Here is a 57,671-nt window from a genome sequence, read left to right as displayed (position 1 = left end):
GGGATTGTCTCTCCTGCCCAGTCGACAAAACTCCCAGATTGGGCAGCAGTCATACCTGACAGCACCTCTAGTAGACATTCTGCACTATAGGCTGGCGAGAATAACTGTCCATCTGCGACATTACCCTGAAATGGTGCCGACAACTGAGTGTTGACCGTTCCTGGCTGCATGACCACTATGCACACATCTTTTAATGAGCGTTCCCATTCAATGCTTAGGTTTTTCATGCCCATATTCAGCGCAGCCTTACTCATTCTATAGCTATACCAGCCGCCCAATTGATTGTCACCAATGCTGCCCACACGTGCCGATATAGTCGCAAATATTGCCGGATTATCAGTACAGCGTTTGGCTTTGGCAAGTAGCGGTCTGACATGTTTGGCTATAAGTAGCCCTGCTAATGCATTGATTTGCATGTTTTGTAAGAAAAACTCCGTTTCAACTTGGCGGAGTGCTTTTTCTGGTTGTGACTTTTCAGTATGTAATAGCCCTACACAGTTGATGACCCAATCAAGATGGGTGCTCTGTTGCTTTATGTGCTCAATGGCTTGTTTGATACTACTCTCATCACTGACATCCATTTGTAACCAGTACAAATTAGCCGCTTCAATGTCGGGTACACTTCTATGATAAGTGGCAAAGACTCTAACCTGCGTGCTGTTGTTGCTTTGCTCATCGGAAGTCGCTTGTACCAGCTGTCTAACCATCGCCTGACCAATGCCCCCTGTTCCACCGATGATTAGGTAGGTTTTGTCTTTCTTACTTATATTACTCATACCGACTCCTTGTCATCTGTTTACCTGAATGGGTTATTTAGGCGGATGTTTTAATATTACATTTTTTAATATTACTATGGCACAAGATGACAGATAAAAAAACCGCCTTTATCACTAGGCGGCTTAATATTTTAGGTCATATAAAAAAGAGATTAATGATGAGCAACCTGCCTTTGATCAGGTTCCACAGGTACCTCTTGTCCGTCACAATCGAATAATTTACCCTCAACAAAATAATCACCTTCATTCAAATCTACAATAATATCAGGGCGTACTGTCCTAATCTCCGTACCAGCTACAAACACTGATTGTTGATCTGAGTTGCCTATTTTTAAGTGATTAAATAATAAATTGAGTAAAATGGCCATGATAGCGGTAGAGCTAATGCCAGAATGAAAAATCGTGGCAAACCAATCTGGGAACTGATCATAAAAAGATGGAGCAGCAATCGGTAACATACCAAAGCCGATAGAGGTCGCAACGATAATAAGGTTCATATTATTCTCGTAGCTTACCTGAGCAAGCGTACGAATACCGCTTGCGGCGACGGTGCCAAACAATACGATGCCAGCACCGCCTAATACAGCGGTAGGAACGGTTGCAATGACACGGCCCATGATTGGTAATAGACCTAGCGTCACCAAAATAACACCAGCGGCGGCAACGACAAAGCGGCTTTTTACGTTAGTCACAGCAACTAAGCCCACGTTTTGCGCAAATGCACTTTGGGTGAATGACCCAAAAAACGGTGCCACGATACTTGAAATCATATCTGCACGTAGGCCATCACCTAAACGACGTGAATCGATTTCAGTGTCAATAATATCACCAACGGCTAAAATATCTGCTGAAGTCTCTACCAAAATGACCAACACCACAATAAACATAGAGATAATAGCTGCAATCTCAAAGGTTGGCATACCAAAATAGATGGGAGTAGGAAAGGCAAAGATAGGTCCTGTCATCAGACCAGAAAAATCAACCATACCAACCGCCCAAGCGGCAAAAGTACCGATGACCATAGCGAGTAGTATCGACAAGCGACTGATAGCGGCACTGCCAAGTTTACTTAACAATAGCACCAGTGCTAGCGTAAAGGCGGCTAGACCGATATTGGCCATGCTACCAAAATCAGGATTATTACTATTACCGCCCATCGACCAGCGCGCTGCTACAGGCATCAAGGTCAAACCAATGGTTGTGATAACAGCGCCCGTGACCAGTGGCGGGAAGAATTTAATAATCATTGAAAAAACAGGGGTGATTAAAAGCCCGAGAATAGATGCAGCAATGACGGCACCAAATACCGATGGTAAACCGCCTCCTGCAGTGACAATCGCCACAATAGTTGCGACACTTGCAAAAGACACCCCTTGCACCAGTGGCAGCTGACAACCAAAAAACGGCAGTCCAAGCGTTTGTAATAATGTTGCTAAACCGCCAACGAATAAAGATGCGGCAATCAGTAAGCCAATCTCAGCAGGTACTAAACCTGCTGCTTGCCCAACAATCAGTGGCACAGCAATAATACCACCATACATAGTTAGTACGTGTTGGAAGCCATAAGTAATATTGGCGACAGTGCCTAGGTTTTCATCTTCTGGCCGTTCTAATAGAGGTTGAGAAGTAGATTTGATATCCATAGATAGATGTGCTCCCTGCATAATCTATTATTAATATATTCTAGATATGTATATTTTGTCTAAAGCCTAAAATAAAGCTTAAATACAATCACAATCGTATTGTCTAGCTTTGTTATGTACGCTCACTAGATTCCATATTTGTGGTCTTAGATACTCTTTGAAAAAAGAAGATATAGTGGATTACGATATGATTGAATATATAATAAAATTTATAACTTAATTTTAGGATAGATTTTATTTTCCATAACTACTGGTTGTATTTTGACCATTTGGTCAGCTTTTTATTCTACCCTTATTTCTTGTTTATTCAAGCAAGAATGAAAATAATCTTGAATAGGTTACAATGTTCATAATAGTTGTTTACTTTACTGAATTAATGTTTGTTCTATTTATATGGATATCTCCCTATCATGCTATCACCCCAAGACCAATTAACTGAGCTAGTACGTACGCTTGAGACCGAGCAGCATGTCTTTACGACCGATCCTTTATTGGTAACTGAAAAATTACAGGCAGAAGACGGCAAGCCCGTGCAAAAGCTGCATCGGCGAGCATCACGTATTGACAGTAATGGCAATCTTGCACGGGTGCTAGGGAAAATCGATGGCCGCATTAAAGGCATTATGATCCTTATGAGCATCGTCTGGTGCGTGTCAGGATTTTTGGGTTTGTTTACCTTATTGCAGACCAACGTGGTCAATTTTTTCTATGTGTTGGTTTGCCTGCTGGGCTTTCATACATTGATGCTAGGTGGCTGGCTCGTGATGACACTGATTAATCAAGGTCGCCAGACGCCAAGTTGGTTTGCAAACTTTGTGAGTCCCAGCTATCTGATACGTGGTAAGGACGATGTCACTAAGGCGGCAGTGGAATTGTACGAGCGTCAATTGCAGCATAGTGGCATGCGCTGGTATCTAGGTCGGTTTAGTCATCAATTGTGGCTGGCAACACTGACAGGCATGATGTTTGCGATTATTTTTTTGTTGATTGTGCGTCAATATAGCTTTAGTTGGGAGTCGACGTTATTATCAGATCAGGCGCTGATTGGCTTGACCCAAGTACTTGGCTGGCTGCCCAGTATGGTCGGTTTTGATGTGCCGGATAACGCGGCTATTGTGCAGAGCCGACTGGTCACAGATGCCATGCCATTATCTGTCGCGCGGCAATGGGCCAGTCTATTAATTGGTAGCCTGATTATGTATGGTATCGTTCCACGGGCGCTCGCTTGGGCATTTTGTGCGCTAATGTTTCGCCGCAAAAAAATGCGCTTGGATATTAAGCTCCCCTATTATCAAAAAATTATTAACTTTTGGCAGCGTCAGGTGGTCGATGCCGATGATTTCAATGAAGCACCAGCACCGGTAGCACCAAAGGCGAGCGTTAGTGCGGGCAAGAAGCTGGTTGCGTTACTTGAGTACCCATCAGAACAGGATCATTGGTGGCAAGTAGGTCTTGACGGTACTAATAATGATGGCGCGGTTGAAAATTTCGGTATCGTTGATGATCGTGATGATATGGATCGCCTAACGACCTATTTAGATAAAAATCCAGTACAAGTATTGCTAGGTATTCATAGTCAGGCATTACCCGATCGCGGCACCCTGCGTAAGCTTGATCGCCTTGCTACTCATGCAAAACACGGCCTTATCGTTCAATTATTACATAATGACAGAACGGATAGCGCCGATGTCCATGATATCTCAACATCTGCGGTGGCTACTGATCCAAAATCGCCTCAGGCTGTCCGTTATCAACAATGGCAAACGGCATTAGCCGCACGTAATATTGGCTTGGTAGAGAGTCGCTCATTATAAGGTTCTACTGGTATAAATTTTTCTTGCTTGTTGTGCCTGCGCAGACAGAGGCTGCAAAAAATCCATATGAGTAACCCTTTACCATTTTGTATAAGTCTGATTGTAGATGACGCATGCGTTCACAAGCAATGCTACTTTTATAAGGCGTCAAGCTTATATTAAAGAGTCAAGGATGACCACAATGGTAGATGTGCGGTAGGATGTTATAGCAATGACAGATAATAGTAGCAACGCTCTAATAAGTTTAGGCCAGTACGGACAAACTTTAGATGCTTATAAAGAGACGCTGAATCAGAGTATTTCAGCCATCGTACCTGAGTCTTGGCAGCCGATGTTGGCGAGCATTTTACCTGCACACTGGCAAGAATGGCTATTGCCGCTGGCAGGTGGACCGTTTTTCCTATTGTTTTTGACAGAATGGTTTTATCAATCTAAGCGTGGGCGTGGTTCTGCCTTTGGTTGGCGTCGCGCCATGACCAATTTTAGCTTAGGCGGCTCTTATTTAGGTTTTGAGCTGATTATTCAAGCACTTGTCGTGCTGCCTATTTGCTTGTGGTTGTATCAATATCGCTTGTTTACGATTGAAGTCACATGGCTCACGGCCATTCCTATTTTTATTGCGGTCGAGTTCTGCTATTACTGGTTTCATCGTAGCTCCCATCGAGTCAACTGGTTTTGGTCGGCGCATGTGGTGCATCACTCCGACGATCAAATGAACTTATCAACGGCTATGCGCCAAAGCTTACTTTACTCAGTTACAGGCTGGTGGTTATTCTTTGTCCCGCTGATGCTGCTTGGCGTCCATCCGGTGTGGGTTTTCTTCTTCTACGCGCTTGATCTGATGTATCAGTTCTTTATTCACACTGAAACGGTCGGTAAATTCCCTAAATGGATTGAATATATTTTTGACACTCCCTCCAATCACCGTGCGCATCATGGTACCAATGGTAAGTATATCGATCAAAATTATGGCGGCGTTATCATTCTTTTTGATCGTTGGTTTGGCACCTATGTAGAAGAAGATACGATTAATAACCCAGTGAAATACGGTGCGGTAGGTGTGACCAGTCACGATAATATTATCGGCTTAATATTTGGCGTTTTTTATCGTATGTGGCAACGCTTCTTCCGTACCAAAGGGCTAAAGAACAAGTTTAAAGTATTGTTTCGTCCACCTAGTGCCGTTTAAAACTGACTGATTAGCAATAACATCGCGTATATAGACCCTATAAGGGCGTTTGGTTACAATGACCTATAGAGAAGGCTTTATCTGCATAAAACAGAGTGATTTTTATACAGTATTTGCCAAATCGACAGTCACGAGGAGGCTGAACATGAAAAATACTAAAAAAGTAACGCTAGAAGATTATCGAGGAATGATAAAAGATGGTGATATATCGGTACACCTCACTCGAGATCAAAAAGCAATGATCTTAAAAACGTATGATTACGGATTAAACGAGCTAACTGAGATTGATGAGATGTTACTAAGTGCCGTTATCCGACAATTAAAAGCCGCAATCGACCAATAATATTTAATATAAGACCCTATCATGAATAATAACAATAATAATTCTGACAGTCGGCCGAAGAGCCTTTTTGCGGATAAGGCTTATGATGCGTCTAAGTCGTCTACCAAACCTACTGAGGGTACGCTACCTATTGATATCAGTAAAGAACAGAGTGCGGGTAATACTGATCAATCTACTACCGATAGTCGTCTAACCGATTCATCGGTTTTATTAACGTCACTAATGGACGCGACTAAAACCACAATTGCCAGTGACGAGCCATTAAAATTGGCAGTTGTTGGTCATACCAATACAGGTAAGACCTCAATACTGCGCACCTTGCTACGTGACGTCTATTTTGGTGAAGTCAAAAACGAGGCGGCGACTACTCGTCATGTGGAACGTGCGCAATTAACGGATAACCAAACGGGTGAAGTGCTGGTCACCTTATACGATACGCCGGGATTGGAGGATGCGTCTGGTCTGATGGATTGGCTCGAGGACAATACTGCCAGTCGCCGTGATGGTATTGAGCGTTTGCAGCAATTTTTGGCAACAGATATTGCACAAGGTGGTGATGCTTTAGGTAGCAGTGAGGATTATAGCCAAGAAGCGAAAGTTATTCGCCAGCTGCTGGCAAGTGATATGGCCATTTATGTGGTCGATGCGCGTGAGCCTGTGCTCGGTAAGTATAAAGATGAATTAACCATTTTGTCGTGGGCAGCCATTCCGGTTATGCCAGTATTCAACTTTACTGATAGCCAAGACGCCAATATTGATGAATGGCAAACCATGCTGGCGCGGCGTAATTTGCATATCTCCACCCGTTTTGACTCTGTCGCTTTTGAATTTGCCGACGAGATGCGACTTTGGCAGAATTTAGCCACCATGCTTACTCATGCTGAAATGCTTGAGCAATTAATGGAGCGCCGGACTGAAAACTGGGCACGTCTGTACGACGAGGCCAATATTATCATTGCAGATTTTTTGTTAAATGTCGCCGCATTCGTTCAAGAAATCAATGAAGATGATGACCCGATGCCTGTATTGCAGCAGATGCAAGAAGCCGTGCGCCAAAGCGAGCGTAGCATGCAGCATAAGTTGTTAAATCTTTATAAGTTTTATGATAATGCTGTGGCAGCGACTCCGCTTGAGTTGCAAGCTTATCAGCAAGATCCATTTGATCCTGAATTGCTCAAAAGTTATGGTATTCGTACGACTTCTGGCGCGGCGGCTGGCGCGTTATTGGGATTGGGTATTGATGCAGCTGCATTGGGTACGACTTTAGGATTGGGTGCCGCGATAGGTGGTATCGCAGGTGGGCTGTTATCCAATACAGGTAGTATCGCGGACAAGTTATCCGGTGTGAAGCGTTTATATATTGACCCCGCTACCCTAACCCTCCTTGCTACCCGCGCTATGGACTTGTTGGTCGCCGTACGTCATCGCGGTCACGCCGCCACTGACGCGACGCAGCTGTTGTATGCAAAAGAGCAGATAACGACTGATGACGATAATGAACTTGCCGACGATGAAAGCAATCCGATTACCCCTTGGCCGACCCACAAACTGCCAAGTGAGCTAAAAAAAGCCCGTGGCAAACCGCAATGGTCGTCGCTCAGTAGTGGTAAGTCTGAGCAGGCACAAAGTTTGCGTATTGATGCAGCATGGTCACTTTCAAGTAAATTGCAGGCGCGCAGTGCTGATAACTTGCAAATGGACTAGGTCAATAGCGCACTTAATGCTTCACTACCACGCACATCTGTCTGCTGCAAATAAATGGGATAAATTGGATAGTCTGTAAAATTACTTTCTATCTCTCTCATCAATCCTTGCTGTCTATCCGCACGTGTGCGCCAAAACTCATCGGTTTGCGTAGGCGTTATCAGCTGATTAACTACGATTGCCGCTGGCGTGAGTTTGGTTTCTTCTAACTGCTGGGTGGCACGCTTCGTTTCAGCTAATGGCAATACATCAGCAGTCATTACCAATACAATGGCTGTTTGCTTACGATCATGTAGTAGCAACCCCGCTTTACGAAACAGCTGCTTGCGTTTTTCTAGTACAGATACTGCCTGCTCCCATCGATCTGGTTTTTGCTTAGCAAAGGGATTGGCGACGTTGTTTTTACCATCGTCTTTATAACTGTTGTTATCTAAATCCAAACTCGTCGCGGCCGTACGCAACTTAGCTTGCCGCCGCTGCTGGGCTAATAATCCATCCGTCCACGCGCCCATCATCTCTGGCAATACTAATAAGCGCAAGGTATGCCCCGTTGGAGCGGTATCAAAGATTATATGCTCGTACCTTTTATCAGAGTCGGCATCTGCTGCCGCTACCAAATGCTGACACATCGACTCGAGCATGGCCGCCTCTTGTGCGCCCGGTGCAGATTTTGACAGACGTAGATGCTCACGAATCTTGGGCATCATGTCAGGATTGGCATAACCTTTGATAGTACGCTCAACCTGTGCAAAGTGATTATCAACGATAATATCCGGATTGAGCTCGAGTGCATCAAGGTAAGGGGTAATTGCTGTTGTCTCATTGCTAAGCGTTACATTTAATACATCGCCCAAGCTATGCGCTGGATCAGTTGAGATAATGAGGGTCTTTTTTTGCTGAGTCGCATAATGGCTGGCAAGTGCGGCGGCTGTCGTTGTTTTACCAACGCCGCCTTTACCACCGACAAATATAATCGGCTGAGTTGCTAACTGTGTGGCTAGCGTATCTAATGGTTGTAGAGCCATAATGTCTTCTCATTTTGATGGTTTTTTCTTATAGTTTTTATAACTTAATTAGGCATTCAACTAGCAACAGCCGACATGATCAAAGGGGCATTTTTCCATACCCATACGTGTGTGCCATTCATGAAAATTTTCCAAAAATAGTGGTTGTAGCTCAAGTGTATAAAAGCTGGCTGGGTTATCAATGCCGAGGCTCTCCGCAAACATCATTAGCATAAATAAATCTTCTTCATCGCGTGCGGCGCGTGCCATTGTTTGCCGATACGGTGCATGGTAGAACTCGTTAAGTCCTGCTAGGAATCTTTGCCATAAAGGCTGGTCGTTTTTTGTGTCGTCCATAGTTCTAACTTAATTTTAACAACTTATTTATTAAATAATATCATTAACTGGTGGGTTACACTGTGCTAACTATATCCTATAAAACAATATTCCAAAGCATAAAAACGCCAGCAATTGCTAGCGTTTTGTTCTGCTCAAATATTCCAGGTTTAATTAAGTCTCCTTTTTACCTTTATGCTGCGACCATTCACGGCGTAACACAGACAGACTCTCAAAAGTAACCAAAATCGTTGCAATCATAATGATGATATCCATAATAATGAGTAACCAATTACCATCTGTGTAAAAGGTTTTTAGCTGGATCATCAATGCAAACACGGTCATGATTAACAAAAATGACAAGGGCACTAAGGTATACCAAACCGTCTTGCCTTTACGTAATAAGATAACGGTTACGATCATCAGTGTTAATGCCGCCATTAGTTGGTTAGTAGTACCAAATAGTGGCCAAATAATCATACCGCCCGCCCCATCAATACCACCTGCACCAAATGCTAATAACAAACACGACCCGACTGCTAGCAAAGTAGCAACGACGCTTTTACTCAGAATTGGCAGGTTGTAAAACTCCCCAAACTCTTGGAAGATGTAGCGCTGAAGTCGGACACCTGTATCCATTGTCGTACCAGCAAACAAAGCGGCCATCACCGTAAGCATTGTTTGTGACAAGACCAAATCAATACCGACGCCTGCGTTGAGAATCGCAGCACCGCCATCAATAAATGCGCCAACCGAGCCATCACCGAACTTTTGATAAACTGCTTGCCAATCACCAAGGGTCGCAAAACCTGCGGTGGCAGCAAGAATGGCGCCTAATGCCAACATCCCTTCGCCAAGTGCACCAAAGTAACCAACAAAGCGTACATCTTCTTCTTTGTCGATTTGCTTAGAGGTCGTACCTGTTGCGACCAAGCCATGGAAACCTGAAATAGCGCCACAAGCAATCGTCACGAATAATAATGGCAACATAGATGGCGTGCCTATTGGTAAATCGGTGTTGATTGCTGGCGCGACAATATTAGGTGTTGAGATAAAGATGGCAGCGTATAATAGAATCAAACCGACGAATAGCTGCAACCCATTAATATAATCACGGGGCTGCAATAGCATCCATACTGGTAATAATGAGGCAATGGCGGCATAGGTGAACAGAATGATAATCCAAACGGCATTGTCTGGCAGTCCAAAGACAGTCTCAGGTAATACGACTGGGAACATAGGGCCAAGATAAATCAGTCCATATAAGGCCGTTACCCCAATAATAGAAACCCAACCCAAGCTCATCTGATAGCGATAAATACATTGGCCAATAATGAAAGCGACAACCAATGCTCCCCATACTGGCAAGACAGCTGATGGCGTTTTGATAAGCATATTAGCAATGGCCACACCAAAGACAGCGTTGACCATTAATAATAGTAAAAATATAACGACCATCATCAGACTGCGTACGCGTGTGCCCATGACCGTACCAGCGATAGAGCCGATAGACTGACCGCGATTACGCATACTCGCCCAAATAGCTGACATATCATGAACACCAGCCATAAATATCGTCCCAAATACCACCCAAAGCACCGCTGGTACCCAGCCCCAAATGACTGCGATAGCCGGACCGATAATTGGTGCAGCACCTGCTACAGAGGTGAAATGATGTCCCCATAATACATATTTATTGGTAGGCACATAATCTATCCCATCTTTCATTGTATGGGCTGGCGTGGGACGACTATTATCTAACGCCAAAATCTTGGTGGCAATAAATTTTGAATAAAAAAGATAGCCGCAAAGCATCGCAGCAATTCCGAATAATAATACAATAGCACTATTCATTTTATCTCTCCCTAGATAAGATAATGAGGATCAAATTGCATATCCCCCTACCTTTTTTGATCTTATGATTATTAGTCTTTGCTTAAGTCTGTCCGACCTAAAGTGTAACGATTAGTATATTTGTTACACAGTAGTATAAACGTAGTCTTAATACAGTTTAGGCAGTGATAGTTGTTAAAATGCAGGTTCGATATTTCCATACCTATACGCTACCTGCACAAATTATTGCGACAGTAAATGCATACAAGCGTTATAGCGTCATTTTATTGGCTTAAGATGTCCTCATACAGATATTTGACCATACTGACGCTGGATATGATAAAACACTCAAGAGGAATAAAATGACATACTATTTTGGATTTGTACCATCAGATAAATTAAATAACATGATTAATGAGGCTGAGCGTATCATCATATCAGGCGAAAAAATAGCTTATTATCCCTATCGCAATGATCTCACGCAGCAAATTGCTCGCGAACTAAACGACAACTTATTGGTTAGCTTGATAGATGTCATTCCAAACCCAGACCGCCAAGCAGCCATGCGTAAAATTGTGAATACCATTGAACGCGCAACAGAGACACTACTCAATGTTTTGCTTGGTAAAGATGAAAACGAAGACGTTTTACCAAGTTTCAACTTTTTAAAAGATCAAACGATGTTTATAGATAATGAAGGTATTCGCCGTGTGGGTTTTGAATTACCAAAAGCATCTGCCGATATTATCATAGAGGGATTTGATGCAATTACCCCCGCCAATGTCGATAAAGATAGGTTTAAAATTGCCCTTGAAACCATGAATGAAGAAGCGCTTACGCATTTTATTACTCGATTTACTGAGACACTCAAGCTTGGCATGATTAAACGTAAATCTATACCAGTCGCCAAAGCAGGTATCGATAAAGGTATGGGTATGGCTCTAAATAAGCTATTGCCGCAGCTGCCTGATGCTGGACTAAATCGCTTAGCCCGTTTTTACCGTCCTTTTTTGATAGAAATGAATGATCAACCAAATAATAAATAGGACAAATAAAAAATTGTATTTTAAATGGATAACTCGTTGGGCAAAATCACTAAAACTTGCTAAAATAAGCAGCACTTTTCATTGAAGGCGCCACTCATGACCCAAATTAGTAATCAAGAAATTGAAAAAACCCTACGCAACTCAGAGTGCCTTATTAGTAGTATCGAAGTAGCCGCTGCCTATGAGCGTCTTGCTGCACAGCTTAACCTTCATTATGCTGGCTTGAACCCGATCGTTATGGTCGTTATGAATGGCGGGCTGATTCCAGCTGGCCAGTTGCTGACTCATCTAACCTTCTATCATCGTATGCACTATATTCATGCATCACGTTATCGTAATAACGAAGGTACCAATGACCTTGATTGGAAATTCAAACCGGATGTGAGTCTTGAAGGCGAACACGTATTACTAATTGACGATATTTTTGACGAAGGTATTACTTTAAAAGCTATCGTAGAAGAGCTAGGGAAAGAAAAACCACTGTCTATTGAGTCTTGTGTATTACTTAACAAAGAACATGATCGCAAAGTTGCAGAGTTCGAGGTTGATTTTGTTGGTATTAATGTTGCCGACCGTTATGTTTATGGCTGTGGTATGGACTTTCATGGTTACTTGCGTCATCTGCCTGGCATTTACGCTATTAAAGAAGACAAATTATAATCTCAAACTTTACATATTCCATATAAAAAGCATCCAAATCGGATGCTTTTTTATTGATAACATTTTTTGAAATTAAATAGATAAATATTATTAGCTGCTATCACCTACTCTATCGACCCTTCAAACTGCAAGCTTAATCCTGTCTGGCGCACCGTTGGTGTGGCCAAAGCTTGTGTAAATGCGCTTTCTGTACTAAATATCGACACCTGCTTTTTTGCTCTCGTAACCGCTGTATAGATTAACTCCTGGCTAAGCAGCCGCGCATTATGATCGTCAAAGCTAATAGCAACATGCTCAAATTCAGAACCTTGCGATTTATGAATTGTCATCGCATAGCTTGTCGCAATCATATCATCACCAAGCATATTTACTGAGATACCTTGTGTTTTGTTCTCAAAAAAGACTTGTAATCTCCCGCCATCAGTTTGTAGACAAATACCAATATCGCCATTGAACAAACCGAGTTCATAATTATTTTGCAATACCATTATAGGTCGACCGTGATACCAAGGAGATTTGGACAAAGGTAGTTTTAATTGATTGCGATGCTGCTCGCTTAAATAGCGATTAATAGAATGATCCCCACAGCGTCCATGATGTCCAGCAGTAAGCACTCTAAATTGATTAAGTAATGAGATTAGTTCATCAAAAATCGCAATATACTCTGCCGTTGGCATGGATTTGGCTATTTTTATCCCTGTCAAAATCTTATCGGTTTGATTTATATATAATTTATAATTCTTAAGTATCTTTGAATAAAGATTATAATTGCTTAGGCTATTTTTTACTATATTATCTTTATCATTTATATCATTTTCCCTTTGCGTTAAGGGTGTATGAGTCAAATGATAAAAGTCTAAAGTCTCATCCTCACGCATTAGCTGCCAAACGGCTGTCATACTTAGCTCTATATCACTAGCATCTTGATTGATTAGCTTTGCAAGCTTACCGATACCAGACTCCTTTGTGAAGCGGCGACTAACCTCTAAACGCTGATGTACATCTTGTAATGCTGGTATGCGGCATAAGTCCGCCAGTACTGCCCCAGCATCCACCGCTGCTAGCTGGTTAGCATCTCCCAATAAAATTAACCGCGCTTTTGGTTTGACTGCACTGACCAAATAGTTGGCTAACTCTACGCCAAGCATAGAAGCTTCATCTACGATGATAATATCTTCGCTTAATTGATTGTCTTTATGATAGCGAGGCTGCCCGCCCTGTCCAATGCCTAACAACCTATGAATGGTCTTAGCCTCTGGCAGCTGCATGGCTACACTTGCATGTTGTAACGCGTCTTGCAAGGACTCCTGCATACGCTGTGCCGCTTTACCCGTTGGGGCAGCTAATGCAAGGTTTACGCTAGTAGATACCTCCCCTACTTTGTCTTCTATTTCGCCCTCTGACTGTGCTTGATGGAGCGCCATTACTAGCTGAGCGACGGTAAACGTCTTTCCGGTACCTGGCCCACCAGTAATGATACTAAACGCTGAGCGATTGGCCATATGAATGGCATCTTGTTGCTCGGTGTTCAAAAGTGGATTTGATGCAATCGGTAAAGTATCAACGGTCTGATTCTTAATACGAATAATGTGGCGTGCGAGTGTATACTCTGCCTGCCATGTACGATGTAGCCATAGAGTCAGTACTAGTTTTTGCTTATTAATTTGATTAACAGACTGTGTACTCTCTTCTACCTGGAAAATAATTGGACCATCGTTTTGACCAATATCTTTCCAGTTGTAGTTATTTTTGCTGTTTTGAATTAATGGATGTTCTTTTAAATTTTGTACGAATTTGCTTAGGCTATTTATTGATGATACTTTTGTTTCAGTCGCTGTCATTGTTTTTAAATACTGATAAAGTTCAGTCGCTGCCCTATAGCGTTGCTGTAGAATTTGCTGCTCGTATTGCGATAGTGCCGACTGTAATAGCGCAGCATTCCATAATGCGTGCTCATTATTCATAAGTGAATCAATATCAACTACCTGACCCAAGATGCTTTCAGCTTGACTCAATAGTGGCTGTAATAATGGTTGTATCAACTGTTGCTGCCATTGAAAGAGCTTGGCATAGCTCTCAGATTCTAACTCCGGACTTGTCTGACGATCTTCGTCTGTGAGCATGGCTACGGTATGACCCTCTTCTAAGCGCTGTATAAGCAGCTCAAAAATGGCCTCAAACAACCAACCTTGTGTGGCAGGGCTTATATCAGTTGAAACAGGCTGCAATTGAGCTTGATAGGCTGCCTGCGTCTGCTCTCTTCGTTGCAATAAATACTGGCTGACAGTGGTTGCCCAACTACTACTGATATCGATAGCGCCTTGATTTTGACCACTACTTGCTACTCGTTGCGTAATACTTGTAGATTTACCTACTGACTCAGTTGTTGATTTACTCATTATTCATCCATTTTTATCATCGTACTATAGTTTATGCTAAAAAAATTGACGCACTCTATCCCATGTGCTGCTGGTATTAAACTGTACCTATTTTAAAGGGTGTTAACTATATGCTTTAGGAGTACCAAACATCTCATCAAGCGCCTGTACTAGCGTAAAAGGTATTTGCCATTGAATGCGACCATAGTTGTTAACTTTATTATTATCAACAGCATCGCTCTGGCTATCTTTGGAGTCGATACCGCGTAAGAAGAGATACTCTACCGCGCCTAAATATTGTTCTTCATTGCCTTCATAGTCATGTAAGCGTAACCGTAAAAAACGATGTAACGCGACTTGGTAGATGGCTGCTTGTAGCCAATAACCCGCCTTGTTCATTGCCGCGCTTAAGTTTTCGTCATTATAATCACTTAGGCTATTTCCTAAATAATTACTTTTATAGTCCACCACATAAAACTTGCCTGCATGCTCATATACTAAATCAATCTCACCGCGCAAATAGCGATAGATATGATCAGAGTGCTGCGCTGTTAGCTGTATGTGCTTATCAGGATCGTCAGGTAGGTGCTGCTTAAAAACCTCGTTGATACGTTCGGGGGTAAAGTCATCAGCCAATCCCATATTGAAGCTCAGCTCAGCAATACGTTGTTTGGACGAGATGGCTTGTAATGGCTTCCCTGAAGCTAACAGCGGCGCCGCTAGTACGTCTGAAATCCATATCACTAGCTCATCATGAGCAACGGCTAATTGACTGTCGTCCCCTACAGATACCACACTGCCCTCTGCACCTTTTTTATCACTTACGCTTGAGGGTATGTCTTGTAGCAGACGCTGTTGATTCGCAGCACTGGTGTAACTAACTGGTAGCTGATATTGGCGAATACCTTGGTCAATAATCGCCGACCATTTACTGTGGTTATTAAAATCTATCTTTTCAAAAACTTCGTGCAAGAATGTACCTGCATTAGCACCTCTTACAAAACGGAAGCGAACATTATCTGCCGTCATTAAAGCAGAGTTATTCTCACTACTCTCGTCACCTTCTGCGTTAGTTGAATTTCTAGATGTAGAGGCGGCTGACAAATTCATACTATCTGATAAATCCACACCATCCGTTAAGTCTAAGTCATCCTCTATACCATCATCAAACACAGCTAAAGCTTTACCTTGCTCACTCAGTTGCCGAGATAAGGCAGTAAAGCTGGTTTTTGCCCAACCCTTAAAGTAGTTGACTCGAATCTGTGCGTAGGCATCTTGGTAATCAATACGCGACATCGTATTAGAGGCATCTTGCACTTTATTGTTATCAGTCTTTGCAGCTTTCTCATTAGCTTTAACTATAGTCTCAGCATTGTTTGCAACGGTACTATATTCTAGCCAGCCAATATGATCGTATAAACGCTCTGGCAGTGTGAACTTGTGATCTTCACAGCTTAGCCATTTAAGGCTTGGTTTACGTTCAGCACCCGTTTTATTGTAGCTATCTGCTAATACCATATACAGCTGCTCACTGGCGCGAGTAAAAGCCACATAGGCTAAGCGTCTAAGCTCTTCGTAATTCTCAGTCGTTTCAAACTGAGCATAGTAATCCGTTAGCGTCTCTCTTTTTGCCGACTTACTATTCGGCTTGCCTTTACAAGCAGATAGACGACGCTCGGTCTTATTATTATGGATGTTGTTGACGTCATTATTATTATCGTTATCACTACTGCTATCAGCACTCTTGTGATCGAATAAAAATAAATTATGTTTACTGCTATCACCGGCTTTTTTGCTAGTCCCATCCATACCAATGACATATACCACTGGAAACTCGAGCCCTTTAGACTTATGAATGGTCATCAACTGGACACCTGACTCAGTCGGCAAGGGCTGCTGTTTTGCCCATTCAGGTGTTCGTTTACTATTCATGTTTTTCTTATACCATGCCAGCATCTCATGCTCACCAATATGCATCCCGTACTGAGCTAAGATATCCATTAGATGGCGCAAATCCATCAGATAGCGTGCCCCATCTTCTAAGTCTGCAAGACCTACCCAAATGCTCTGGCGTTCTGTTGGACGCTCTGTATGGCTCTCTGTCTTGTAGGCCATTGGGTTATGACCAAACAAATAATGCAGTGCAGACAAGATGCCATTATGCTGCCACTGACTAGCCGCTATTTTTATATAATTTTGGAAGTCTTGATAACGCTGCTTAAGTGCAGCTTGTTCACCAACTGTATCTGATATTCCAATAGCTTGCTCTAAGCTATCGTCATCCACACTTTGCATCAGTGCTTGCACATCATTAAGACTTAATTGGTAGAAATGGCTGGTCAACACTCGATTGATAATGTCACGGCGATGCGGGCGTAGCATGGCTTCTAGTAACGCTGCTAGATCAGCGGCTATAGGCGTGTCAAAGACGTTGTTCTCCGCCGTCTCTAATGTCGGCACGCCAAGCTTAGCGAGCATATCTTCGACTTGCTTTAGATCTTTTTTGGTACGGCCCAATACACCGATATCACTTGGTTTTAATGGTCTTCCCTCTATGGTCTGCTGACTACCGAGAAGTGCGGCAATATGTAAGGCAGTCAGCTCACAAGCATTGTGCTTAGCTTCTTTATCATAAGGCAGATGGATGACACTAACTGGGCTATTTAATGCAATGGAAGCGGTTTCAGAAGATAGGCTTGTATGTTGTTCAGCGGTTGATTGCTGCCAAGACACGAGAGACTCGGTCTTAACCGCCGTGATATGCTGGTAGTAAATACCCTTACCTAATTGGGCTAACTCATCGACAACGCCTGAACCTATAGACTCATCCATATTGCTAGCAGGTTTTGAGCGTCCAAACCAGTGATTCAGTGCCGTGATTAAGCGCTCATTGGAACGTCGATTCACATTTAAGCTCATGATATGCTTATCATCGAACCGTGCTTTCATGGCGTTATAGTTGGCCACATCACCACCACGAAAACCATAAATCGCCTGCTTAGGATCGCCCACCAATAACAGAAATCCGCGACTTCTGTCTTGAACACGAGGGTCTTTATTATCAGTCGTTTTAGACAAATAAATGCGCTCAATCATACGCGCCTGCTCGCCATTGATGTCTTGCGACTCATCAATCAATGCAATGGGATAATGATGACGAATGTAACGTGCCAGCCGCTGCCCTTGTTTGCCAGCTAAGGCTTGATTTAGCCGTACCATCTGTAGAGCAAAAGTCGTCTCACGCCGTTCCTCTAAGATCGAAGGTAGCTTTTGCCTGACCTTTAACGCGATATCACGATTTAGGTTCTCAATGAGTCCATCAAGATACAACTCAATCTGGTGGGTGTAATCATGTAGCGTTTTTAGCGCCTGAATGCTGTCTAGATTGATAAAGGTTTGGCGCGCAAGCTCTTTGCCTTTATTAAAACCTTTACCGCCATCGTCCTTACTGAGAAACGCATAAGGCAGGGCATCATAAAACTTTTGGGTTTCCTCATCTAAATGCGTAAAGAACGCTGTGCCATTTTGTTGAATGGCAGTCTGTATATTACCTATATGATCTACTTTAGTAGCAAGACTTGCATTCCAAGTCATCCCTTGCGCTTTACGATAGTCTTTATCAAAGTACGGCTTTACATCTGTTAAATCACAATTTTTGAAATTCTCTAATGCATGCTGGTAGGCGATAAAATCTATTGGCTCGCTCAAATCAACAGGCTCAATAGGTGTGGAGATAAACTGCAGTGACTTTTGTGCTACGTTTAGATGATCGGCGGGCGTGGTCAGACGATTGGTATGCTGTAGTAATTGATATATCTCAGGCTGCTGATAGTACATATAACTATGATGCGCACGTACGGCATCATGAATAATACTCTCTATCACCGTCTGCTCATCATCGCTGATTTGCATACCCTGCTGATGTCCCGTCTCCGCGCTATACTCAGACAGCCATTTTTGCGACAGGCTGTCTAGTGTACCAACAAACAGTTTATCTAACGTCGTCAGTACCAATGCACAGCGCCTGATAGCATCAGCTAATGGATAATCTTCCGTATGATCCAAAAGGTATTCGATCAGATAGCTGTTGATAGGATCTGTCACGAGATCAGCGGTTCCTGCCAGCTTGGCTTGCTGCTCTAACCATTGTAAGCGTGCTTGCTTCTGCTCAAGACTTACTTTACTCGTATTTTTATCTTTTTTGGCGTTATCAGTGGATTTTGAGTCAGCTTTGTTGTTGCTTTCTTTATTACTGATGTCATTAAATTGCGGGTATAAAATTGGATGAGTATGGGTATCAGCTTGCAGCTTATTAAGCCATTGCAGTACTTGATAAAAATCAACCAAGCGCGCATGGATACGCTCACGCATCTCAGCCGCCGCTGCCCGAGTAAAGGTAGTAGCGATGATATGTTCAGGAGCACGTTTGGCTTCAATCAGTAAGCGTAGGACAATGCCCGTCAGCGTCCATGTCTTACCTGTACCTGCTGAAGCTTCTATCAAGTACTTCCCAGTTAACGGTACTCGAACTGCAGGCGGCTGCTCAGACTTTTCGGCCACCTTATCAACATCATTAACGCTATCGGCTGCCGTACTGACAAAAGTATCCGTTTCATGACTCATACTATTAAGATCGCTATTAAGAATGCTGCTATCGTTATCATACTGATCCATAAAAAATCACTTGTTCAATGCTTTAAAATAATGCTACAAAAACACAAATTAGTACTGTAAAAGGTCTATATTTGAGAAGATTGTTAAGAAGGTTATAAAACCAATAAAACAGGCTCTATAGCGGTTCCAACGCGTTATCCATCATCCCAAATAATGGCTGAGCTAAAAACGGTAAAGCATCGGTGAGCGCACTAAAGGCATCTTGGTTTTGTAATATATACTGCCAAAGCTCGTGCTGGGCACAGGTATCATAGATGATATCGCTGTTAAAGCCTGCCCATAACCAGCTGTCAAAGTCACTACGCTTCGGCTGGTAGCTTGTATCACTCTTTTCAGCATCTCTCACCTTATCCAAATAAGTCATCGCGTGTACAGGCAGCACGGTCATCGGTGTACTGCTGGCAATTTGTGCAAACCTAACCCATTTGAGCAGCTCTGCTAAAGCCGTGTCATAATCTATCGGCGCAAGCGCAAAGGTCGCTTTACCTTTAAAATTTTTATATTCATCACTACCTTTACTAAAGCGCCAGATACTTTTGCCATCACTGTCAGCGACTTGGGCCTCAGTAGTACGTCGCGATACTTGCCAATAAACATGGGACAGCCAAAAGCGTAATAAATGCTGGGTACGAGCGCTATTAGGTAAGATATTTAGCCAGAGCTTAGGTGAAATCGATTCATTTGGTGTATTAATCTCTAGCGGTACAACACCTTTGATTTGCAATTGACCTTGTGCATTCATAGCAGATGCTTGCACACTGACCATTTTTTCTGCGCATGGCGTCAACAAGGTTAGGCACTGCTCATTATTCACATCAGTATCATTATAAACATCAATACCCAACACTGTTAGCTGCTCGGCAAAGTCTTGGCACTGTTGGGTAATCTTTAGCTGTTGATACTGTAAGGTCGATTGACGGGCGACGCCAGCGGGCATGACTCGGTCATATAGCAAACCATTTAAACGATTCGTCGCCTGCTGAAGCTCTTCTGCATTATCACTATTAGTATAGGAGCTTGCGTACAAGTCGGTTAATAGCTGCGCATTCACTGCATAAGCACCTAGGCCTGATAACGCTAACGGCTCCTGATGTATGGTATCTTCTGTTGGCAACACAACATGCACTTGCTGCTCTTTTAAGAAGTGCTTTGCCGGATGACGTACATGATAGTACAAGTATTGCATATCGACCTGCTGAACATCAAAGAGGAACGTATTGTGCTCAGCGGTTAGCTCAATAGGTTGAGTGATAGCGGCGGCAATCGCAGCGTATTCAGCCTTATTAGGTAGCAAGACTTTAATGGCATGATGCGGTGTGTCCGTATCAATTTGCGCTTGCAGACGCTCAAACACCGCTTGCCAGACTTTTGCAGGCGCATTGGTGCTTTTTTGATAAAGCTTTTCGCTTTGCATCGCGCGCATTAATGACTGAATAAGCTCGCGACTGTTATCCTGCTCGTTATCTTTTTCAATATCATTTTCATGGCTAGAATTGGTAGATAAAGAGTTGGGCTGTACGAATACTTCATCTGCAAAGGGTAGCGCTGGATGTCTCGTGACAAGCCATTTTTCGATAAGCTCAGGTAGATAGCGCTGCAGTTGAGTCGTTAAATCAGCCTGCGCCTCTTTTTGAGCATCTTTTAGAGGATCCCACTGCCATTGCACTTCACCGCGCAAAAACTGCAATAGCTCACTGACTGGGTTGGCAGGCAAATGCTCATGGGTATCGGTTAAACGTTGACCATTATAAAAAATCCAGCACGCATTGCGCGCGCATAGTACAGCGTCTAAGAATGCCCCATTGTCATCATCTTCGCTAAATCTATCACCGCGCTTGGCCAGTCCTGCTTTCATCAAATCATAGCGGTTATCACGGTCGCGATTTGGAAATTCAGACAAATCCATATTGAGCATCACCACCAGTCCGAACGGTACATTACGCAGCGCACCGAAACGCCCAAAAGTAATCACCCCTGTCGGCTCGGCACTGACTTGCTGGCTTTCTAGCTCGTCCTCAATACTGCTAAGCATGAAGCTAAGCTTTAATGGCAAGGTGCTCACTCTCGATAACTGTGCTTCCACTTGAGCGGCATTTAGCTTGTCAGTGCCAGTAGAAGCATTACCAGCAGTTGTCTCGATATCTAATTGATCATCTATTTGAGCATGATAACGCTGATAATGACGGTTGGCCCTTAAGCTACTTTTAAAACCGTTCATAGCATTGAAAATAGCACGCATAGGGCGGGTTTGATCGAGCGCACCAAAGTATGGATGGATGATATGGTTTTCTATACGGTCTAACCAGTCCTCGGCTTTATAGCTTGCTTGATAGTCATGTCGGCACATATTGAGCCCAGCATGGACACGGCACAAGGCTTCAACGATAGGCGCATCATTTAAACTAATAGCAGAAATAGGCACGGTTTTTTCCGCCAAGGTATTGTTTTGCCAATTGTCCGGATACAGACAATCACTGATACTCGCCTCTGGCATCACCAAGCCTAAGGCGATTTGATCCAAAGCGTAAGCAAAGCTAAAGCGGTAGTCATAGTCTGCGGCATCTAATGTCTGCTGCAAATGCGCTTCATCAAAACCGCGTACAAAGCCCGCCTGCTCTAATAAATCACAGCCACGGCTCATCTGCTCATGGGTTAAGCCAAGACTCTCATATAGTGGCGGCAGCATTAACCAATCCATGACTACCGCCGCTTCAAAACGTGCCGTGTCACTACCAAGCAAACTATAAAAGCCGCTAATCGCTTCCCACAGTTGGCGAATTGATTTATCAACCACCCCCGTGACCTTGGCTGGTAGCGTCAAGCCATCTTGCCCCCTACCTTGTACAAATACCGACGTAATCAAATCATGATGACGCTCCACATCTGGTAATAGCACGACAATATCAGATAAGTGACGTGTACTACCATCACCATTGGCTTCATTGAGCCAACGACCAATCATTCCGCGTAGGACTTCAAGTTGACGTTGGAGGTTATGGCAAGAATGGATACTTAGGCTATTATCATATTGTGAGATACTCCACTGACGCGGTTGTTCATGATATTTATTTTTTAGCGTATCATCGCTGTACCATTGCTTTTTTTGCTGATCTGAATTACTAGATTCTTTACTTAGGCTATTTTCACTACTATTAACGTTAGGGCTGTTAATCTCGGCATAATCTTCTGGCTCTTCTAAATTAAGTGCCATTTGTGTTCCAAGCGCAGCACTGAGCCGCCCTGCTGTAACTTGCTGAGTTGAGCTTTCATCAAGCATCAACACATCTTGCTGCAAGTGCGCAAGCAGACTCATCGGCCGCTCATCACTACGACTGACTGAAGAAGCCTGCTCCTCATCTTCTATATCAAACTTATCTTGCCAGTCCAATACAAAACCATCTTTATTCTCATTACCAGACAGCCCTGCCAACATCGCAAAGGTCTCACGGGATTGTTTGCCAAGACGTGATAACAAGGTATGCCCGTAATCTCGCAAAAACACACTTTCAGGATTAATTACCTGTTGGCGCTGTAGCCACTGCTTATCGACGATATCTGCCCAAAAAAGCTGCGATGGATTGTAATGCAGCAAAGTAATATCAAGATACTTTGACAAGCGCTGTAAAAAATCTAGCTCGTTTTGCGGCAGTTGCTGAATCGTAAAAATGTGCAACTGCGTTGGTAATATAGACTTAATATCGACGCCCGTCTCACTGCTATCTTTGGTCATAACCTCCCAAAATCGGCGCTCAATAGAAGAGCGATGCTCATATACAGAGGCAAATAATAACCGCCATAAATGCCGCTGCGCCGCCTCTAGCTCCACATAATGCGCAACCAACCATTCAGGTGTCATGCCTGCGTATTTATCAAACTCCAACGTCAGCTTATCCTTTTCAGCAACCAACGTCTCCACGTCTAGCGCTTTATCTTCAGACCATAAGGTCAACCACTCCTCACGGTGATTCAGATAGCGACCAAATACTCGCGAAAAATCAGTCGCCAATGACCATAACCGCACATCTTGCTGACTACGATCCGCTTCATCATCTATTAGCGCTGAGAGTAATGGATATAGCGGATGCTCATCTGCCATAATCTGTGCTTGATAATAGGTAAAGTAACCAAACAGACGCCACTGCATCACCGATCCAGTCAGTACTGCGACCTCTGGCACGGTAATAATTTCTTGCGTGCGTTGATTATCCTCTAACCAAGTATTGTGCTCAGACAACACCTTTTGCATCAATGTCCACTGATATTGCCCCCAAAACGTCGTCGTGACTAACGTACTGATACCCGCTTGGCTCGCAATAGATTTATCCAGCCAATCACCAAGTACCATCGATGGCACAATGACAACAAACTCTTCAAAAATCGGTTGGTTCTTGGATTTATAAGCATCCAATAACTTCTCAACCAAAAGCTCGGTACGGTGGGACTGAATAATCGTAAACATAGACAATAATCTAATTGAAATAGCATAAATAATACCTATTGTACGCTACGATAATAGCGATACAATGGGAAATGGCATAAGGAATTCTGGACGATCAAGATAATTTTATAGAACATCTGCATAGATCATTCAAGATAGGGTAAGGTCATTATATCTAAACAGATGTTTTCTTGATATTATGGCTTTTAAAATATAATGCAACAACGACAATACTTATTAGACCAAAATTGGCTGTCGTGCCAATTATATATTTCTGCTAAGATGACCACGTTTGATGATTTATAATTGTGACTGATTGCTAATTAAAGCCACTCACATCTAAAGTCATAAATAAAGATAAACACGCTGTATCATAGTGTGCCATTGATACTAGAAATTTACTAGCGTCGTACTCAGTCACGTACTAGCTTGCGACATTCAGTGTCGCTCAGTTTTTATACTTTATACATTTATCATGACTTTGACCGATGTTTAAACCCTTTTAACTTCAAATACGAGATGACTGCCTCTTATGCCACTGCGTCCCATTGATGCTATTTTTGTCCATCCTGAGAAACGCCTTTATGTCGTTTATTTTCGCGGTGAGCTGTGGCAACTACCACGTATGAAAGTCGATCATGCTGCTTGGCAACGCCGGCAGACTTATGATGGTAACACAAAGTCGCTTTATCTTAGTCGCAATCAAATCGTTACCGATCCCATACTGGCACAAACATTACGCACCTTGAACTTACCGACCGCTATACGTGGAAGCACTTTACCTCGCTTTGAAGCGTGGTGGGAGGTTCATGGTTTTGAATGGTTAAAGAAGCTACTTAATAATGGCGAATCGCCGCTAGCCGCTCATCAATCAAGCGTAAAACCCCCTGTTTCGAATATTCAGTCTTTAGATAATACAAAAACAGACGTAGTAAACCCAATCGAAAAAACGGAGACCTTTGAGTCTGCCAAATCAGCTACTGAAGAGAATGCTTTTGATAATATGCTGGCGGAACTAACCAATGAGGTATTGCATCATCGACCCTAAATAGAACTCTTAACCCCATTAGAAAAAATACTAAAATAATTTGAACCATATATTGAAATATAAGATGAGCAGTAACCTATGAGAGACTATAAGCTACTATTGGCAGGACTGGTTTTATTACTGCTGGCTATTTTTATTGGCGTTTTTGCGTGGCTATGGAACAGTAATCGCAGAAGTATAGACCCACTTCCTATAATGGCAAGTACTAAGAGTGACACCTCTGCTGATGAGGACGACTCAGTTACTACTAGAACTTTATATGTACAGGCGGAAGATAAGCTACAAGTTCCGTTAGATGATGTCATTGTTCGCTTTGAATCACGCTATCCTAAGTTGCAAGTGTTAGCACGCTACGTAGAGACTGATGAATTACTAGACTTGCCAGATCTTCAAGCTTCTAATAATCCTACTACTCCTGACAATAACGCAATTAACAAAAATTCAAGATATATTGTCAATACTGATATTATTATGGCCAATGATAAAATAACTAAAGACCGCTTAGCACCTTTGCAAGCATCTCTTAAAGCGTTACAAGCTGAGCATAATAAGACTGCTGATATTATAAACAACAGCATAGATAACGATGAGCATGAAAATGCCGATACACCAAATGATAATAAAGAAGCGCGCAACCTATCCTCTTTTAGCTATGCGCTAAAAAACACCGAAACGGTAGATGGCGTGATTTTAACCGAAAACCCTGCTGCTACAAGCTTTCGCAATTTCATACTATCAAGTGTCGGACAAGACATTTTAAAACAGTATGACTATGAAAATATCGAAGGTTACAGAAATAATTTAAATGACTTATTTAACCCGACATCGCGTGCCAAACCTACAGCAGATGAAAGCTCAGTACAAGTAGCTGACGCTCTTAGCAATGGTGCATAAAGTCAAATCACTTTTATTTGTCGTTGTTGATTGCTTTTATACGAGCTTTTTTTTACAATAGCACTCCATAATGCGCCTATAGCTCAACAGGATAGAGCAGTTGCCTCCTAAGCGATCGATCCGAGTTCGAGTCTTGGTGGGCGCACCAATCGTTTATTTAAAACAATGTATTTAGACATAACCTCGCATTACCTCAAGCTCTTTAAAAATTCATCCTACCTAGTTATCAGTTTACTTGCTAATCAACACCTCTTTTGAGCCGCCCAAAGCTGTCTTGTGTCTTTGACAGACTAAGTCTTTAGGAGCTACTGGGTGACTCACAACTGTATTATGTAGATAAAGAAATAATCATGTAGATAAAGAAGCAGCCCCTCTATATTTTGACCACATAGCGACCAACTGACTGTCCCTCTAGCATCAACTGATAAGTGGCTTTAATATCTTCGAGCGCAATCTCATTAGTAATACTTGCTAGTGTCTCGACCTTCCATTCATCAGCGAGTTTATCCCAAGCCGCTTGCTTCTTATCCAGCTTGCACTCGACAGAATCGATACCTATTAAGCGTACTCCTCGTAAAATAAATGGAAATACGTTGGTATTTAATTCATGCGAAGCGGTCAGACCACAGCACGTTGCGACACCATCGTATTTTATATATTTCAAAGCATTGGCTAGAATGTCTCCCCCGACTGTATCAACTACTCCAGCATACCTCTCAGCCATCATTGGCTTTTTGGCGTCCTCATTAAAGGCTTGTCTGAGGATAACTTCTGTGGCACCAATTTGTTTTAAGTACTCTATTTGCGTCTGTTTTCCTGACACTGCAACGACGTTAAAGCCAATTTTACTCAGTATTGAGACGGCTATAGAACCGACGCCGCCTGTTGCCCCAGTGACTAACACCTCGCCATCTTCAGGCTTGACACCATTATTTATCAGCTCATTAATACTTAAAGCTGCAGTCAGTCCTGCCGTACCAAAAGTCATAATGTCTTTGTCCGTTATTCCCATCGGTACTCTTGCAACCCATGAAGCAGGAACTTTGACAAACTCTGCATGACCGCCGTCGGTGTCCATGCCCAAATCATAACCCGTCACTAGCACTTTTTCGCCGACAGTAAAGGCGTCAGAAGTGGTTTCATGTACCACGCCTGCGACATCGATACCTGTGACATGTGGGAATTTTCTGGTCACACCAGGATTACCTATAGAGCTTAAGGCATCCTTATAGTTTAAGGATGAATAAGTGGCCTTTATAACCACATCATCTTCGCCGCATTGAGGTACAAGCACCTCTTGTATGCTGCTTGAGAATGTTTTATCTTCGCTCTTTTCTACGACAAATGCTTTCATAATGTGACACCAATTAGTTAAGTGGCTACCATCATAACGCTGGCTTATTGCATAATAAACAGGGTAATATTTGATACATTATCAAATAAGAATTGAAAATATGTTGTTATCCGACCTTGAAGTTATTCTAAAAATCTCTGAACACCGCAGTATCACTGCTGCGGCAGCACATCTGGATATGCGTGTGGCCACGGCTAGCGCGGCACTGAAACGGGTGGAAAAAGCACTCGGTGCTGAGATATTTATCCGAACGACGCGGCAGTTACGGCTATCGAGCGCCGGAGAGCGCTATATACCAGAATGCGAAAAAGCTCTGTTACTGCTTGAACAAGCGAAACAAAATATAAAAGAAGATCTTAACGTTATTGATGGGGAGTTACGAATCACCCTACCTTCTGATCTAGGACGTAACGTTGTCACGCCGTGGCTTGATGAGTTATTAGACAAGCATCCAAATTTAAGCTTGAGAGTGAACTTAAGTGATAGTCAGATCGACTTTTATCGCGACTCTGTAGATATAGCGTTACGCTACGGCTCACCCAAAGATGCCGGACTTTATGGCTTTAAGATATGTGATACGCAAGGCTTACTTTGTGCGTCACCTAGGTATCTAGAAACGCATGGCACACCTCAACACCCGCATGAGCTGCCAGCGCACAATGCCCTGTTTTATCAGCTGTACGATAAGACCCACGATGTTTGGGAATTCACCAAAGACAAGCAGACGTATAAAGTAAAAATGAATGGCAACCGAGCATCTAATGATGGCGATCTGGTTAAGCATTGGTGTATTGAAGACAAAGGGCTTGCGGTAAAGTCTTGTTTGGATCTATCTAACGATATATTAGCAGGCCGACTGATTCCTATCATGACTGACTATCAAGCAAAGCAAAATGAGCTTTGGCTAATCTGCCCAAGCAGGCAGTCGATAACACCTGCAGTAAGATTGCTTAGAGATACCTTAAGAGAAAAATGTGCTGAGTTGATAGACCGTTTAGCGTTGTAATTTTTACTACTTTATAAGATCGTTCATATCTTAGACTGCTTATTTTCAGCTCCGCATAATTCCAATCCTAAAAAGCATGTCGCTAGCTTTTGATTACTCTAGCGCATGACCTCTACTGTCATACCATGACCAACAAACGTGAATGTTTCAGTTGCCTTCCCTAACGATAACTATAAAACCGCACCTGTTTTAGCAAAATATAGCTAAATTTAATGCATTCCAAAATTTATCCACATATCAAAAACAACTATAGATATTTCAGTTATATTAATATATTATTTTATATATCGTTATTTCAAATAACGACGGTATTGATTTTGATTAAGCAGATCGTTTCATTAAGCTGAACTCATAGAGTTTAGGCGTAACGATTATTTAGCTACAGCAACCATTTAAGGGTAATAATCAGTCAACTTTGGGATAACTTGAGGATAATATTATGAAACGACTTTTTAGTAATTCACCTTATCTAGCAAGCCCCAAAGATGGCTCATCTACTGCCAAGCAACACTCCAACCAAGATCCGCGCACTTTGTTAGAGCAAAAGGGTCTAAAATCGTTTAATCGACGTCAGTTTATTAGGGCAGGCTTAGCCACAGGCGCTGTCATGAGTGGCATGACGATGACGGCATGCTCTACTTTGCCCACTTATCAAGACAAGCCCAATATCGTGATCGTGGGTGCAGGTGTGGCAGGATTGGCCGTTGCCAACAGGCTCAGCCGACAGTTACCTAATGCCACCTTAACCATTTTGGATAGCCGCAAAGTTCATTATTACCAGCCAGGCTACACTCTGCTCGCTACTGGAGTTTGGGGTAGTACGGACAAGGTCACCGATGACAATGCTGACTTGATGCCTATAGATATCAATTGGGTACAAGAAAATGCCCTTGAGTTTTTACCTGATAATAATCAAGTCGTGACCGATAGTGGGAAGACTCTAGACTATGATTATCTGGTGATTGCCACTGGACTCCGGCTGGGTTATGAGCAAATTGAAGGGCTCAATTTTGATGATTTGGGAGCGAATGGTATCGGCAGCGTCTATGCCAGTCCAGAGATTGCGCTACAGACGTGGCAGCAGATGGATAACTTTCGCCAGACAGGTGGACGCGCGGTGATGACTTTGGCACATACCGATATGAAGTGTGCGGGTGCGCCACTAAAAATGACCTTTATGCTGCACGATAGACTCATGCAAGCAGGCACTCGCCGCGATAGTGATATTGAGTTTTTCAGCCCTCATAAGACCGTCTTTAGCGTGCCTATTGTCAACGACAACATATTGTCACGCTGGGCGTCTTATGATCCGCCGATAAATGTCAACTTCGAGCAGCGCTTAACAGCGATCGATAAAAGCAGTAAAACGGCTATTTTTACGGACAGAAACGGCAATCAAAGCCAGCAAGATTACGACTTTATTCATGTGGTTCCCCCTATGTTTGCAGTCGATAGCGTACTCAATAGCCCACTTGCAAATGAGATAGGCTGGCTTAATGTCGATAAATATACGCTACAACACAAGCAGTATGACAGTGTCTTTGGCGCAGGCGATATCAATGGCACCCCAAAAGGTAAGACGGCCGCCACCGTCAAGCTCTCTGCACCGATAGTGACGACGAATCTTATCGACGTGATACAAGGACGCGCGCCAAGCCAAAAGTTCAATGGCTATACATCGTGCCCACTGCTCATAAAAGAAGGTGAAGCGATGCTGGTTGAGTTTGATTATGATAATAACTTAACCCCTAGCGTGCCTTTGGTAGACCCATTACAAGAGAGCTACTTTGCTTGGTTTTTAGAGGAAATGATGCTAAAGCCTGCGTATATGGCCGTCGCTAAAGGTCGAGTTTAGCTTTTTGTAACGTCAATTTTTAAAATATAGTCGATTTACTTTATCAATTAAAACTTGAGGAGCACACGCTATGTTACTGCTTAACCAAGCGGTTATGATGTTATGGGAGGCGATACTAGAGAATGCCACCTTGGTGACCACATTATTACTCGTGTTACTTGTGGCGTGGAGCTACTGGGTCATCAAAGGTCGGCACAAAAAACTGGCGTATCGGGTCGCTGGTGTACTATCGGCTATCGTCGCTGTTATTGGTTTTTTTGTATTGCCGATACTGTTTAAGGCCAGCTTAACAGATCTAAATTACTGGGTAGATTGGGCGTTTCATATTGCGATGGTAATGGCGTTATTGGCTTATGCTTATTTGGTGCTGCTGCCGCTTATGACAGGATTGTTAGGCGCTAAGCATCACGCCTAATCCTCATTCAATATAGCAACGCCTTTAACCTTGAGGGCTTTGAGTCATTTGACGACAGTAGCCTGCTAGGTTCTCAGGTAAGTCCTTTGGACAGACACCGCACTGCAGATTGCCGGGTACCGCGTGATCAATAAATTTTGGATACGGCAGGTTCAAGTTATTCATAATATCTCGAAACGCCTCAATAGATATATCTCCGCCAAGGCGTGGATTACGCTTCTTTTCTTGTGCGATTGAGGAGACAAAGCGCTCTTTGTAATCATGGGCAGGATAAACTAAAGTCTCATCAGGCAAAGCAAACAGCTTGTTGCGCACAGAGTCATACAAGGCATCAGCATCACCGTTTTGAAAGTCCGTGCGGCCGCAACCTTCAATCAATAAAGCATCTCCTGTGAATACCCGCCCATCAAATAGATAAGCAAAATGCCCAGCGGTATGCCCTGGCGTATGTAGAGGGTCTATAGTGATGCCAGCTACTGTTAAGGGGACGCCTTCCTCCAGACCGATATCAGCACACTCTAACCGATCATAAGCTGGCGCTGCAATCTGACTGCCAACGGCGCGCTTCATCTCTAATGCAGCGGTAATATGGTCAGCATGAATATGCGTGTCCACAGTGTATGCCAGCTTTAGCCCCAGCTTGTGCAATTCGGCCAAATCTCGATCCATAGTAGCGATCACCGGGTCAATTAAAATTGCCTCCCCTGTGTCCTCATCCCCAATTAAATAGGTATAAGTACTCGAGAGAGGCTCGTACAATTGCCGAAAAATCATAACGCTTCCTTATTTGTTATAGACTCGATATATATAGTATCTATATATTATATTACAGTATAGTATTTTTATATAACGCTACACAACAGATAACGTATGTTGATTCTAACTACACAGAGTCATATAGCGCTTATTTGACGTCTACATAAGGACATTAACGGTAGCTAAAGCTAACAATTCATTTAAGCGAGCAATGGAAACTGATAAATACCTGCATATATCAAAGTACCAATTAGCACACTAATGATACTAAACCCAACCAAATAGGCCTGCTTGTTTGACCAAGGTATTTGCCAGTTAATTTTATCTTTAGTAGTGAGCCATTCCGTCACGCTGATCGCCACTAGCAGCCATAAGCTGCCAACCAAATAGCCGCCTAATACATCGCTCAAATAATGCTCATTTAGTAGTATTCGACTCAGCCCTATCAGCACGGTTAATAAAATAGTTGCCATAACGATGCGCACTTGTGTCGCAAAGTGCTGGCTAAAGCGAATAGCGATATACGCTAAAAACCCATAGAGAGCAATGGTGACGGTAGCGTGTCCACTGGGAAAAGAGTACGTGCTCTCGTACAATAAGATATCTATAGGACGGGCGCGCTCGAAGATCATTTTACTTAAAAAGGTAAATACCGTGCTGCCGATGACGGCTATTAGTAAGCCTATGATGATATAATGTTGGCGCACAACCCAGCATATGATAGCCGTCAATAACACCACTAAAATGGTAATTGGCGTAGAGGCTAAGCTGGTAATTAAAATAAAAAAATGTATGACGCCAGCTTCATTTAATAAGCTCATCTGCTGCGAGACCAAGAGATCGAGCGCAACTATCGCGTCGGAGGTGACCACATCTTCAACCAATCCCACGAATACTGCTGCTATATAGACCATCAGCAAGAATAAAATAGTCAGCGACAAGCCATGAAAATGCTCAACGTGTAGTCGCTGCCAAAAAAACTGATAAAGCTTTGGCTGGCTATTTTTTAAGTGAGTCAGTCGCCTATCCACGCCAAAATACTGCTCAAACTTGCACCAATATCTCCTGGCTAGCATAAAGGCGCGTTTGCCATAGCGAATGACAACATATTGCAATGCCCATAAAACTACGATAACGACTAATAGTAGAATACTTAGTAAAAATAGCGGCGGCTGAGTTTGTAGAACAGTAATCACACCTAGCCCTTATAAGTTTGTGGTCATGGTGCTAGGAGATAAAATTGCTGCTAACGGCTCAGCGCTTAGTAGCCCTTCTCGTCTGACCAGCTCTGCCACGCCTAAGCCATTGTCCAAAGCTAGGGCTGCGATACGTCCAGCATTATCATAACCAATATGAGGTACAAGGGCGGTGACGATACCGATGCTCCTCTCAGCATACCGCGCGCAGTGATCCTCATTCGCCGTAATGCTATAAATACTATGTTCGTCCTCAATCAGCTCTATACATACGCGCGTAAATGGATCGTGGCTAGCCGGTTTTTTTATTGTTGTCATCGTTATGATCCTAGTTGTAATTTTTATCGGTGCTAAAAATGCTGTACTACTATTGGGTGAATTAAATGGAGGGTGCTTTTCAGCCCATTCTCATAAAACGTACTTACCATACTATGGGCTAGGATAAAGGTTTTCTAATCTTTATCCTAGCTCATGAAAAAATTCATAGCAAAAAACCCCCATAAGTATTCACTTACAGAGGTTATTTTATGCTTTACCATCAGGGTCATTTATTCGGTATGGCAAGCTATGCTAATTTTATAGGTTAAACGGCTCTTAATTAAGCGCCAAGTCAGCGTAGCTATATTAAGTCAGACACAGATGTCATCTACGACACTACGTTTGATGGCCATTGCTTAATTGTGTCTATTGCCTGACACTTTTAACCGCCTGCGACTGGCGTGATGAATACCACATTATCACCTTCATGTATCTCATCTGTCCACTTAGCAAAATAGTCATTTACTGCCACTCTTAGATCAGACTGCGAAAGATCAAAACGGTGCTTTTGACAAAGCGTCTCGTACAGCTCAGTTAATGATATTGATGGTGGCACTTGTATTTTTTCTTCATTACATCTGGCTTTATCAGCTAGACTGGCAAAATATAAAACATTAATATTTATTAAACTATCTGTGTCCATGTTTTTAGCGATAACGCCCATTGCTTTTATCCTCTTATTTAATAAACCAGGTTACTGTTGGGGTAGGTCATCACCGAAAACACGTACATTTTATAGACTAAAAACCTAGTCACTAAGAGCCTAGTCACTAAGAACCTAGTCTAGGCATGCTTATAAAAGGATGACAAAACAGGATCAGGTCATGGGTACGGTTGAGTCACACTGTATTTTTTGGTCATCTCAGTAGATTTAGCCATGACTAGGATTTACCCGCATAAAGTGCGGCACAAAGTTGCAAGGACGCGTACGGCTATCAAATTGCTCTTGTAATATCTCCTCCCAACCGGTGCGGCAGGCTCCTGTCGATCCTGGCAGACAAAAGATACCCGTACCATTGGCCATGCCAGCCACTGCTCGCGATTGTACTGTTGACATACCGATATCGTCTTTTGAGATTAGACGGAACATCTCACCAAAGCCGTCGATAGCTTTATCGAACAACACCCCTACCGCCTCCGGCATACTGTCTCTAATATAAAAACCCGTGCCACCAGTAGTAATTACTGCATGCACATCAGAATCTGCTATCCAGCGACTAATTACCGCCCTGATTTGATAGATATCATCTTTAATCACCTTACGATCCGCCAAATGATGACCTGCGGTGGTTAGCTGATCGACCAAATATTGTCCTGAGCTATCTTGAGCGACGGTGCGACTATCGGAGACTGTCAAAATAGCGATATTAAGAGGGATAAAGTCAGCGGCAGGCTTACTCATGGATATTCCTTAATAGTTATTTGGTTGTTATAAAATTAGTGATGAAGAATTTTAACCACCAATCATCGACAAGTTATGCATCATGCCACTATTGGCATCGTGCAAATGATGGTACTCAGGCTTAATTGGCATAAAGCTATGTAAGGTGTTGATGAGCCCTTCGACATCGTCACCCTTTAGATGCTCACGAATATCGTAATTGCCTTGATCAAAGAGACATAGATGTACCTTGCCCTGAGAGCTTACACGCAGACGATTGCAGCTATCACAAAAGTGTGCAGCATAGGGAGCAATCATACCAATGCGTCCTAGGTAGTTTGGGTGACTGTATTCGATAGCGGGGCCATCTGCATGACCGCGCGCGTGTGGCTGCCAACCGTGGCTAATCAGATAATTGGTAATCAGCTCGGACTGGGCGTGTTGAGCGAAGAATAACTCGCTGTTATCACTGGTCTGCATAAACTCAATAAAGCGATAAGTGACTGGGCGCTGTTTGATATAGTCGATGGCATTAATAAGATTTTCATAGGCGGTTTCGGCCATCAAAATACTGTTTATCTTTAGTTTAATATCAGTAGTGGCCAATAGCTCATCCATATCAGCCATCAATTGCGGTAGCATATTAAACCCTGTCATCTTATGAAAAACATCAGGCTCAAAACTATCCATACTGATATTAATCTGGTTCAGCCCAGCAGCTTGCCAACTCGCTAAATGCTTGCCAAGTTTATAGCCATTGCTCGTCATCGCGACCATCTCAATACCGGGAGTTTGTTTGATGGTCTTAATGATATCGACGACATCGCGGCGAATAGAGGGCTCGCCGCCGGTAATCCTCACTTTGGTCGTGCCTACTTGCGCAAAACCACGCACTAGCGTTGCAATTTCAGCAACTGTCAATTCATCTTCAGGAGGTCTACCTTGGTAACCATCGGGCAAGCAATACTCACAGCGAAAGTTGCAAAAGTCAGTAATAGACAAACGCAGATATGTCAGCTCCCGAGCAAAACTATCCGTCAGCGGTCGTTGGGGTTCGCTACGATTAAAAAGCGTTGTAGACGTTACAGCAGTAGCTGTTGATGGTATGGACAATGCTTTATGATCAGCAGCAAAGGCGGCGTCTTTACTGGGATAATAGCGTTGCACGTTCCCTAAAGTGGGGGCAAGATGGGTCATATCAGTATACCGTTAATAAGGATAAATGGTTGGCTCTAAGCATCGCCTCAGGTTATGAATGGAAAAATAACAGTGAATCGCTATTATGACAAAAAACAATTACCGAAAAAATAACCCTAAATGATCTCACCTCTACCCCTTAAGGAGTAGAAGCTAGATTACTTAGGGTTCATGAGACGCTATAAAGTTTTTATGGGAAGTATAGAAAAACGGTACAAAGGCCACTACCCTCGAAAGATGTTTTCTTGCTCCAGACTCATCTCAATACCTTCTATATTGGCCTCATTGGCCAAAGTAAAAAGATAATCACACAATGCTTGGTGAAAGGCTTGTTGGCTAAGCTTGTTGTGAATGGCCGGACTGACTTGCTCATAAGTCATTTGAATGCCCGGCTGCTTATCTAGCACCTCAACAATATGAAAACCATATCGGCTTTCAATAGGGCTGGGTGCCAATCCTTTATCTAGCTTAAACAAATGGCTTTCAAACTCTGGCACGGTTTGTCCTTTATCAATCACGCCAAGCTCGCCGCCCTGCTCTCTTGAGGGGCAAGCAGAATACTGACGAGCCAGCTCAATAAACTGTGCACTAGGATTGGCATCGTTATTAATTTGCTCAATCAGCTCATAAGCATTCTTTTTTAGTTTTAGACGTTCATCGCCGTCATCAGGGGCGCACGCTAACAGAATATGCCGCACCGACATAATAGGATCGGTCTTAAAGTCAGTGATATTTTGCTGATAATAACGCTCACAAGTGGCGGTATCGGCAATAGTGGCTTGGACATTTTTATCAATTAAATTAGAGATCGCTTGTTCTTCATCTTGCTGCCAAGCAGAGATGCCAAGGCTTGGCTCAGCTAGTACTGCTAGGCGCAACAGCTCGCGCACGACCAAAGCTTGCGTCGCCAAAAACACCGCGTCTTCTTTATTAGCGGCCGGATGATACTGTAGCTCTTGCGCAATATCAGTGCGATCAATCATCACCCCGTTGACGGTGACAGAGGGTAGCTCATCTCGGCTAGAAGCAATTAGGTTTTTGTGGTTGCTACGCTCCTCACTCATCGCTCGTTCGATAAACTCTTGATCTGAATGCGGTTTTTTCAGATCGTCTGTCGTTGGCATGATACGGATAATATCCTCGTTATTCTCCATAGCAGCATTCGGGGCTTTAGACTCGTGATTTACATGGTGGCTTGGGTGATAAGTATTGACAGTCATCATTATTGCTCCGCTCAGTATTCGTATGTAGAAATTTTAGATATCGTTGCATCATTTTATAATTACTAGCCCACTCGCGACTAACAATCAAAGCTTTTTTTAACATCACTTTAAGCCAATTATTAGCCTAAAATGACCACTATCTTATTGTGATTTTTTCTGTCTGACGATCTGATAACGACGGCCAAAGTACCACACGGGCGCACTGATAATATGAATCAAGCGCGTAAATGGGAAGATCATAATCAAGGTAATCCCAAGTGCCATGTGCAGCTGATAAATCAGATCGGCCTGCTCAATACGCGCCGCGGCTTGCAGTGGTCTTAGCACGGTAATGTCTTGCGCCCAGCCAGCGAAGTTGAGCATGGTTAAACCATCTAAATGCTGCGCTGAAGTAAAGATGGTGATCATCCCTAACGTCAATTGGATAAATAACAGAACCAGTACCAGCTTGTCGGAGAAGTTTGAGGTGTTAGAGATGCGATCATCGGTGAAGCGGCGCCACATCAGCATCACTAGCCCTACCCAGCAAAACGCGCCTGCGATACCGCCGACCACGACCGCTAAGATTTGCTTATTGCCAGCGCTGATAAAGCGATCATAAAGAATATGCGGCGTGAGTAGACCGAAAAAATGCCCAAGCAGCACGATGATAATACCGACATGGAATAAATTACTTGCCCAGCGCATGTTTTTAGATCTGAGCATCTGCGAGGAGCCCGTCTTCCATGAATACTGTGACAAATCAAAGCGTACCCAAGTGCCGACGATAGCAACCGCTAGCGCAATATAGGGATACACTCCAAAAAGGAATATTTGCAGCCAATTTAAGCTGGCTAAAGCTTGTATACTAGGCGCTCCAAGATTCATGTCCTCTCTCCTTATGATTGGCTAGCCGATTGATTTTGTTTTGGACTTTGGTTAAAGTCCACCCAATGCACAGGAGCATCCACCATAGGCGCTGTTGAGTTGGCCTTAACGCCCGCTTTAGCCGCAAGGTTTTGCGTGCTGGTTTGCGAAGGACAGCGCTCTTCTTGCTGCGCATCTAAGAAGGTCACCACTTCTTCTTCCCATTCTTTATCTAGTGCATCAAAGGTATCATCACGCTGCTCTTCACTGATTTTTTCTTGATATTCCTCAACTATCTCTAGAGGCTTGCCAGCAATTTGTAATAGCGCATTAAAACAGCCTTGATAGACACTGCCGCGATCCTCAAGTCTTGCTGCAAGCAGCGCAATGATATGGCTGACATCAGCGATATCCATACGGATTTGAATATCATCATTGATGACGGTGGCTTGATAAGCTAAAAACTCAAGATATAATGGCAAGAAATCAGGCAGCTCTTTGACGCTAATCTCAAAACCGGCTTCCTGATATTGATTCATCAAATCAACCATCGCTTGGCCGCGATCACGCGATTCGCCATGCACATGCTCAAATAGCCATAGCGATAACGAGCGACCACGCTCAAAGAGGCCGTCATAACGCGCCTGCGCCTCAAGGCAACCGGTATCGATTAAGTCTTCAATCAAGTCGATAATTTGTGTGCGTACTTGCGGGCTAATCAATGCCGACCTAGCAACAATCTCGGTACAGTCGGCCAAGGTATCACCCAAGAATAGCTCGTTGCTTGGATAGTCGATAAGCAGACTTAAGACTTTGAGTATCTTTAGGTCTGATGAGCCGATTACGGCGGGCTCAATAGGCTCATGCACTGCGCTGTCATTGTGAGTTTGAGTAGTTTGCATCTTATGACTCCCACTTTTGTACGGTATCGATGAAATCACGACGATTGGTTTTACGTTGACCGAACATACTGTTATCAGATTGTCCTGAACAACCTTCACCAAAGCTAAAGCCGCAGCCATTACGTTCAGCGAAAGCATCGCTCAACGCCTCTTCGCGGTGCGCGGTTGGAATGACAAAACGATCTTCATAATTGGCAATCGCTAGGTAACGATACATCTCTTCCACTTGGTGCTTGGTCAAACCAACTTCGTCTAAGATGCTTTGTACTTCTTGCTTCTCAACCAATTGCATACGCTTATAGCTACGCATGGCCAGCAAACGTTTGAGCGCTAAACGTACCGGTTCTTCATCGCCTGCGGTGAGCATATTGGCCAAATAACGCAGCGGAATACGCAAGCTATCGACATCTGGAATCAGACCATCCATACCGACTTTGCCCGCTTCAGCGGCGTTTTGAATTGGTGATAATGGCGGTACATACCAGACCATCGGTAGCGTCCGGTATTCAGGGTGCAGTGGTAACGCAAGCTTCCAATCCATTGCCAGCTTATAAACGGGTGATTTCTGCGCTGAATCAATGACCGATTGCGGCACGCCATCTTTTAGGGCTTGCGCGATAACCGCTGGGTCATTAGGATCTAAGAACACATCGAGCTGCGCTTGATAGAGATCTTGCTCATTTGGCATGCTGGCCGCTTCAGCGATTTTGTCTGCATCATAAAGTAGCACGCCTAAGTAGCGGATACGCCCAACACAGGTCTCTGAGCAAACCGTTGGCATGCCCGCCTCGATACGTGGATAACAGAAAATGCATTTTTCTGACTTGCCCGATTTCCAGTTGTAGTAAATCTTTTTGTATGGGCAGCCTGAGATGCACATGCGCCAGCCGCGGCATTTTTCTTGATCGATGAGGACAATACCGTCTTCTTCACGCTTATAAATCGCGCCACTTGGGCATGACGCCACGCAGGTGGGATTCAGACAATGTTCGCATAGACGCGGCAAATACATCATAAAAGTGTTTTCGTATTCGCCATAGATCTCAGCTTGAATATTGTCGAAGTTTTTATCCTTACGGCGTTTTTCAAACTCTGAGCCGAGGATTTCCTCCCAGTTAGGACCCCATTCAATCTTTTGCATCCGCTTGCCAGTGATAGCTGAGCGCGGGCGGGCGATTGGGGAGTAATTACCGATAGGCGCGGTATGCAGATGCTGATAATCAAAATCAAACGGCTCGTAATAATCATCAATCTCTGGCAAATCAGGGTTGGCAAAGATATTGGCCAGTACGCGAAACTTACCGCCGATACGTGGATTTATCGTGCCATTGGCATTACGTATCCAGCCGCCGCGCCATTTAGTCTGATTTTCCCACTCTTTGGGATAACCAATACCGGGTTTGGACTCAACGTTATTAAACCACGCGTATTCCATTCCTTCGCGGCTGGTCCAGACGTTTTTACAGGTAACTGAGCAAGTGTGACAACCGATACATTTATCAAGGTTAAGCACCATGCCGACTTGTGAACGAATTTTCATGGGTGTGCTCCAAATAGTAGTAAAAAAGCAGCTTTGGTTTCTTAAGAGACATCCAAAAATTAGGATATCTCTTTGAGAAAAATAGCTTTAGCCATCGATGCTAGTAGGCAATGGGCGCGGTAATGAATCATCTGGTTTTTCTTCTAACCAGTCGATCTTCGACATTTTGCGAATTACCACAAACTCATCGCGGTTACAGCCGACTGTGCCATAGTAGTTAAATCCATAAGACTGCTGGGCATAGCTACCAATCATATGTGTTGGTTTTAAGATAGTACGGGTCACCGAGTTATGAATACCGCCGCGGATACCGGTTTGCTGCGAGCCGGGTACGTTGACTAGTTTTTCTTGCGCGTGATACATCATGGTCATGCCTTCTTTGACGCGCTGACTGACGATGGCGCGAGCCGTGATAGCGCCGTTGGCATTAAAGAGCTCAATCCAGTCGTTATCGACGATGCCCGCTTTTTGTGCATCTACTTCTGACATCCAAACACAAGGACCACCGCGACTTAGCGTCAGCATCAGCAGGTTTTCAGAGTATGTACTGTGGATGCCCCATTTTTGGTGCGGCGTTAAGAAGTTCAGTACAATCTCTTTATTACCGTTGGGCTTGGTGTTTTGGATGATATCGGTGGTCTTGGTGTCGATAGGCGGACGATACTGCTGCATCTGCTCACCAAACGCTTGCATCCATGGATGATCCTGATAAAACTGCTGACGGCCGGTAATAGTACGCCAAGGAATCAGCTCATGAACGTTGGTATAGCCGGCGTTATAGCTCACCTCATCGGACTCAATGCCAGACCACGTCGGGCTTGAGATAATTTTGCGCGGCTGAGCGACGATGTCTTTGAAGCGGATTTTTTCGTGCTCGCTGGACTTGGCCAAATGGGTATGATCGCGGCCGGTAAACTCAGACAGCGCTGACCACCCTTTGACCGCCACGTGACCATTGGTTTCAGGTGCGAGCATCAAAATCATCTCAGAGGCGTTAACCGCGGTATTCAGCCGTGGTCGACCTTCAGAGATACCTGGCTCAGTGACTCGGTGGTTGAGATTGCCCAATTGTTTGACTTCGGTTTTCATATCCCAATTCAGACCTTTTGAGCCGTTACCTAGTTTTTCTAATGCCGGACCCATAGAGGTAAATTTCTTATAGGTATTAGGATAATCGCGTTCAACAATCTTAATCATGGGACAGTTTTTACCCGGTACTGGTTTTTCACCAGCCGTTTTCCAGTCGGTACCGCCAAAGGGCTGCGCCAGCTCACCTGGGCTGTCATGCTGCATCGGCAAAGTCACCACATCAGTTTCAACCCCTAAATGACCTTTGGATAGCTCAGAGAAGCTTTTGGCAATACCTTTATAGATTTCCCAGTCTGATTTAGACTCCCAAGCAGGGTCGGTTGCCGCTGTTAAGGGATGAATAAATGGATGCATGTCTGAGGTATTCATGTCATCTTTTTCGTACCAGGTCGCTGTTGGTAATACGATATCTGAGTATAGACAAGTTGAGGACATGCGAAAATCTAAGGTAACGACCAAATCAAGCTTGCCAGTTGGGCCTTTTTCGACCCAATCGACTTCTTTTGGCTGCAAATGACCCGTAGGGTTTTCTTCGTTAAGCAGACCATTTCTAGTACCTAAGAAGTAATGCAGCATATATTCATGCCCTTTACCTGACGAACCCAATAGGTTTGAGCGCCAAATAAACATATTGCGTGGGAAGTTAGCAGGATTATCTGGAGACTCACAGGCAAAACGTAGGCTATTGTCTTGTAGTGAGTCCACTACGTATTCTTCAACGCCCTTACCACTAGCTTTAGCTTGGGCTGCTATCGTCAATGGGTTACGGTTCAGCTGCGGTGCTGATGGCAACCAGCCGGCACGCTCAGCTTGAATGTTGTAATCGAGCATGTGCTCAGGGAAGAATTTTTTATTGGCATTAGGCGAGAGTATCTCGTGGGCGGAGATGGTCTCGTGACGCCACTGTGAGCTGTGCGCGTAGAAAAAACTCGTGCCGTTCATATGACGCGGCGGACGGTGCCAATCAAGCGCAAAGGCTAATGGCAACCAGCCGGTTTGCGGGCGCAGTTTTTCTTGACCGACATAATGCGCCCAGCCGCCACCAGATTTGCCGATACAACCGCAGAGCATGAGCATATTGATAACGCCGCGATAGTTCATATCGAGGTGATACCAGTGGTTCATACCCGCGCCAATGATAATCATCGATTTACCATGGGTTTTGTGCGCGTTTTCTGCAAACTCGCGCGCAACTTGTATGACACGCTCACGACTAAGACCGGTGATGACCTCTTGCCAAGCTGGCGTGCCTGGTATGGTGGCATCATTATAGTCATCGGTGACATGTTCGCCGCCAACGTCATTATCGACACCCAGGTTGGCCACAGTTAAATCAAAAACGGTGGCCACGATAGCGGTACTACCATCAGCAAGAGTGATGGTCTTACAAGGGACGGTTTTTTGTTGTATCGGCTCGCCTGGCACTGAGGTAAAGTGCGGATGATCGACATGACCAAAGTAATCAAAGTCAACGACACAGGTCTCGCTGCTGTCTTTTAGAGTCAAAGTTAAGTCAATATCTGCGCCTGTTGCGCCGTTTTTACTCTCAAGATTCCATTTGCCTTTTTCGCCCCAGCGATAGCCGATAGAGCCTAGTGGTGACACCAGCTCGCCATCATTATTTAAGCCAATCGTTTTCCATTCTGGATTATTCTCCTCCCCTAAATTATCCACTAAGTCAGAAGCGCGCAAATAACGACCAGCACGGCGCGAATTCTCATCCCCTTCTAACATCACTAGCACCGGTAAATCGGTATAGCGCTTGGCATAGTCATAGAAATAATCGCTTGGCTGCTTAAGATAAAACTCTTTGATAATCACGTGACAAAAAGCTTGCGCCACTGCTGCATCGGTGCCTTGCTTTGGGTTTAGCCATAAGTCGGTCAGCTTAGAGATCTCAGCATAATCAGGGGTGATAGAAACGGTCTTAGTACCTTTATAACGAACTTCGGTAAAAAAGTGCGCGTCAGGCGTGCGCGTTTGCGGCACGTTTGAGCCCCAAGCGATGATATAGTCAGAGTTGTACCAATCAGCGGATTCTGGCACGTCGGTTTGCTCGCCCCAAGTCATCGGGGATGCTGGCGGTAGATCACAATACCAGTCATAAAACGACAAGCAGACCCCGCCAATGAGTGATAAATAGCGACTACCAGAAGCATAGCTGACCATCGACATCGCCGGAATCGGTGAAAAACCAATAATGCGATCAGGGCCAAAGGTTTTGGCAGTATAGACGTTACTGGCGGCGATAATCTCATTCACCTCCGCCCACGTCGAGCGAATAAAGCCGCCTAAGCCGCGCTTGGATTTGTATTGCTCAGCTTTGATTGGGTCCTCAACAATACTGGCCCAAGCATCGACAGAATCAGGATACTGGGCTTTGGCTTCGCGCCATAGTTTGAGTAGTGGCTTACGTACCTTTGGGTACTTGACGCGGTTGGCTGAATACATATACCAGCTATAGCTTGCGCCACGTGGGCAGCCGCGCGGTTCGTGGTTTGGCAGATCAGGGCGGGTTTCAGGATAGTCAGTTTGCTGTGTCTCCCAAGTCACTAAGCCGTTTTTGACATAGATCTTCCATGAGCAAGAACCTGTGCAGTTGACACCATGCGTTGAGCGCACAATCTTGTCATACTGCCAGCGGCTACGATAGACGTTCTCCCACGCGCGCGACTCATCACGAGTCTCGCCATGTCCATCGGCAAATTCACCTTGTTTGCGTTTAAAAAAGCGGAACTGGTCGAGTAAATGACTCATTTGGCTATCCTCTACTTGATGGCTTATATTGTGAACAGTGATTGATTAAGCGCTAAAGTCATAAAATTAGGTTTGTGTGACAGGCTTTGGATAAATCGCTCTATGCTTAACGGCTGTTCATACTGTTTTGATAAATACTATTTAGATATCATCATTCTAAGTGAGCCTTGATAACCTGACTATCCGCTAATATGAGCAGTGCTCTACCTCCTAAGTAGTAGTTGCTATCATGCTCAACCTATAAAAACCGCACTCAAAGCACATAGATTTAACCACCTAAAACCAAATTTTTGGCAAAAAAAATGCCACTTACCGGAGTAAGTAGCATTATAGAAACTCTTTAAGCTTATAAAACTAAAGCGATAACCTTAACAAGGAATCTCAGCATTGCCGCGGCTGTAATACCACCAAGTCAGCACGATACAAATGACATAAAAGATGATTAAAGCGACAAAGGTGCCATTGATACCCAATCCTGAGCCAAACATTTTTGGGACAAAAAATGCTCCGTAAGCGGCAATAGCAGCAGTAAAGCCAACCACCGCTGCGGACTCTTTACGTATCTCAATAAACAGCGCTTCAGTGCCGACTCTACTCGGATGGCGGCGCTCCAAAAAGGTTCTAAAAATATTCGGAATCATGCTAAAGGTAGAACCATTACCGATACCCGTAGTGATAAACAGCACCATAAAGGAGATGAAATAGCCGACAAAGCTACCCGGATGAGCATCACTAGGTAAGAAATACATCACGCTGACCACCGCCAGCACCATGACGATATAATTCCAAAACGTCACTCTCGCGCCGCCTATCTTATCCGCTATCCAGCCGCCCAGCGGACGAAATATGGCACCAACAAAAGGCCCTAAAAAGGCATATTTCAGTGGATTGATATCAGGAAAGGCGTTTCTAATCAGCATCGGAAAGGCGGCAGAGAAACCAATAAATGAGCCAAAGGTTGCCATATAAAGGATACACATGATCCAGTTGTGTTTACGTTTAAAAATAACCGACTGATCTTTGAAAGAGGCTTTGGCAGAGGAGATATCATTCATCATAAACCAAGCCAATACAGAGACTAAGGCGATAAAGGGCACCCAAATAAAGCCCGCGTTTTGTAAATAGAGCGCTTTCCCTGTCGCGGTTATTTGCGGTGCGCCGCCCAAAGCGCCAAAGACCCCTAGCCCAATGACGATAGGAATAGCGAACTGCATGACTGAGACGCCAAGATTACCTAAGCCTGCATTGAGACCGAGCGCGGTGCCTTGCTCAGCCTTGGGATAGAAAAATGAGATATTAGACATTGAAGATGAGAAGTTTGCACCGCCAAAACCGCAAAGTAGCGCAATAATGGCAAAAATCATAAATGGCGTATCAGGGTTTTGTACTGCAAAGCCCATCCATAGTGCCGGAATTAATAATGACGCCGTTGAGATAGCGGTCCAGCGTCTGCCGCCAAAGATAGGCACCATAAAGGAATAAAAAATACGCAAGGTCGCCCCGGTCAGTCCAGGCAGCGCGGCAAGCCAAAACAGTTGACCATCATCAAACGAAAAGCCAATGTCTGGCAAATTAACGATGACCGCGCTCCATACCATCCATACTGCAAACGCTAGTAGTAGCGCGGGTATCGATATCCATAAGTTACGCGTGGCGACTTTTTTGCCGCCGTTTTGCCAAAACTCATCTACCTCAGGACGCCAATCAGTAATGAGCTTACCACCTTTTGTATAATATTTACCGCTCATCTTTTCCTCACTTAATAGAGTTTATCCCATTGTTAGTAGTAGGCTTATCTCGTTAACCAGTGATAAAAGTTAAAAGGCATGCAGCGAGTCACCCTTAGCAGCAACGATCCGCATTTGCCAAGCCAGCTTTTAAACTTGATCACGCATTAACGAAAAGCTATAACTCAGCTTACTGAGTTGCCTTTTTGATTGGTATTCACACATAGAGGTAGGCTATTATCTAAAGGAGTTAATTAACGTACGCCAAATTGGCTACTGCTTTAGAGGTATAGCGAGTAATGGGAAATAAGTGATAAGGTACGATGGCAGTTTTCTAACATTTTAGAAGTACTAAGCGAAAACAGATTATTTATAAGGGATACATTTTTTCAATCATGAAAAACCACTTAGGACGTTCTTTGCCTGCCCAAGCGCTAGCATCTGTGTTTGCTATTGCTATACTTTGCTTTATATCTGCTGTAGGCAGCGGCGTGTTGGCGTGGGTGTCTCAAGCAGATGGTCAAGCTATCAATACAGCAGGCTCGATACGTATGGCGACTTATCGTATCAAGTTTCAAATAGCGACTGACTTTGATAGGCTCTACTCCGCTGATTTGGATAGCAACCCCAAAACCAATCCAGCACAGACGGACTCTGCCAGTTACTCTGATGCGTCCGATTTTTTGGTTACTGACATGGAGAACCGGCTAGCCAGCCTAAGACTATATCAACGTCATTATGGTAATGAACATGATAGTATTAATGATCAACTAGCAAAGATCGAAACACAATGGTTCAATGGGCTAAAGCCTGCTTTACTGTCTCGTGATAAAGCCTCTTTATATAGTGCATCAGACTCCTACGTCAAAGACGCAGATGGATTGGTTGATGCCTTGCAGTATCGCAACGAGCAAAGACAGATGTGGCAGCAGTTGTTACAGATCGCCTCTTTGGTATTAACGCTCATCATCATGCTTGTTGGTTTTGCTAAGTTACAGCAAAACGTTTTATTACCCGTGCAGCGCTTAATCACAGCCAACAGCCAATTTCGACAAGGCAAGCGCGATACCAGAGTGTCCATCTCAGGCTATAAAGAATTCAAAAAACTGGGCGACTCTTTTAACGATATGGCGCGCACGATTGAAACCTCTCAGCAATCATTAGAAAATGAAGTACAGATAAAAACGCGGCATCTGATTAAAGCCAATCAAGCCTTATCGTTGTTTTATGATTTCTCTAAACAGCTCACCATTAGTCCCGTCAGCTTGCATAAGCTGGACAGTCTGATTACCGATTTCGGTCATATTTTTTCGCATTTAGACATCACTTTATGTATACAAAGCAATATTTTGAGTGATAAAGACAGCATCGCCTTGCACGATGACAGAATGAAAGAGCTATGCACCAAGCTGACTTGCGACAACTGCATTATTAAAGACAATAGCCATACCCAAACTTTCCCGATTGTTCACCAAGATGTCGAGTTTGGTGAACTGAACGTTCGGCCCAAATCCGTCTTACTGTCGAACGGCTCCTTCTTGACAGATGATACCAACGCTAATGTCAATCAAGAGTCATCGTCATCGCGTATCAAAATGGTAGATATAGACAGCGCGTATCTAGATGCTAGAAGCCATGAGCTGATTGTCGCGCTCACCAACCTTATCAGTACTGCCCTCTCATTACGTAAACAAAAACAACAAGAGCATCAGCTGATTTTACTTGAGGAGAGGTCCACTATTGCAAGAGAGCTACATGATTCTCTAGCCCAGTCGTTATCTTATTTGAAGATACAAGTGAGTGTGCTTGAGAAACATCTAAAAAAACACTCAGATAAAGACGATCAGCACCCTTTTGATGAGCAAAATCAAGCCAAAGTTTGGCAGCATATCTCCCAAATCAAAACGGGCCTTAATTCAGCTTATCAAGAGCTGCGAGACTTGCTGACTACTTTTCGTCTCTCTATTGATAGCGCTAATTTTGATGAAGCCTTATATGAAGCCGCTGATGAGTTCGCTGTAAAAGGCGACTTTGCGGTAAAAGTAAACAATCAAATCATGTCATTGAATTTGAGCGCTGCCGAGCAGGTACATCTGATACAAATTATCAGAGAGGCGCTATCCAATGTGAGCCGTCATGCGCAAGCCAAAAACGTCACTATAGATTTAGGCTATGATGACGAGAGCAATTATATCGCCCTAGCAGTGATAGACGATGGCATCGGTATGTCAGGTACGGTCAATCAAACGCAGCATCATGGTCTCATGATTATGAAAGAGCGGGCTTATAAGCTTGGCGGCGACCTGATTGTCACTGCCAATGAACCAACGGGCGTTAGTGTCATTGTTAGATTTGTACCCCATTTTTTCACCGACTATATGACGGAAACCACTGATTTTAACGAGTCTTTTTAACTGACAACTAATTAATTAGACTACCTTGTAACACTTTTAATTTGTGAGCATCTTATGAGTCTGAATGTCTATACCCCAACCTCTCCTGCCAAACTACTATTAGTCGATGATCATCCTATGCTGCGCCGAGGCATCGCCGAGCTATTAAGCCTTGAGGATGATGTAGAGGTGGTTAGTGAAGCCAATAATGGCCAAGAAGCATTAGATTTTTTGGTCAGTAATAAGGTTGATTTGGTCATATTGGATCATAAAATGCCGATACTAACAGGTATTGAGACCTTAAGGGAGATCAAGTCTCGCGGCATCGAGGCCAAGACCTTATTGTTTACGGTTTCTGATGCTGGTGAAGATGTCCAAGAAGCTTTAGAGCTGGGAGTAGATGGCTACTTGTTAAAGGATATGGAGCCTGAGCTGATTATTGTTAATATCAGAAAGGTACTGCGAGGCGAGCTAGTGATTAGCCCCAACCTAGCTGCAATATTAGCGCAAACCTTACGCAAACCCACCATTGATGATATGGCTGGCAATTTGACTGCTAGAGAGTTACAAGTCATTCAAATGATCGCTGAAGGCCTTAGTAATAAAATGATCGCCAATAAACTAGATATCGCTGAGTCGACTGTGAAGGTGCATGTCAAGCATATCCTCAACAAAACCGGTCTACGCAGCCGAGTAGAAGCGGCAGTATGGGCCGTCAACAACTTAACAAAATAGATTTTAATCAAACAGATAACTCAAAAACCAGCCGATGATACATCAGCTGGTTTTTTGATAAAAAAATGATTTTAGCCGTTAGCTTCAGCTGCAATCTGACGATCCACCGATGACATTTGATACTCATCACCAAAGGCGTCTTTAGGTTCTTTTAGCCAAAAGAAACACAGCACCCAAGCAATAAAGGCGCCAACTGCGATGATAAAGAAAAACTGGCTAGGTTCCACTAGAGTGAATACAAACAAATAAAATACCGCGCCCACATTACCATAAGCACCTGCCAAACCTGATATCTGACCGGTCAGGCGGCGCTTGATAGAAGGAATAACCCCAAAGGTTGCGCCCTCTGCGCCTTGTACAAATACGGAGCATAAAATAGTAAACACCACCGCAATAAATAACGGCCACTGAGCATTGAGTAGTCCCATCAACCCAAAGCCAATGCCTATTCCAAACATATAAATCAGCATCACTAGCCGGCGGTTACCGACTTTGTCAGAGATATAGCCACCAAGCGGCCGCGCCCATAAGTTCACAAAGGCAAAGGTTGAGGCAACCAAACCTGCAACCGTCGGATCAAGTGTCCAAGTCGCCGCAAAGAACATCGGTAGCATGGAGACTACCGCAAGCTCAGCCCCAAAGTTGGCAAAGTAGGTCACGTTAAGCGCCGCAACAGAAGTAAATGGGTATTTGTCATCTTCAGGAATACCGGCTTTAATCATAGGCGCATTGACGCTGATGGCTTTATATATCTGATAAACCACCATCAGCGCAATAACGCCGTAGAGTATCCAAGCATTTGTGTCACTTAAAAACCCCATTCCTTGTGTACGATAGACCAGGAGTGATAACACGCCATATAAAGGGATAATAAACAAACAATAAAGCAGCAAATCTGCCCAAGTAGAGACCTCTAATGCACCCGCCTTACGTGATTTTTGATGGGTATCAACGCTTGGACCATCAGTAATCAAAAACCAATACGCCACCCCGTATATTGCCATCAGCAGACCTGATAAAGCGATCGCCCAGCGCCATCCATCATCGCCGCCAAAAAACTGTAGCGCCACCGTTGGAATAGTAATCGCGGCCGCCGCTGAACCAAAGTTGCCCCAACCAGCATAAAACCCTTCAGCAAAACCAATGTCTTTGGGCTTAAACCAAAGCGCGGTCATATGAATACCGACCACAAAGCCTGCACCAACAATCGACATAAATAGTCGCGCTACAAACAATTGCATGGCGGACGTACCAAAGGCAAAGAACCAAGTCGGTATTGCCATTACGACCATGAGTATGGAGAATACTCGCCGAGGACCAAAACGGTCTAGTGCCATGCCGACAATGACGCGACCAGGAATAGTCAAAGCCACGTTGGCAATTAAAAATAGCTTAATATGATCAGGGGTCAAGTAGCTCTCAGTCGCTAGCATAGAGGTGGCTAGCGGAGCCATATTAAACCAAACATAAAAGGTTAGAAAAAAAGCAATCCACGTATAATGCAGTGCCCTTATTTCACGGCGTTCCATCTCAAGCAGCTCTTTTGCATGCATAACTCATATCCTCCGCCATAAAACTCGATAGTTTTAAATAATTGTGATGGAGATAAATTAGCAATAAAAAGCGAGCATACCTATTGAGCAAAAGCAGTATATTTTATGCGTTTAAGACTACGACTAGTACTACTAAAGGAGGACTTTATTCATTCATCTTTAAGCTATAATGAGGTAAATGATAATTATTCAATATGTAAAATACTGATAACTTATTAAGGAGTCACTATGAATCAGCAAGTCATTCCCAGCCACTGGAAAATAAAACGCTCTACGCATTTCTTTACCAAAGATAAAGTGCCTAAAGCTCTGCTCACGCATCACAATACTGCTGAGGGCGTATATGGTCAGATTTGTGTGATGCAAGGTGTGGTGACTTTTTATGGCTTCGCTAACGAAGCCGCCACTGAGCCTGAGCAGACCATTATCATTCGCGCAGGAGAGTTTGCCGTTAGCCCGCCGCAGTATTGGCACCGGGTTGAGCTAAGCGATGATGCGCAGTTTAATATTAACTTTTGGACAGAGGACGACACTAAGGGCAAATCTCTATTCAACAGCTCCACCATTCATAGCAAACCAATTGAAAAGCTGTTTGATAAGCCCAATTAACCAAAGCCGCAAAATAAAACTGTGAGAGACAAGTCACACTAACAAGCGTTTTTCATGATACAGACATGAAAAACGCTATTGCGTCAGCAAAACTATTTATATCTCAAGATGTCCCTACTCGTACTACGCTTTGAGGCTTCAACTTATTGTAGTATTTTCTTTCTTATTAAATTGTTTGTATCATAGAATCCTGTCTTGACGGGTAGTTATTTAGATTGATTGAGTGTTATCAATTAGCTTGGCACCTGTCTTGGTCTGTAGCTCAGTAAACGTTAAGCCATCAACCATTTTACGGACTTTCAAGCCTTGATCAGTCACATCAATTACTGCTAAATCTGTATAAATTCGATTAACGCACTTTTTACCGGTGATAGGCAGTTTGAGTTTTTCGACAATTTTGGGCGCGCCATTTCTGTTGACATGATCCATCATCACATACACTTTTTTAGCCCCTACCGCTAAATCCATCGCGCCACCAACGGCAGGAATATCTTTAGGGCGGCCTAAAAACCAATTAGCAATATCGCCATTTTCTGCCACTTCAAAGGCCCCTAGGACGCATAAATCGATGTGCCCTCCTCGAATCATGGTAAAAGAATCGCCATGATGAAAATAACTGCCGCCTTTCAATAAGGTAATATATTGCTTACCAGCATTGATCAAGTCGCCATCCTCCTCCCCTACAGTTGGCTCAGGACCCATACCCAACACCCCATTTTCACTGTGCAAAAAGATGTCTTTATCGTCCGGCAAAAAATCTGCAACCTTGGTGGGTTGACCAATACCCAAATTGACGTACATCCCTTCTTGAATATCTTGGGCGACGTACCTTGCGATCTCATCGACCGACCATGGTGTATAATTATTCATTATGTTTATGCTCCCACATGTACGACTTCATGGACGAAAATACCAGGGGTGACAATATGTTCAGGATCTAAAACCCCCAAATCTACCACTTCACTGACTTGGGCGATCGTATGCTTAGAGGCTGCAGCCATAATAGGGCCAAAGTTGCGGGCCGCTTTGCGATAAGTTAAGTTGCCCCAACGATCTCCTTGAAAGGCCTTAATCAGAGCGAAATCCGCTTTAATAGGATACTCTAATACATAGTCGATGCCATCGATGGTACGAGTCTCTTTACCCTCAGCGAGTAGCGTGCCATAGGCGGTTGGCGTATAAATAGCCCCAAGCCCACTGCCTCCTGCTTGCATGCGAGCCGCTAGTGTCCCTTGTGGCACAACCTCAAGCTCAATCTTGCCTGCACGGTATAAGTCATCAAAAATATAAGAATCGTGCTGGCGCGGAAACGAGCAAATAATCTTCCGTACACAGCCTGATTTTAATAATAAAGCCAGTCCTGTTTCACCATTGCCAGCATTATTACTAACGATCGTGAGATCTCTAGCATTGCGCTCAATTAATGCATCGATTAATTCTGCCGGTTGTCCTGCCAGACCAAAACCACCTATTAAGATAGTGGCGCCATCCGTTATATTGCTCATAGCTTGAGCCGCAGATTCTGTCACCTTATTTAACATTGAGTCATCCTATAAAAAAGTGCTTATACCTGCAAATATGTCTGTCTAACGTTATGAGCTGTCTTAATGGAAAGCCCGTTATATGGTAAACAAATCAGCAGGTTGTCATTGTTGTTTTTAAGGTAGGTCGGTGCTAAACCTTAGCCCTTAAGCCCTTACTCTAATTTTTCTAGGGACAATCCAACATAATTTTCAGCGATATTGCTCTTACCCGCTTCTGAATTAATAAAATAGTCAAACTCAGCTTGCTGTACGCGAAAATCAAAGCGGCTAGAGCTTGGAAAACGATGCAATAGCATGGTCATCCACCAAGAAAAGCGGACTGACTTCCATACTCGGGCTAGACACACCTCTTGGTAACGTGGAATTAAATCTGTACGGCCTTCTTGGTATATTTTGACAAACAAGCGGTAAGCCGTTTCTACATCGCTGGCCGCTAAGTTAAGACCTTTAGCGCCGGTGGGCGGGACGATATGTGCTGAGTCGCCCAATAAAAACAACTTGCCGTATTGCATGGTTTCACACACATAAGAGCGTAGCGGAGCAATACTCATCTCCAAGGCTGGCCCTGTCACTAAACGCTCGGCCATCTCTTTTGGAATACGGCGCTTTAACTCTTCCCAAAATTTCTCTTCACTCCAGTCCTCAATCGTGTCTGTGTTCGGAACTTGAAGATAATAACGACTGCGGGTGGCAGAGCGCATCGAGCATAAGGCAAAACCGCGCTCATGAGCACAGTAAACCAGCTCATCGTTGACAGGCGGTGTATCACTCATTAAGCCCAACCACCCAAATGGATAGACTTTCTCATACTCTTCTAGCTCAGTTTTTGGGATAGACTTTCTAGACACTCCATGAAAACCGTCACAACCAGCAACATAATCACAGTCTAGACGCAGATTTTCATCTTGATGCTCATAAGTTACGTACGGATTGTCTGATTCAATATCATGCAACTGTACGTTAGCAGCTTCATAAATAGTGACGTCCCCAGCCTTTTTACGCTCTGCCATCAAATCGCGTGTGACTTCGGTTTGACCATAAACGACGACCTGTTTGCCGCCGCTATACTTCTCTAGGTCTAGGTGATAATGCTCTCCTTGGAAACTAAAATCAGTTCCCGTATGAATTAAGCCATCTGCATCCATGCGAGCGCCAGCACCAGATTCGCGGATCAAATCTACAGTACCTTGTTCTAAGACGCCTGCACGAATACGACTTAGTACGTATTCTCCTGACTTTCGTTCTAAAATAACATTATCAATCCCAGCTTTCGTCAATAACTGACCAAGTAATAACCCGGATGGACCTGCCCCGATGATAGCTACTTTTGTTTTAGTCATGAATTCCCTCTCATTGTCTAATTAGATATGGTTCTTTGAAATACCCAACTTAAAAATCAAAGAACACGGTTTCGTTATCACCTTGCAAGTAGATATCAAAACGATAGCGTGGCTGATTATTACCCGCTTCTTTTACCGCTATTAGTGTATTGCGACGCGCTAATGAAGGTACCGCGTTTAAGATTGGACAGTTATCATTATGCGCCTGCTCATCTTCAAAATAAGCTCTGGTTTGTAGGTGCAAATTGATACCTCGTGCAAACACGGCGATATTGACGTGCGGGGCCATCAGCTTACCATCAAAATCTACTGATCCAGGCTTGATGGTGTTGAAATGAAAGTCTCCATCTATGGCGCAAGCGCTGCGCCCAAAGCCACTAAAGGGTTTTTTATTGTTAAAATTAGCGATATAATTGCCATGGCTATCGGCTTGCCACATCTCAATCAAAGCATCATGCACCAGCTCACCATTGCCATCATAGACTCGGCCAACCAATTCAATATGCTCACCCTCAGCCCCTTCTTTGGCTAAATCCTGCCAAATCTCGTCTTCTCGCGATGCAAACCCAGCGATCTCTAAGGCCAAACCGATATGCACAAAAGGACCCGATGTTTGTGAGGCCGTTTCGCGCAATATACCTGTGTCATCTTGTAGTTTATATTGACTGTACATTTGTTACTCCTCAAAGTAGGTTTGCAAGGCGCCACGAACGACAACGTCAAAACGATAGGCCAAGCAATCCATAGGCTTACTCATCGCCATATCCAAACGTGCAACCATAGTTTCCACTGCCTCTGGGTCTTTTAATACCTGAACAATGGGACACAAAGGGATTAATGGATCACCTTCAAAATACATTTGTGTGATCAACCGTGTTGAGATCGACGGCCCCATAACTGAGACGTGAATATGGGCAGGGCGCCAAGTATTGATGCCATTTGGCCATGGATAAGGCCCTGGACGTACCGTGCGAAAACGATAGCGGCCATCAGCATCAGTCATACAACGACCTACCCCGCCAAAGTTTGGATCAAGCGGTGCTAGGTAGTTATCTTTTTTATGGCGATAGCGACCTCCAGAGTTGGCTTGCCACATCTCAACTAGCGTATTGGCGACTGGCTTACCAAATTGATCGATAACACGGCCATGCATAATGATACGCTCACCGATGGGCAGACCAGCTTGCGTGCCTTCTGTACGAAAATTCATGAGCAAATCATTGTCGTATTGACCAATTTCTAAACCGTCAAATACTGGCCCACTGCGCTCAGATGGACTGGCATTTTGAATGCTAACCAAGGCTTGTTTTGGCGAACGTGTGATAGAAGTTTTATAACCTGGAGTATATTGCGCCGGTTGCCATGCTCGATCACGCGCCAGAAAATAAGGATACTTTTGACTCATTTTGATTTTCTCCACTCTTATCTATAAAATTTTATAAGCAATAGTATTGACGGCTGTGACTTTATAAAATGGTCGTGCCCCAACCATTGTCTTTTGCTAAGGCAAAAGCATGGTTGGCCGCAGGGACGCCAGCATAAATTGAGACATGCATCAATACTTGCCTTAATTGAGCCTCATCGATACCTAAACGCTTAGCGGTACGTAAATGCAACCCCAGCTCTCCATCGCGGCCAAGCGCCGCCAATATTGCAGTCGTAATCATACTGCGCTGTTGTATCGTTAAAGATGGATCGCCCCAAAGCTCACCCCAAGCGTTACGCGTGATAAATTGCTGAAACGGGCTGTCTAACGTCGTTGCGTTTTTAGAGGCTCTCTCAACATGAGCTTCTCCTAAAATGCGCTTACGCTGCATCAGTCCTTGCTCGTAGCTGACACCAGTCTGCCCGACAGTCTCTCGACCAGCCTTAGCTTGTATATGTTCGACCAATAAATCGGATGCTTCAATAGATAGCACATGACCGACCCCTGAAAATACACTTAAGCTTGCAGCAGTAAATTCAGTTTTGAGAGATTCTAACGCTTCGATAGGCGTAGAGACGTCGTCACCGCCAGCTATCAACGCCACACTATCTGTATAGCCGCTCAACTTACCGCGATTATCAACTTCTGCTAGAACCTCGCAAAGCTTGGCGTAGCTCTCAGCATCGCTACGTGACAGTTGCACTTGCCAGCCTTGTATCACCGCCGGGTTTTGCTGGGTATAACTGGGTGAAAACCAACGCGGCACAATCGTCTCTGCCATGGCAGTCAAACCCAAACGACGCACATTTTCAGCGCGCTCAGCCCAGCCCGCCTTGGTACCGATGACAGCTCCTGTATTGGTAAGCCACACTTGTTCTAATCGCTGCGGTGCAAGCTGGCATAAGCTTTGTCCAATGACCCCGCCAATTGAAGTCCCAATAAAATCAAAACTGGCCACCTCTAGGGTATCCGCTAAAGCCAACACATCATAAGCAAGCAGCTCTGCGGATAAGGTTTCTGCTGCGACACCACTGCTGCCATGACCTGGTAAATCCCAACGAATGCAGCGGTAATGACCATGCAGTTGATCACATACTGTATCCCAAACATCACGGCTCATTCCCAAAGGATGCGCCATAAATAACGCAGGCAGATAGGTCTCACCACTGTCTTGATAAGCTATAAGGTGAGCGTCGGTCGCTAAAAAGGCCATCGTTATTCTCCTACTCGTGAAATGACTAGGGCAATACCCTGCCCGACGCCAATGCACATCGTGCAAAGCGCTTTATCTTTATTAGTATGTTGTAATTCATGGATAGCTGAAATTAGAATACGAGAGCCTGATGCGCCTAGTGGATGACCTAAAGCAATAGCGCCGCCTCTAGGATTAATACGCTCATCACGATCTTCTAATCCCAACTCACGAGAGCAAGCGAGGGCCTGCGCTGCGAAAGCTTCATTAAGCTCTATGACGTCGATGTCATCCAAGCTGAGGTTTAAACGTTTTAACAACTTCTGAGTGGCAGGCACAGGACCAATACCCATGATGGTTGGTAACACGCCTGCTGTAGCCATACCTTCGATTTTGGCGACTGGGGTTAAGCCATATTTTTTTACGGCAGCTTCACTAGCCACTAGCATAGCGGCTGCCCCATCGTTGATGCCGGACGCATTACCAGCGGTAATCGTGCCGTTTTCATATATTGGACGTAATTTGCTTAATGCTGCTATATCAGTATTGGGTCTTGGGTGCTCATCTGTATCGACAATAAGGGCGGATTGTTTGCGTTTTTCGATGGTGATCGGCGTAATCTCAGCGGGCAAGCGACCGTCATTTTGTGCTTGTGCAGCTTTCTGCTGTGACCATACTGCAAAAGCATCTTGATCTTCGCGCGAAATATGATATTTGTCAGCCAAGTTCTCAGCTGTGCGTGGCATGGCCTCTGTACCATATAAAGCATCAAGATTTTTGTTAATAAAGCGCCAGCCCATGGTGGTATCTTGCAGCTTTTGACTACGGTCATAGGCTTTTTCTGGCTTGCCCATTACGAAGGGAGCGCGCGTCATCGATTCAACGCCGCCAGCTATTGCCAACTCCATCTCACCACTAACAATCGCACGAAAAGCTGTACCGACAGCGTCCAAGCCTGAACCACATAGTCGGTTGATAGTGGTAGCGGGTACCTGCTCTGTTAAGCCTGATAGCAAGCTGCTCATGCGAGCGACGTTGCGGTTGTCCTCACCGCTTTGGTTGGCACAGCCCATGAACACATCGTCAATCATACTATGATCGAACTCAGGGGCATCAGCCAATACAGCCTTTATCACTTGAGCTAGCAAGTCATCAGGACGAATATCCGCTAAAGAGCCACCATAACGACCGACCGCTGAACGCTTTGGATGACATATATAGACTGCTGTCATTTTCCTCTCTCCCTAGAGATATTATCAATACCATTTAATTACGAATAACTTTTGTTCTATATAAGAATTATTGTTCGTATTGTGAATTAACTTATACTTTTTTTAGGACTCTGTCAATATAGTTGACTACTTTTTTAATAGTAAAAAGACCCACGAATTATCGTAGGTCTTTTATTTTATAGGATATATATAGACAAGTGGGCCGATATATCGACTATTACTATACCATCCATATGTACTCATCATTTTTTGCTATGAGATTACTACCATAGCTTTACTATCTAATCCAGTTGGGATCAATGCGA

44 protein-coding genes, 1 tRNA gene and 1 pseudogene (2 of these 46 cut by a window edge) are annotated in these 57,671 nt (G+C 43.9%); 16 read left to right on the top strand and 30 right to left on the bottom strand.

Going from position 1 to position 57,671, the window contains the following annotated elements:
- Positions 1–776: the 5' portion of an SDR family oxidoreductase gene (locus tag Q0890_RS10920; RefSeq protein WP_299220699.1), read on the bottom strand. The gene continues 7 nt to the left of window position 1, outside the view; only the first 776 of its 783 coding nucleotides appear in the window; the start codon lies at positions 774–776; the stop codon falls past the left edge of the window.
- Positions 777–928: 152 nt separating this feature from the next.
- A complete protein-coding gene (locus Q0890_RS10915) occupies positions 929–2,419 on the bottom strand; it encodes a nucleobase:cation symporter-2 family protein (protein ID WP_299220697.1) in 1,491 nt (496 codons plus the stop codon).
- Positions 2,420–2,829: 410 nt separating this feature from the next.
- Between Q0890_RS10915 and Q0890_RS10910 the strand changes: the two genes are divergently transcribed.
- From Q0890_RS10910 to Q0890_RS10895, 4 genes are all read left to right on the top strand, one after another.
- Positions 2,830–4,233 (top strand): DUF2868 domain-containing protein, encoded by a 1,404-nt coding sequence (locus Q0890_RS10910; protein ID WP_299220695.1) that lies wholly within the window; start codon positions 2,830–2,832, stop codon positions 4,231–4,233.
- Between the two features lie 211 nt (positions 4,234–4,444).
- Positions 4,445–5,422 carry a sterol desaturase family protein gene (locus tag Q0890_RS10905; protein ID WP_299220692.1) on the top strand — a complete coding sequence of 326 codons (978 nt, stop codon included), beginning with the start codon at positions 4,445–4,447 and terminating at the stop codon, positions 5,420–5,422.
- Positions 5,423–5,567: 145 nt separating this feature from the next.
- Positions 5,568–5,765 (top strand): hypothetical protein, encoded by a 198-nt coding sequence (locus tag Q0890_RS10900; protein WP_299220688.1) that lies wholly within the window; start codon positions 5,568–5,570, stop codon positions 5,763–5,765.
- A 21-nt stretch (positions 5,766–5,786) separates the two neighbouring features.
- On the top strand, positions 5,787–7,469 hold the full coding sequence (locus tag Q0890_RS10895; protein ID WP_299220685.1) for a DUF3482 domain-containing protein: 1,683 nt from the start codon (positions 5,787–5,789) through the stop codon (positions 7,467–7,469).
- Here the strand turns inward: Q0890_RS10895 and Q0890_RS10890 are convergent.
- Positions 7,466–8,494 (bottom strand): ArsA family ATPase, encoded by a 1,029-nt coding sequence (locus Q0890_RS10890; RefSeq protein WP_299220683.1) that lies wholly within the window; start codon positions 8,492–8,494, stop codon positions 7,466–7,468. The two genes, Q0890_RS10895 and Q0890_RS10890, sit on opposite strands and share 4 nt — an antisense overlap.
- Before the next feature lie 60 nt (positions 8,495–8,554).
- Positions 8,555–8,830 (bottom strand): cory-CC-star protein, encoded by a 276-nt coding sequence (locus tag Q0890_RS10885; RefSeq protein WP_299220680.1) that lies wholly within the window; start codon positions 8,828–8,830, stop codon positions 8,555–8,557.
- Between the two features lie 226 nt (positions 8,831–9,056).
- On the opposite strand from Q0890_RS10885, the gene Q0890_RS13705 reads away from it, so the two are divergent.
- Positions 9,057–9,116: a hypothetical protein gene (locus Q0890_RS13705; protein WP_367276847.1), complete on the top strand. Its 60-nt coding sequence runs from the start codon at positions 9,057–9,059 to the stop codon at positions 9,114–9,116.
- Between the two features lie 35 nt (positions 9,117–9,151).
- Here Q0890_RS13705 and Q0890_RS10880 read toward each other — a convergent pair.
- Positions 9,152–10,663, bottom strand: a pseudogene (locus Q0890_RS10880) (carbon starvation protein A); the annotation flags it as partial.
- Between the two features lie 341 nt (positions 10,664–11,004).
- On the opposite strand from Q0890_RS10880, the gene Q0890_RS10875 reads away from it, so the two are divergent.
- A complete protein-coding gene (locus tag Q0890_RS10875; RefSeq protein ID WP_299220674.1) occupies positions 11,005–11,688 on the top strand; it encodes a hypothetical protein in 684 nt (227 codons plus the stop codon).
- Positions 11,689–11,784: 96 nt separating this feature from the next.
- Positions 11,785–12,348, top strand: a complete 564-nt coding sequence (locus tag Q0890_RS10870; RefSeq protein WP_299220671.1) for a hypoxanthine-guanine phosphoribosyltransferase — start codon at positions 11,785–11,787, stop codon at positions 12,346–12,348.
- A gap of 104 nt (positions 12,349–12,452) precedes the next feature.
- Here the strand turns inward: Q0890_RS10870 and recD are convergent, their stop codons facing one another.
- The 3 genes from recD to Q0890_RS10855 form a co-directional block, all read right to left on the bottom strand.
- Entirely contained in the window at positions 12,453–14,747 is a 2,295-nt protein-coding gene (recD, locus tag Q0890_RS10865) for an exodeoxyribonuclease V subunit alpha (RefSeq protein ID WP_299220669.1), read from the bottom strand.
- 102 nt (positions 14,748–14,849) lie between these two features.
- On the bottom strand, positions 14,850–19,400 hold the full coding sequence (locus Q0890_RS10860; protein ID WP_299220667.1) for a UvrD-helicase domain-containing protein: 4,551 nt from the start codon (positions 19,398–19,400) through the stop codon (positions 14,850–14,852).
- A gap of 115 nt (positions 19,401–19,515) precedes the next feature.
- Positions 19,516–23,859, bottom strand: a complete 4,344-nt coding sequence (locus tag Q0890_RS10855) for an exodeoxyribonuclease V subunit gamma (RefSeq protein ID WP_299220665.1) — start codon at positions 23,857–23,859, stop codon at positions 19,516–19,518.
- Between the two features lie 511 nt (positions 23,860–24,370).
- On the opposite strand from Q0890_RS10855, the gene Q0890_RS10850 reads away from it, so the two are divergent.
- The 3 genes from Q0890_RS10850 to Q0890_RS10840 all read left to right on the top strand — a co-directional run bounded on the left by Q0890_RS10850 (position 24,371) and on the right by Q0890_RS10840 (position 25,928).
- The gene (locus Q0890_RS10850) at positions 24,371–24,886 is read left to right on the top strand and encodes a hypothetical protein (protein ID WP_299220662.1); all 516 of its coding nucleotides are present in this window, start codon (positions 24,371–24,373) and stop codon (positions 24,884–24,886) included.
- 78 nt (positions 24,887–24,964) lie between these two features.
- Entirely contained in the window at positions 24,965–25,780 is an 816-nt protein-coding gene (locus tag Q0890_RS10845; protein ID WP_299220659.1) for a hypothetical protein, read from the top strand.
- Between the two features lie 72 nt (positions 25,781–25,852).
- Positions 25,853–25,928, top strand: a tRNA-Arg gene (locus Q0890_RS10840).
- Positions 25,929–26,153: 225 nt separating this feature from the next.
- On the opposite strand, the gene Q0890_RS10835 is transcribed toward Q0890_RS10840, so the two are convergent.
- Positions 26,154–27,134 carry a YhdH/YhfP family quinone oxidoreductase gene (locus Q0890_RS10835; protein WP_299220657.1) on the bottom strand — a complete coding sequence of 327 codons (981 nt, stop codon included), beginning with the start codon at positions 27,132–27,134 and terminating at the stop codon, positions 26,154–26,156.
- Between the two features lie 100 nt (positions 27,135–27,234).
- Here Q0890_RS10835 and Q0890_RS10830 point away from each other — a divergent pair, with 100 nt between their 5' ends.
- The 3 genes from Q0890_RS10830 (at position 27,235) to Q0890_RS10820 (ending at position 30,410) form a co-directional block, all read left to right on the top strand.
- Positions 27,235–28,140, top strand: coding sequence for a LysR family transcriptional regulator (locus Q0890_RS10830; protein WP_299220654.1), 906 nt, complete (start codon positions 27,235–27,237; stop codon positions 28,138–28,140).
- 439 nt (positions 28,141–28,579) lie between these two features.
- Positions 28,580–29,995 (top strand): FAD/NAD(P)-binding oxidoreductase, encoded by a 1,416-nt coding sequence (locus Q0890_RS10825; RefSeq protein ID WP_299220651.1) that lies wholly within the window; start codon positions 28,580–28,582, stop codon positions 29,993–29,995.
- Positions 29,996–30,065: 70 nt separating this feature from the next.
- Positions 30,066–30,410 carry a hypothetical protein gene (locus tag Q0890_RS10820; RefSeq protein WP_299220648.1) on the top strand — a complete coding sequence of 115 codons (345 nt, stop codon included), beginning with the start codon at positions 30,066–30,068 and terminating at the stop codon, positions 30,408–30,410.
- A gap of 24 nt (positions 30,411–30,434) precedes the next feature.
- On the opposite strand, the gene Q0890_RS10815 is transcribed toward Q0890_RS10820, so the two are convergent.
- The 12 genes from Q0890_RS10815 to Q0890_RS10760 form a co-directional block, all read right to left on the bottom strand.
- Entirely contained in the window at positions 30,435–31,184 is a 750-nt protein-coding gene (locus Q0890_RS10815) for an MBL fold metallo-hydrolase (protein WP_299220645.1), read from the bottom strand.
- Positions 31,185–31,366: 182 nt separating this feature from the next.
- Positions 31,367–32,362, bottom strand: coding sequence for a phosphatase PAP2 family protein (locus Q0890_RS10810; protein WP_299220642.1), 996 nt, complete (start codon positions 32,360–32,362; stop codon positions 31,367–31,369).
- Between the two features lie 9 nt (positions 32,363–32,371).
- Positions 32,372–32,680 (bottom strand): hypothetical protein, encoded by a 309-nt coding sequence (locus Q0890_RS10805; RefSeq protein WP_299220639.1) that lies wholly within the window; start codon positions 32,678–32,680, stop codon positions 32,372–32,374.
- 382 nt (positions 32,681–33,062) lie between these two features.
- On the bottom strand, positions 33,063–33,344 hold the full coding sequence (locus tag Q0890_RS10800; protein ID WP_299220636.1) for a MoaD/ThiS family protein: 282 nt from the start codon (positions 33,342–33,344) through the stop codon (positions 33,063–33,065).
- Positions 33,345–33,551: 207 nt separating this feature from the next.
- Entirely contained in the window at positions 33,552–34,082 is a 531-nt protein-coding gene (gene moaB, locus Q0890_RS10795) for a molybdenum cofactor biosynthesis protein B (protein WP_299220633.1), read from the bottom strand.
- 51 nt (positions 34,083–34,133) lie between these two features.
- A complete protein-coding gene (gene moaA / locus Q0890_RS10790; protein ID WP_299220630.1) occupies positions 34,134–35,258 on the bottom strand; it encodes a GTP 3',8-cyclase MoaA in 1,125 nt (374 codons plus the stop codon).
- 224 nt (positions 35,259–35,482) lie between these two features.
- Positions 35,483–36,478, bottom strand: coding sequence for a peptidylprolyl isomerase (locus Q0890_RS10785; protein ID WP_299220892.1), 996 nt, complete (start codon positions 36,476–36,478; stop codon positions 35,483–35,485).
- 144 nt (positions 36,479–36,622) lie between these two features.
- Entirely contained in the window at positions 36,623–37,348 is a 726-nt protein-coding gene (gene narI / locus Q0890_RS10780) for a respiratory nitrate reductase subunit gamma (RefSeq protein ID WP_299220627.1), read from the bottom strand.
- A gap of 11 nt (positions 37,349–37,359) precedes the next feature.
- Positions 37,360–38,229 (bottom strand): nitrate reductase molybdenum cofactor assembly chaperone, encoded by an 870-nt coding sequence (narJ, locus tag Q0890_RS10775; protein ID WP_299220625.1) that lies wholly within the window; start codon positions 38,227–38,229, stop codon positions 37,360–37,362.
- Between the two features lies 1 nt (position 38,230).
- A complete protein-coding gene (gene narH / locus Q0890_RS10770) occupies positions 38,231–39,769 on the bottom strand; it encodes a nitrate reductase subunit beta (RefSeq protein WP_299220623.1) in 1,539 nt (512 codons plus the stop codon).
- An 87-nt stretch (positions 39,770–39,856) separates the two neighbouring features.
- A complete protein-coding gene (locus Q0890_RS10765) occupies positions 39,857–43,615 on the bottom strand; it encodes a nitrate reductase subunit alpha (protein ID WP_299220620.1) in 3,759 nt (1,252 codons plus the stop codon).
- Between the two features lie 368 nt (positions 43,616–43,983).
- Complete coding sequence (locus Q0890_RS10760) at positions 43,984–45,363, bottom strand: NarK family nitrate/nitrite MFS transporter (protein ID WP_299220617.1); 1,380 nt, start codon at positions 45,361–45,363, stop codon at positions 43,984–43,986.
- Between the two features lie 374 nt (positions 45,364–45,737).
- Here Q0890_RS10760 and Q0890_RS10755 point away from each other — a divergent pair, with 374 nt between their 5' ends.
- Positions 45,738–47,756, top strand: coding sequence for a histidine kinase (locus Q0890_RS10755; RefSeq protein ID WP_299220614.1), 2,019 nt, complete (start codon positions 45,738–45,740; stop codon positions 47,754–47,756).
- 54 nt (positions 47,757–47,810) lie between these two features.
- Positions 47,811–48,470 carry a two-component system response regulator NarL gene (narL, locus tag Q0890_RS10750; protein WP_299220611.1) on the top strand — a complete coding sequence of 220 codons (660 nt, stop codon included), beginning with the start codon at positions 47,811–47,813 and terminating at the stop codon, positions 48,468–48,470.
- Between the two features lie 71 nt (positions 48,471–48,541).
- Here narL and Q0890_RS10745 read toward each other — a convergent pair whose 3' ends face one another.
- Complete coding sequence (locus Q0890_RS10745; RefSeq protein ID WP_299220608.1) at positions 48,542–50,023, bottom strand: MFS transporter; 1,482 nt, start codon at positions 50,021–50,023, stop codon at positions 48,542–48,544.
- A 228-nt stretch (positions 50,024–50,251) separates the two neighbouring features.
- On the opposite strand from Q0890_RS10745, the gene Q0890_RS10740 reads away from it, so the two are divergent.
- Entirely contained in the window at positions 50,252–50,632 is a 381-nt protein-coding gene (locus Q0890_RS10740) for a DUF1971 domain-containing protein (RefSeq protein ID WP_299220605.1), read from the top strand.
- Between the two features lie 210 nt (positions 50,633–50,842).
- On the opposite strand, the gene Q0890_RS10735 is transcribed toward Q0890_RS10740, so the two are convergent.
- From Q0890_RS10735 to Q0890_RS10700, 8 genes are all read right to left on the bottom strand, one after another.
- Positions 50,843–51,502: a 3-oxoacid CoA-transferase subunit B gene (locus Q0890_RS10735; protein WP_299220602.1), complete on the bottom strand. Its 660-nt coding sequence runs from the start codon at positions 51,500–51,502 to the stop codon at positions 50,843–50,845.
- Between the two features lie 5 nt (positions 51,503–51,507).
- The gene (locus tag Q0890_RS10730) at positions 51,508–52,173 is read right to left on the bottom strand and encodes a 3-oxoacid CoA-transferase subunit A (protein WP_299220599.1); all 666 of its coding nucleotides are present in this window, start codon (positions 52,171–52,173) and stop codon (positions 51,508–51,510) included.
- Positions 52,174–52,328: 155 nt separating this feature from the next.
- Complete coding sequence (gene pobA / locus Q0890_RS10725) at positions 52,329–53,516, bottom strand: 4-hydroxybenzoate 3-monooxygenase (RefSeq protein ID WP_299220597.1); 1,188 nt, start codon at positions 53,514–53,516, stop codon at positions 52,329–52,331.
- 49 nt (positions 53,517–53,565) lie between these two features.
- Positions 53,566–54,189: a protocatechuate 3,4-dioxygenase subunit alpha gene (gene pcaG / locus Q0890_RS10720; RefSeq protein WP_299220595.1), complete on the bottom strand. Its 624-nt coding sequence runs from the start codon at positions 54,187–54,189 to the stop codon at positions 53,566–53,568.
- Between the two features lie 3 nt (positions 54,190–54,192).
- On the bottom strand, positions 54,193–54,921 hold the full coding sequence (gene pcaH / locus Q0890_RS10715) for a protocatechuate 3,4-dioxygenase subunit beta (RefSeq protein ID WP_299220593.1): 729 nt from the start codon (positions 54,919–54,921) through the stop codon (positions 54,193–54,195).
- 61 nt (positions 54,922–54,982) lie between these two features.
- Positions 54,983–56,155, bottom strand: a complete 1,173-nt coding sequence (locus tag Q0890_RS10710) for an alpha/beta fold hydrolase (RefSeq protein ID WP_299220591.1) — start codon at positions 56,153–56,155, stop codon at positions 54,983–54,985.
- A 2-nt stretch (positions 56,156–56,157) separates the two neighbouring features.
- The gene (pcaF, locus tag Q0890_RS10705) at positions 56,158–57,366 is read right to left on the bottom strand and encodes a 3-oxoadipyl-CoA thiolase (RefSeq protein ID WP_299220589.1); all 1,209 of its coding nucleotides are present in this window, start codon (positions 57,364–57,366) and stop codon (positions 56,158–56,160) included.
- 277 nt (positions 57,367–57,643) lie between these two features.
- Positions 57,644–57,671 carry the end of a class II aldolase/adducin family protein gene (locus Q0890_RS10700; protein WP_299220587.1) on the bottom strand. It continues 752 nt past the right edge of the window, so the window shows 28 of its 780 coding nt (coding positions 753–780); the start codon falls outside the window, past its right edge; its stop codon occupies positions 57,644–57,646.

This window comes from uncultured Psychrobacter sp. (assembly GCF_947488565.1).
GTDB lineage: Bacteria > Pseudomonadota > Gammaproteobacteria > Pseudomonadales > Moraxellaceae > Psychrobacter > Psychrobacter saeujeotis.
Note: the sequence above shows the minus strand (reverse complement) of the source record. Positions and strands in the feature narration are given on the sequence as shown.

Excerpts from the sequence above, each read along its gene's own strand:
- Q0890_RS10915 (WP_299220697.1), bottom strand. The coding sequence starts at position 2,419 with ATGGATATCAAATCTACTTCTCAACCTCTATTAGAACGGCCAGAAGAT.
- Q0890_RS10910 (WP_299220695.1), top strand. The coding sequence starts at position 2,830 with ATGCTATCACCCCAAGACCAATTAACTGAGCTAGTACGTACGCTTGAG.
- Q0890_RS10905 (WP_299220692.1), top strand. The coding sequence starts at position 4,445 with ATGACAGATAATAGTAGCAACGCTCTAATAAGTTTAGGCCAGTACGGA.
- Q0890_RS10900 (WP_299220688.1), top strand. The coding sequence starts at position 5,568 with ATGAAAAATACTAAAAAAGTAACGCTAGAAGATTATCGAGGAATGATA.
- Q0890_RS10895 (WP_299220685.1), top strand. The coding sequence starts at position 5,787 with ATGAATAATAACAATAATAATTCTGACAGTCGGCCGAAGAGCCTTTTT.
- Q0890_RS10890 (WP_299220683.1), bottom strand. The coding sequence starts at position 8,494 with ATGGCTCTACAACCATTAGATACGCTAGCCACACAGTTAGCAACTCAG.
- Q0890_RS10885 (WP_299220680.1), bottom strand. The coding sequence starts at position 8,830 with ATGGACGACACAAAAAACGACCAGCCTTTATGGCAAAGATTCCTAGCA.
- Q0890_RS10875 (WP_299220674.1), top strand. The coding sequence starts at position 11,005 with ATGACATACTATTTTGGATTTGTACCATCAGATAAATTAAATAACATG.
- Q0890_RS10870 (WP_299220671.1), top strand. The coding sequence starts at position 11,785 with ATGACCCAAATTAGTAATCAAGAAATTGAAAAAACCCTACGCAACTCA.
- recD (WP_299220669.1), bottom strand. The coding sequence starts at position 14,747 with ATGAGTAAATCAACAACTGAGTCAGTAGGTAAATCTACAAGTATTACG.
- Q0890_RS10860 (WP_299220667.1), bottom strand. The coding sequence starts at position 19,400 with ATGGATCAGTATGATAACGATAGCAGCATTCTTAATAGCGATCTTAAT.
- Q0890_RS10855 (WP_299220665.1), bottom strand. The coding sequence starts at position 23,859 with ATGTTTACGATTATTCAGTCCCACCGTACCGAGCTTTTGGTTGAGAAG.
- Q0890_RS10850 (WP_299220662.1), top strand. The coding sequence starts at position 24,371 with ATGCCACTGCGTCCCATTGATGCTATTTTTGTCCATCCTGAGAAACGC.
- Q0890_RS10845 (WP_299220659.1), top strand. The coding sequence starts at position 24,965 with ATGAGAGACTATAAGCTACTATTGGCAGGACTGGTTTTATTACTGCTG.
- Q0890_RS10835 (WP_299220657.1), bottom strand. The coding sequence starts at position 27,134 with ATGAAAGCATTTGTCGTAGAAAAGAGCGAAGATAAAACATTCTCAAGC.
- Q0890_RS10830 (WP_299220654.1), top strand. The coding sequence starts at position 27,235 with ATGTTGTTATCCGACCTTGAAGTTATTCTAAAAATCTCTGAACACCGC.
- Q0890_RS10825 (WP_299220651.1), top strand. The coding sequence starts at position 28,580 with ATGAAACGACTTTTTAGTAATTCACCTTATCTAGCAAGCCCCAAAGAT.
- Q0890_RS10820 (WP_299220648.1), top strand. The coding sequence starts at position 30,066 with ATGTTACTGCTTAACCAAGCGGTTATGATGTTATGGGAGGCGATACTA.
- Q0890_RS10815 (WP_299220645.1), bottom strand. The coding sequence starts at position 31,184 with ATGATTTTTCGGCAATTGTACGAGCCTCTCTCGAGTACTTATACCTAT.
- Q0890_RS10805 (WP_299220639.1), bottom strand. The coding sequence starts at position 32,680 with ATGACAACAATAAAAAAACCGGCTAGCCACGATCCATTTACGCGCGTA.
- Q0890_RS10800 (WP_299220636.1), bottom strand. The coding sequence starts at position 33,344 with ATGGGCGTTATCGCTAAAAACATGGACACAGATAGTTTAATAAATATT.
- moaB (WP_299220633.1), bottom strand. The coding sequence starts at position 34,082 with ATGAGTAAGCCTGCCGCTGACTTTATCCCTCTTAATATCGCTATTTTG.
- moaA (WP_299220630.1), bottom strand. The coding sequence starts at position 35,258 with ATGACCCATCTTGCCCCCACTTTAGGGAACGTGCAACGCTATTATCCC.
- Q0890_RS10785 (WP_299220892.1), bottom strand. The coding sequence starts at position 36,478 with ATGACTGTCAATACTTATCACCCAAGCCACCATGTAAATCACGAGTCT.
- narI (WP_299220627.1), bottom strand. The coding sequence starts at position 37,348 with ATGAATCTTGGAGCGCCTAGTATACAAGCTTTAGCCAGCTTAAATTGG.
- narJ (WP_299220625.1), bottom strand. The coding sequence starts at position 38,229 with ATGCAAACTACTCAAACTCACAATGACAGCGCAGTGCATGAGCCTATT.
- narH (WP_299220623.1), bottom strand. The coding sequence starts at position 39,769 with ATGAAAATTCGTTCACAAGTCGGCATGGTGCTTAACCTTGATAAATGT.
- Q0890_RS10765 (WP_299220620.1), bottom strand. The coding sequence starts at position 43,615 with ATGAGTCATTTACTCGACCAGTTCCGCTTTTTTAAACGCAAACAAGGT.
- Q0890_RS10760 (WP_299220617.1), bottom strand. The coding sequence starts at position 45,363 with ATGAGCGGTAAATATTATACAAAAGGTGGTAAGCTCATTACTGATTGG.
- Q0890_RS10755 (WP_299220614.1), top strand. The coding sequence starts at position 45,738 with ATGAAAAACCACTTAGGACGTTCTTTGCCTGCCCAAGCGCTAGCATCT.
- narL (WP_299220611.1), top strand. The coding sequence starts at position 47,811 with ATGAGTCTGAATGTCTATACCCCAACCTCTCCTGCCAAACTACTATTA.
- Q0890_RS10745 (WP_299220608.1), bottom strand. The coding sequence starts at position 50,023 with ATGCATGCAAAAGAGCTGCTTGAGATGGAACGCCGTGAAATAAGGGCA.
- Q0890_RS10740 (WP_299220605.1), top strand. The coding sequence starts at position 50,252 with ATGAATCAGCAAGTCATTCCCAGCCACTGGAAAATAAAACGCTCTACG.
- Q0890_RS10735 (WP_299220602.1), bottom strand. The coding sequence starts at position 51,502 with ATGAATAATTATACACCATGGTCGGTCGATGAGATCGCAAGGTACGTC.
- Q0890_RS10730 (WP_299220599.1), bottom strand. The coding sequence starts at position 52,173 with ATGTTAAATAAGGTGACAGAATCTGCGGCTCAAGCTATGAGCAATATA.
- pobA (WP_299220597.1), bottom strand. The coding sequence starts at position 53,516 with ATGACTAAAACAAAAGTAGCTATCATCGGGGCAGGTCCATCCGGGTTA.
- pcaG (WP_299220595.1), bottom strand. The coding sequence starts at position 54,189 with ATGTACAGTCAATATAAACTACAAGATGACACAGGTATATTGCGCGAA.
- pcaH (WP_299220593.1), bottom strand. The coding sequence starts at position 54,921 with ATGAGTCAAAAGTATCCTTATTTTCTGGCGCGTGATCGAGCATGGCAA.
- Q0890_RS10710 (WP_299220591.1), bottom strand. The coding sequence starts at position 56,155 with ATGGCCTTTTTAGCGACCGACGCTCACCTTATAGCTTATCAAGACAGT.
- pcaF (WP_299220589.1), bottom strand. The coding sequence starts at position 57,366 with ATGACAGCAGTCTATATATGTCATCCAAAGCGTTCAGCGGTCGGTCGT.